General features: G+C 61.9%; 50 protein-coding genes and 1 tRNA gene (2 of these 51 cut by a window edge). 26 read left to right on the top strand and 25 right to left on the bottom strand.

The window, feature by feature from the left end:
* The 7 genes from ebgR to C3418_RS00740 form a co-directional block, all read left to right on the top strand.
* Positions 1 to 948 carry the 3' portion of a transcriptional regulator EbgR gene (gene ebgR / locus C3418_RS00770; RefSeq protein WP_041214116.1) on the top strand. The gene continues 18 nt to the left of window position 1, outside the view, so 948 of the gene's 966 nt are visible here — the last part of the coding sequence; the start codon falls outside the window, past its left edge; the stop codon is at positions 946 to 948.
* Between the two features lie 321 nt (positions 949 to 1,269).
* Complete coding sequence (gene ebgA / locus C3418_RS00765) at positions 1,270 to 4,344, top strand: beta-galactosidase subunit alpha (RefSeq protein ID WP_103857798.1); 3,075 nt, start codon at positions 1,270 to 1,272, stop codon at positions 4,342 to 4,344.
* Positions 4,341 to 4,796 carry a beta-galactosidase subunit beta gene (locus C3418_RS00760; RefSeq protein ID WP_103857797.1) on the top strand — a complete coding sequence of 152 codons (456 nt, stop codon included), beginning with the start codon at positions 4,341 to 4,343 and terminating at the stop codon, positions 4,794 to 4,796. Before ebgA ends, C3418_RS00760 begins: the two co-directional genes overlap by 4 nt.
* A 102-nt stretch (positions 4,797 to 4,898) precedes the next feature.
* Positions 4,899 to 6,344, top strand: a complete 1,446-nt coding sequence (locus tag C3418_RS00755; RefSeq protein ID WP_103857796.1) for an amino acid permease — start codon at positions 4,899 to 4,901, stop codon at positions 6,342 to 6,344.
* A 62-nt stretch (positions 6,345 to 6,406) separates the two neighbouring features.
* The gene (locus C3418_RS00750) at positions 6,407 to 6,745 is read left to right on the top strand and encodes a tRNA-binding protein (protein WP_005342042.1); all 339 of its coding nucleotides are present in this window, start codon (positions 6,407 to 6,409) and stop codon (positions 6,743 to 6,745) included.
* Between the two features lie 167 nt (positions 6,746 to 6,912).
* Positions 6,913 to 8,358, top strand: coding sequence for an amino acid permease (locus C3418_RS00745; protein WP_103857795.1), 1,446 nt, complete (start codon positions 6,913 to 6,915; stop codon positions 8,356 to 8,358).
* 273 nt (positions 8,359 to 8,631) lie between these two features.
* Positions 8,632 to 9,603: a bile acid:sodium symporter family protein gene (locus C3418_RS00740; protein WP_048209180.1), complete on the top strand. Its 972-nt coding sequence runs from the start codon at positions 8,632 to 8,634 to the stop codon at positions 9,601 to 9,603.
* A 57-nt stretch (positions 9,604 to 9,660) separates the two neighbouring features.
* Here the strand turns inward: C3418_RS00740 and ovoA are convergent, their stop codons facing one another.
* Complete coding sequence (ovoA, locus tag C3418_RS00735; protein WP_103857794.1) at positions 9,661 to 11,808, bottom strand: 5-histidylcysteine sulfoxide synthase; 2,148 nt, start codon at positions 11,806 to 11,808, stop codon at positions 9,661 to 9,663.
* Between the two features lie 297 nt (positions 11,809 to 12,105).
* Between ovoA and C3418_RS00730 the strand changes: the two genes are divergently transcribed.
* Positions 12,106 to 12,828 carry a GIN domain-containing protein gene (locus C3418_RS00730; RefSeq protein ID WP_103857793.1) on the top strand — a complete coding sequence of 241 codons (723 nt, stop codon included), beginning with the start codon at positions 12,106 to 12,108 and terminating at the stop codon, positions 12,826 to 12,828.
* Between the two features lie 72 nt (positions 12,829 to 12,900).
* On the opposite strand, the gene C3418_RS00725 is transcribed toward C3418_RS00730, so the two are convergent.
* From C3418_RS00725 to C3418_RS00715, 3 genes are all read right to left on the bottom strand, one after another.
* Positions 12,901 to 13,407, bottom strand: a complete 507-nt coding sequence (locus C3418_RS00725) for a DinB family protein (protein ID WP_103857792.1) — start codon at positions 13,405 to 13,407, stop codon at positions 12,901 to 12,903.
* 63 nt (positions 13,408 to 13,470) lie between these two features.
* On the bottom strand, positions 13,471 to 14,319 hold the full coding sequence (gene fghA / locus C3418_RS00720) for an S-formylglutathione hydrolase (protein ID WP_103857791.1): 849 nt from the start codon (positions 14,317 to 14,319) through the stop codon (positions 13,471 to 13,473).
* Between the two features lie 51 nt (positions 14,320 to 14,370).
* Entirely contained in the window at positions 14,371 to 15,498 is a 1,128-nt protein-coding gene (locus C3418_RS00715) for an S-(hydroxymethyl)glutathione dehydrogenase/class III alcohol dehydrogenase (RefSeq protein WP_010672469.1), read from the bottom strand.
* 118 nt (positions 15,499 to 15,616) lie between these two features.
* Between C3418_RS00715 and C3418_RS00710 the strand changes: the two genes are divergently transcribed.
* Both C3418_RS00710 and C3418_RS00705 read left to right on the top strand, forming a co-directional pair.
* Complete coding sequence (locus tag C3418_RS00710; RefSeq protein ID WP_103857790.1) at positions 15,617 to 16,522, top strand: LysR substrate-binding domain-containing protein; 906 nt, start codon at positions 15,617 to 15,619, stop codon at positions 16,520 to 16,522.
* Between the two features lie 167 nt (positions 16,523 to 16,689).
* Positions 16,690 to 17,130 carry a TM2 domain-containing protein gene (locus C3418_RS00705; RefSeq protein WP_033131364.1) on the top strand — a complete coding sequence of 147 codons (441 nt, stop codon included), beginning with the start codon at positions 16,690 to 16,692 and terminating at the stop codon, positions 17,128 to 17,130.
* Positions 17,131 to 17,299: 169 nt separating this feature from the next.
* Here the strand turns inward: C3418_RS00705 and C3418_RS00700 are convergent, their stop codons facing one another.
* The 4 genes from C3418_RS00700 to C3418_RS00685 all read right to left on the bottom strand — a co-directional run bounded on the left by C3418_RS00700 (position 17,300) and on the right by C3418_RS00685 (position 22,240).
* The gene (locus C3418_RS00700; protein ID WP_010672471.1) at positions 17,300 to 18,265 is read right to left on the bottom strand and encodes an ABC transporter permease; all 966 of its coding nucleotides are present in this window, start codon (positions 18,263 to 18,265) and stop codon (positions 17,300 to 17,302) included.
* Between the two features lie 114 nt (positions 18,266 to 18,379).
* Complete coding sequence (locus C3418_RS00695; protein WP_103857789.1) at positions 18,380 to 19,498, bottom strand: ABC transporter permease; 1,119 nt, start codon at positions 19,496 to 19,498, stop codon at positions 18,380 to 18,382.
* 79 nt (positions 19,499 to 19,577) lie between these two features.
* Positions 19,578 to 21,155 (bottom strand): ABC transporter ATP-binding protein, encoded by a 1,578-nt coding sequence (locus C3418_RS00690; protein WP_103857800.1) that lies wholly within the window; start codon positions 21,153 to 21,155, stop codon positions 19,578 to 19,580.
* Positions 21,156 to 21,241: 86 nt separating this feature from the next.
* Positions 21,242 to 22,240, bottom strand: coding sequence for a BMP family protein (locus C3418_RS00685; RefSeq protein WP_041212138.1), 999 nt, complete (start codon positions 22,238 to 22,240; stop codon positions 21,242 to 21,244).
* Between the two features lie 588 nt (positions 22,241 to 22,828).
* Between C3418_RS00685 and C3418_RS00680 the strand changes: the two genes are divergently transcribed.
* The 3 genes from C3418_RS00680 to uvrD all read left to right on the top strand — a co-directional run bounded on the left by C3418_RS00680 (position 22,829) and on the right by uvrD (position 27,442).
* Positions 22,829 to 24,736 (top strand): hypothetical protein, encoded by a 1,908-nt coding sequence (locus C3418_RS00680; RefSeq protein WP_146054083.1) that lies wholly within the window; start codon positions 22,829 to 22,831, stop codon positions 24,734 to 24,736.
* A 4-nt stretch (positions 24,737 to 24,740) separates the two neighbouring features.
* A complete protein-coding gene (locus tag C3418_RS00675) occupies positions 24,741 to 25,202 on the top strand; it encodes a hypothetical protein (RefSeq protein WP_146054082.1) in 462 nt (153 codons plus the stop codon).
* A 68-nt stretch (positions 25,203 to 25,270) separates the two neighbouring features.
* Positions 25,271 to 27,442 carry a DNA helicase II gene (gene uvrD, locus C3418_RS00670; RefSeq protein ID WP_103857786.1) on the top strand — a complete coding sequence of 724 codons (2,172 nt, stop codon included), beginning with the start codon at positions 25,271 to 25,273 and terminating at the stop codon, positions 27,440 to 27,442.
* A gap of 51 nt (positions 27,443 to 27,493) precedes the next feature.
* On the opposite strand, the gene C3418_RS00665 is transcribed toward uvrD, so the two are convergent.
* The 10 genes from C3418_RS00665 to C3418_RS00620 form a co-directional block, all read right to left on the bottom strand.
* Positions 27,494 to 28,534, bottom strand: coding sequence for an IS481-like element ISAs19 family transposase (locus C3418_RS00665; protein ID WP_103857785.1), 1,041 nt, complete (start codon positions 28,532 to 28,534; stop codon positions 27,494 to 27,496).
* A 130-nt stretch (positions 28,535 to 28,664) separates the two neighbouring features.
* Entirely contained in the window at positions 28,665 to 30,494 is a 1,830-nt protein-coding gene (gene malZ / locus C3418_RS00660) for a maltodextrin glucosidase (RefSeq protein ID WP_103857799.1), read from the bottom strand.
* A gap of 245 nt (positions 30,495 to 30,739) precedes the next feature.
* Entirely contained in the window at positions 30,740 to 31,588 is an 849-nt protein-coding gene (locus C3418_RS00655; RefSeq protein ID WP_039039670.1) for an HDOD domain-containing protein, read from the bottom strand.
* 69 nt (positions 31,589 to 31,657) lie between these two features.
* Complete coding sequence (locus C3418_RS00650) at positions 31,658 to 32,077, bottom strand: META domain-containing protein (protein ID WP_010676067.1); 420 nt, start codon at positions 32,075 to 32,077, stop codon at positions 31,658 to 31,660.
* A gap of 178 nt (positions 32,078 to 32,255) precedes the next feature.
* Complete coding sequence (gene yegD / locus C3418_RS00645; protein WP_048209589.1) at positions 32,256 to 33,617, bottom strand: molecular chaperone; 1,362 nt, start codon at positions 33,615 to 33,617, stop codon at positions 32,256 to 32,258.
* Between the two features lie 104 nt (positions 33,618 to 33,721).
* Complete coding sequence (locus tag C3418_RS00640) at positions 33,722 to 34,711, bottom strand: 2-hydroxyacid dehydrogenase (protein ID WP_042864752.1); 990 nt, start codon at positions 34,709 to 34,711, stop codon at positions 33,722 to 33,724.
* Positions 34,712 to 34,788: 77 nt separating this feature from the next.
* Positions 34,789 to 35,268 (bottom strand): CreA family protein, encoded by a 480-nt coding sequence (locus C3418_RS00635; protein WP_103857784.1) that lies wholly within the window; start codon positions 35,266 to 35,268, stop codon positions 34,789 to 34,791.
* 21 nt (positions 35,269 to 35,289) lie between these two features.
* Entirely contained in the window at positions 35,290 to 35,736 is a 447-nt protein-coding gene (locus C3418_RS00630) for a DUF962 domain-containing protein (protein ID WP_041214237.1), read from the bottom strand.
* A 191-nt stretch (positions 35,737 to 35,927) separates the two neighbouring features.
* Complete coding sequence (locus C3418_RS00625) at positions 35,928 to 36,788, bottom strand: hypothetical protein (RefSeq protein WP_010676062.1); 861 nt, start codon at positions 36,786 to 36,788, stop codon at positions 35,928 to 35,930.
* A 155-nt stretch (positions 36,789 to 36,943) separates the two neighbouring features.
* Positions 36,944 to 37,330 (bottom strand): TraR/DksA C4-type zinc finger protein, encoded by a 387-nt coding sequence (locus C3418_RS00620; protein ID WP_010676061.1) that lies wholly within the window; start codon positions 37,328 to 37,330, stop codon positions 36,944 to 36,946.
* A 462-nt stretch (positions 37,331 to 37,792) separates the two neighbouring features.
* Between C3418_RS00620 and C3418_RS00615 the strand changes: the two genes are divergently transcribed.
* The 9 genes from C3418_RS00615 to C3418_RS00575 all read left to right on the top strand — a co-directional run bounded on the left by C3418_RS00615 (position 37,793) and on the right by C3418_RS00575 (position 47,096).
* Positions 37,793 to 39,124, top strand: coding sequence for a glutamine synthetase family protein (locus tag C3418_RS00615; protein WP_010676060.1), 1,332 nt, complete (start codon positions 37,793 to 37,795; stop codon positions 39,122 to 39,124).
* A 291-nt stretch (positions 39,125 to 39,415) separates the two neighbouring features.
* A complete protein-coding gene (locus C3418_RS00610; protein WP_010676059.1) occupies positions 39,416 to 40,777 on the top strand; it encodes an aspartate aminotransferase family protein in 1,362 nt (453 codons plus the stop codon).
* A 54-nt stretch (positions 40,778 to 40,831) separates the two neighbouring features.
* Positions 40,832 to 41,929, top strand: a complete 1,098-nt coding sequence (locus tag C3418_RS00605) for a polyamine ABC transporter substrate-binding protein (RefSeq protein ID WP_029314872.1) — start codon at positions 40,832 to 40,834, stop codon at positions 41,927 to 41,929.
* A gap of 123 nt (positions 41,930 to 42,052) precedes the next feature.
* Entirely contained in the window at positions 42,053 to 43,132 is a 1,080-nt protein-coding gene (locus C3418_RS00600; protein WP_219812679.1) for a polyamine ABC transporter substrate-binding protein, read from the top strand.
* Between the two features lie 76 nt (positions 43,133 to 43,208).
* Entirely contained in the window at positions 43,209 to 44,363 is a 1,155-nt protein-coding gene (gene potA / locus C3418_RS00595) for a polyamine ABC transporter ATP-binding protein (RefSeq protein WP_010676056.1), read from the top strand.
* Complete coding sequence (locus C3418_RS00590) at positions 44,360 to 45,265, top strand: ABC transporter permease subunit (protein ID WP_010676055.1); 906 nt, start codon at positions 44,360 to 44,362, stop codon at positions 45,263 to 45,265. Before potA ends, C3418_RS00590 begins: the two co-directional genes overlap by 4 nt.
* Positions 45,262 to 46,104, top strand: coding sequence for an ABC transporter permease subunit (locus tag C3418_RS00585; protein ID WP_010676054.1), 843 nt, complete (start codon positions 45,262 to 45,264; stop codon positions 46,102 to 46,104). The genes C3418_RS00590 and C3418_RS00585 overlap by 4 nt, the downstream gene beginning before the upstream one ends.
* Before the next feature lie 48 nt (positions 46,105 to 46,152).
* Positions 46,153 to 46,878, top strand: coding sequence for an MOSC domain-containing protein (locus C3418_RS00580; RefSeq protein ID WP_103857782.1), 726 nt, complete (start codon positions 46,153 to 46,155; stop codon positions 46,876 to 46,878).
* A 141-nt stretch (positions 46,879 to 47,019) separates the two neighbouring features.
* Positions 47,020 to 47,096 (top strand) — tRNA-Pro (locus tag C3418_RS00575).
* Positions 47,097 to 47,331: 235 nt separating this feature from the next.
* Here C3418_RS00575 and C3418_RS00570 read toward each other — a convergent pair.
* The gene (locus C3418_RS00570) at positions 47,332 to 47,859 is read right to left on the bottom strand and encodes a hypothetical protein (RefSeq protein ID WP_010676052.1); all 528 of its coding nucleotides are present in this window, start codon (positions 47,857 to 47,859) and stop codon (positions 47,332 to 47,334) included.
* 123 nt (positions 47,860 to 47,982) lie between these two features.
* A complete protein-coding gene (locus tag C3418_RS00565) occupies positions 47,983 to 48,447 on the bottom strand; it encodes a thioesterase family protein (protein WP_042878596.1) in 465 nt (154 codons plus the stop codon).
* 131 nt (positions 48,448 to 48,578) lie between these two features.
* On the opposite strand from C3418_RS00565, the gene recQ reads away from it, so the two are divergent.
* Positions 48,579 to 50,414 (top strand): ATP-dependent DNA helicase RecQ, encoded by a 1,836-nt coding sequence (recQ, locus tag C3418_RS00560; RefSeq protein WP_010676050.1) that lies wholly within the window; start codon positions 48,579 to 48,581, stop codon positions 50,412 to 50,414.
* A 48-nt stretch (positions 50,415 to 50,462) separates the two neighbouring features.
* On the opposite strand, the gene C3418_RS00555 is transcribed toward recQ, so the two are convergent.
* Positions 50,463 to 50,765 carry a cytochrome c gene (locus tag C3418_RS00555; RefSeq protein WP_103857781.1) on the bottom strand — a complete coding sequence of 101 codons (303 nt, stop codon included), beginning with the start codon at positions 50,763 to 50,765 and terminating at the stop codon, positions 50,463 to 50,465.
* A gap of 104 nt (positions 50,766 to 50,869) precedes the next feature.
* Here C3418_RS00555 and C3418_RS00550 point away from each other — a divergent pair, with 104 nt between their 5' ends.
* The 3 genes from C3418_RS00550 (at position 50,870) to C3418_RS00540 (ending at position 53,414) form a co-directional block, all read left to right on the top strand.
* Complete coding sequence (locus C3418_RS00550) at positions 50,870 to 52,297, top strand: YdiU family protein (RefSeq protein ID WP_103857780.1); 1,428 nt, start codon at positions 50,870 to 50,872, stop codon at positions 52,295 to 52,297.
* Between the two features lie 10 nt (positions 52,298 to 52,307).
* The gene (locus C3418_RS00545; protein ID WP_103857779.1) at positions 52,308 to 52,595 is read left to right on the top strand and encodes a DUF3630 family protein; all 288 of its coding nucleotides are present in this window, start codon (positions 52,308 to 52,310) and stop codon (positions 52,593 to 52,595) included.
* A gap of 144 nt (positions 52,596 to 52,739) precedes the next feature.
* Positions 52,740 to 53,414, top strand: coding sequence for a 7-cyano-7-deazaguanine/7-aminomethyl-7-deazaguanine transporter (locus tag C3418_RS00540; RefSeq protein ID WP_103857778.1), 675 nt, complete (start codon positions 52,740 to 52,742; stop codon positions 53,412 to 53,414).
* Positions 53,415 to 53,694: 280 nt separating this feature from the next.
* On the opposite strand, the gene rraA is transcribed toward C3418_RS00540, so the two are convergent.
* The 4 genes from rraA to nirC all read right to left on the bottom strand — a co-directional run.
* On the bottom strand, positions 53,695 to 54,180 hold the full coding sequence (gene rraA / locus C3418_RS00535) for a ribonuclease E activity regulator RraA (protein WP_010676045.1): 486 nt from the start codon (positions 54,178 to 54,180) through the stop codon (positions 53,695 to 53,697).
* Between the two features lie 154 nt (positions 54,181 to 54,334).
* Positions 54,335 to 55,759: a magnesium transporter gene (gene mgtE, locus C3418_RS00530; protein ID WP_181023047.1), complete on the bottom strand. Its 1,425-nt coding sequence runs from the start codon at positions 55,757 to 55,759 to the stop codon at positions 54,335 to 54,337.
* 132 nt (positions 55,760 to 55,891) lie between these two features.
* A complete protein-coding gene (gene cysG, locus C3418_RS00525; RefSeq protein WP_103857776.1) occupies positions 55,892 to 57,298 on the bottom strand; it encodes a siroheme synthase CysG in 1,407 nt (468 codons plus the stop codon).
* A gap of 12 nt (positions 57,299 to 57,310) precedes the next feature.
* On the bottom strand, positions 57,311 to 57,671 hold the 3' portion of the coding sequence (gene nirC, locus C3418_RS00520; protein ID WP_103857775.1) for a nitrite transporter NirC. Its footprint extends 452 nt past the window's final position; the window shows 361 of its 813 coding nt (coding positions 453–813); its start codon lies beyond the right edge, outside the window; it ends in the stop codon at positions 57,311 to 57,313.

Raw genomic sequence — 57,671 nt, 5'->3', positions numbered from 1 at the left:
ATTGCACAGGAGGCGGGGGTATCGCTTGCTACCGTATCCCGTGTGCTGAACGAGGATCCCAGCCTGAGCGTCAAGGACGAGACCAGGCAGAAGATCTTCGAGATTGCTGAGCGGCTGGAGTACAAGACCAGCAGCGCCCGCAAAGGGGTGCACAAGAGCAAGCTGCAGCTCCTGGCTGTCTACGCCTATCCCCAGAGCACCGAGGTCAACGATCCCTACTATCTGGCCATCCGCTACGGTATCGAGACCCAGTGCACCCGCCTCAACATCGAGCTGGCCCACTGCTACAACGGTGCCGAGGGGCGTGAGCTCTCTGCCGTCGATGGCATCCTGGTCATCGGCCATCTGCCGGAAGAACGGCTGGCCGTGCTGCGCGGCCTGTCTGCCCAGCTGGTGTTCGTGGATTGCCGCTCTCAGGGCGATTTTGACTCGATTGACGTGGATCTGGCACTCATCAGCCAGCAGGTAGTGGACTTCTTCATCGCCGAGGGCCATCAGCGCATCGGCTATATCGGTGGCCAGGATGATGGCCCGGATCTGCGGGAACTCGCCTTTCGCGATTATGGCCAGCGGCTTGGGGTGGTGCAGGAGAGCGACCTCTATCGCGGAGACTTCTCCAGCGCTTCCGGCTACAAGCTGGCGAAGGAGATGCTGGCTGGCGACTGGCCCAGGGCACTGTTTGTCGCCTCCGACTCCATCGCCATCGGCGTGCTGCGTGCCATCCACGAGAAGGGATTGGCGATTCCCCAGCAGATCGAGCTTATCAGCGTCAACGATATTCCGACCGCCAAGTTCACCTTCCCGCCGCTCTCAACGGTGCGGATCCACTCCGAGTTGATGGGCTCCCAGGGGGTCAACCTGCTGGTTGAACGGCTGCGTGACGAGCGGGATATCCCGCTGCGGGTGCTGGTACCGAGCAAATTGACTCTGCGCGGTACTACACGATAATTTTAGTAAAACATCTATGTTTTTAGTCGCGCCATCTTGCGGTGGTGCGACACATCTCCCAAGCAAATCTCTTTCCCATCTCTTCCAGCAAACTCATATCATATTGTTTTATAATTAATTTCATTACAGTTCAGCCCACTGCTATCAACATCCATGCCACTCATTCATATCTTGCTCTCCTTTATCTCCCGCTTCTGATCTCGCTCACAAAACCATCTGTTCATTGTGATCAGGTTAAAACTTTACCTATTCAGAACTGATATTTAGTAAATGTTTATCTAGAGTTTACCCAGTTAACGTTGCCTTGTTCCGGGAGGACATGTGAATAACTGGGAAAACGTCCAATTCGTTGGTGAAAACAGGCTGGCTCCGCGCGCCTACTTCTTCTCTTATGCCGACCACGCGCTGGCGGCCACCATGCAGCGGGAGCTGAGCCGCCGTTTTCTGAGCCTGAGCGGTCAGTGGCAGTTCCACTACTTCGACCACCCCTTGCAGGTGCCGGAGGCCTTCTATCACAGCCCCATGAGCGAGTGGGGCCAGATCACCGTGCCCAACATGTGGCAGATGGAAGGGCATGGCCAGCTGCAGTACACCGACGAAGGTTTTCCCTTCCCCATCGATGTGCCCTTCGTGCCGACCAACAACCCCACCGGCGCCTATCAGCGCAGCTTCACGCTGAGCCCTGCCTGGGACGGCGAGCAGGTGATCATCAAGTTTGACGGGGTGGAGACCTACTTCGAGGTCTATGTGAACGGCCACTACGTCGGCTTCAGCAAGGGGAGTCGTCTCACCGCCGAGTTCGATATAAGCGCCTACGCCAAGGTTGGCGAGAACCTGCTGTCGGTGCGGGTGATGCAGTGGGCTGACTCCACCTATATCGAAGATCAGGACATGTGGTGGATGGCGGGGATCTTCCGCGACGTCTATCTGGTGGGCAAACCGGCCGCCCATGTGCAGGACTTCTTCATCCGCACCGCGCTGGCCGATGACAATCAGAGCGCTACCCTGAGCTGCGATATCCAGCTCGAGAACCTGGGGGCGGCCGCCCGTGATCACCGTCTGGTTTGGTCCCTGCTGGATCAGGGCAGCGAGATCGCCAGCGGCTCCCTCGACCATCTCGCCATCGACGGCAAGTGTGATTGCCGCTTCACGCTGGATCTGGCCAATCCCCATCTGTGGAGCGCCGAAGATCCTTACCTCTACCAGCTGCAACTCTCCCTCTACAACGGTCGGGGTGAGCTGCTGGAAGTGATCCCGCAGCGGGTCGGGGTGCGTGAGATCAAGGTCAAGGATGGCCTCTTTTACGTCAATGGCCACTACCTCAAGTTGCACGGGGTGAACCGCCACGACAACGACCACCTCAAGAGCCGTGCGGTCGGCATGGATCGTGTTGAACGCGATATCGTGCTGATGAAGCAGCACAACCTCAACTCGGTACGTACCGCCCACTACCCGAACGATCCTCGCTTCTACGAGCTGTGCGACCAGTACGGTCTGTTCGTGATGGCGGAGACCGACGTGGAGACTCACGGTTTTGCCAACGTCGGCGATCTCAGCCGCATCACCGACGATCCCTTCTGGGAGCCGGTGTTCGTGGATCGCATAGAGCGCCACGTACACGCCCAGAAAAACCACCCCTCCATCATCATCTGGTCGCTCGGCAACGAGTCCGGCTACGGCTGCAACATCAGATCCATGTACCAGCGCTGCAAGGGGATCGACCCGACCCGGCTGGTGCACTACGAAGAGGATCGCGATGCCGAGGTGGTGGATGTGGTGAGCACCATGTATTCCCGTGTCTCCCAGATGAACTGCTTCGGCGAGTTCCCGATGGCGAAGCCGCGCATCCTCTGCGAATACGCCCACGCCATGGGCAACGGCCCGGGTGGCCTCAGCGAATATCAGCAGGTGTTCGACCGTCATCCCCACATTCAAGGCCACTACATCTGGGAGTGGTGCGATCACGGCATTCTGGATCAGGACGAGCAGGGGCGCCCCGTTTACAAGTACGGCGGTGACTATGGTGATTACCCCAACAACTACAACTTCTGCATGGATGGCCTCATCTATCCGGATCAGACCCCAGGGCCTGGCCTGCGCGAATACAAGCAGGTGATCTGTCCGGTCAAGGTGCGGGCGCTGGATCTGGCGAGCGGCAAGCTGGCGGTGGAAAACCGCTACTGGTTCTCCACTCTCGACGATATCCGCCTGCTGGTCGAAGTGAAGGCCGAGGGCGAGCTGCTGGCCAGCCAGCAAATCCGGCTGGAAGGGGTTGCTCCCGGTGCCACCACTGAGCTGCAACTCGAGCTGCCATCCCTTGATGGGCGGGAAACCTTCGTCCAGCTGCGGGTCATCAAGGCCACTGCCACCCGTTACAGCGCGGCGGAGCACGAACTGGGTCAGTACCAGTTCCAGCTGAAAGAGTCGACTCGTCAGTTGCAGCCCTTTGCCAATCCCAATGCCACCCCATTGCAGATTGCCGACGAGCGGCTCGCGCTGACCTTGAGCGGCAGCGGCTTCGCCCTGCGCTTCTCACGCCTCGACGGCAAGCTGGTGAGCTGGCAGCAGGATGGTAATGAGCTTATCGAGCGAGCCCCGCGCCTCACCTTCTTCAAGCCGATGATCGACAACCACAAGCAGGAGTACGAGAGCCTGTGGCACCCGAACCACCTGCAGATCATGCAGGAGCACTTCCGCACCTTAAGCTGGCGTCAGCTGGGCGAGGCGGTCGAGGTGACGGTCGAGAGCCTGATCGCGCCGCCGGTGTTCGACTTCGGTATGCGCTGCCGCTACGTCTACACCCTGAGCCCGAACGGTCAGCTGCACGTGGCACTGTCCGGTCAGCCCTACGGCGGTTATGACGACATCATTCCCAAGATCGGCTTCGAGCTGGGCATTCGTCAGGATCTCGACCGGGTGCACTACTACGGTATGGGGCCGGACGAGAACTATCAGGACAGCCGCCAGAGCAACTGGATCGACAGCTTCCAGAGCACAGTCGGCGAGATGTGGGAGCACTACCCCTTCCCACAGGATAACGGCAACCGCCAGCAGGTGCGCTGGGCGACCCTAACCAACCGTCACGGCGCCGGTCTCTACGTGCGACCCGATGCCCCCATCAACCTGAGCGTCTGGCCCTACAGCTGGGAGCATATCCACGCGGCGCAGCACATCAATGAGCTGGAGCCGAGTGGTTATCTCACCCTCAATCTGGATCACAAGGTACTGGGGCTCGGCTCCAACTCCTGGGGATCCGAGGTACTGGACTCCTGGCGGGTGCGCTTCGAGCCGTTCAGCTTCGGTTTGACCCTGCTGCCCATCTCCCGTGGCAACCTCAATCCGGCTGCGCTGGCCGGGCTCGATCTCACCATCAACGGCGGGAGGAACCTCGCATGATCACCCTGGACAACCTGACCCTGTTCAAAAACATCTACCGAGAGGGCAAGAAGTGGGGCCGCTGCGTGGAGGCCATCAACAACCTGCCGAACCTCAAGCCCGGAATCTGCCACTCCATCGGTGACTCCCTCACCTACCGCTTGCAGGAGGGGGCCAGCCCGGCCACCTCGTTGTTCGAGGGGCAGCGCCGCTACTTCGACGTTCACTACTACCTGGAAGGAGCAGAGACGGTGGAGTGGGCCCTCAAGTCGGAGCTGGCGGTCGAGCAGGCCTATGACGACACCACAGACCGCGAGTGGCTGGCAGGCGAGGTGCGTGAGCGCCAGCAGGTCGGCAACGGGCAGGTGGTGATCTTCGAGAACGACGAGGCTTACCGGTTCGCAGGCGACAGCCCGGTGCACAAGGTGATCATCAAGGTCACCGTCGAAGGCGGCTACTTCAAAAACAAATAACAAGCCGCCGGTTCTGCACTGACAAAAGCCGGAAGGGCGGGGCTCGCCCTACACATCATGCCCCGCCCATTCGCGAGATAACTACAGGTCTGGAGATGCACCATGTCTGATTCCAAACGCAATACGATAGGCAAGTTTGGTCTGCTGTCGCTCACCTTCGCGGCGGTATTCAGCTTCAACAACGTCATCAACAACAACATCGAGATCGGTCTGGCCTCGGCCCCGATGTTCTTTCTGGCCACCATTTTTTACTTCATTCCGTTTTGCCTGATCATTGCGGAGTTTGTGTCACTGAACAAAAACTCCGAAGCGGGGGTGTATGCCTGGGTGAAGAGCTCCCTCGGCGGTCGCTGGGCCTTCATCTCCGCCTACACCTACTGGTTCGTGAACCTCTTCTTCTTCACCTCCTTGCTGCCGCGGGTCATCGCCTACGCCTCCTATGCCTTCCTCGGCTACGAGTACATTCTCACCCCGGTGGCGACCACGGCCTTGAGCATGGTGCTGTTTGCCTTTGCCACCTACGTCTCCACCAACGGCGCCAAGATGCTGGGCCCCATCACCTCGGTGACCTCGTCCCTGATGCTGCTGCTGACCCTCTCCTACATTCTGCTGGCAGGTGCGGCACTGGTGGGCGGCGTGCAGCCAGCCGACCCCATCACGGTCGAGGCCATGGTCCCCGATTTCAGCTGGGCCTTCCTCGGCATCACCACCTGGATCTTTATGGCAGCCGGTGGCGCCGAGTCGGTGGCGGTCTACGTCAATGACGTGAAAGGGGGCTCCAAATCCTTCGTGAAGGTGATCATCGTCGCCGGGATCTTTATCGGGGTGCTCTACTCCATCGCATCGCTTTTGATCAACGTGTTCGTCCACAGCGACACCCTGAAATATACCGGCGGCTCGGTGCAGGTGTTCGAGGGGCTGGCGGCTTACTTCGGCCTGCCGGAGATCCTGATGAACCGCTTCGTGGGTCTGGTCTCCTTCACCGCCATGTTCGGCTCCCTGCTGATGTGGACGGCGACCCCGGTGAAGATCTTCTTCTCCGAGATCCCGGCCGGCATCTTCGGCAAGAAGACGGTCGAGCTGAACGAGAACGGTGTGCCCGCCCGCGCAGCCTGGATCCAGTACCTCATCGTGCTGCCGCTGATGGTGATCCCGACTCTGGGCTCCAACACAGCGCAGGATCTGATGAACACCGTCATCAACATGACCGCTGCCGCCTCCATGCTGCCGCCGCTGTTCATCATGCTGGCCTACCTCAATCTGCGGCTGAAGCTCGACCACCTGCCGCGGGATTTCAAGATGGGTTCGCGCACCACTGGCATCGCCGTGGTGTCGGTGCTGATCGTCCTCTTCTCGGTGGGCTTCCTCGCCTCCACCTTCCCGACCGGCGCCGACATCATGACCATCATCTTCTACAACGTCGGCGGGATCGTGATTTTCCTCGGCTTCGCCTGGTGGAAATACAACCGATACGAGGCCTCCCTCAGCGCAGAGGCGCGCGCGAAAGAGGCCGAGCCGACGGCGCAGGTCGTCATCCAGCCGTCATGACCCCATCAAACCGGGTGGCCGTTGGCCACCCGCAAACCGTTGAACCAGAAAAGGAAAAGAGCATGAGCGAGACGATCGAGTTTGCCGAATTCAAACGGGTCGAGATGAAGGTGGGCAAGGTGTTGGAGGTGGTGCGTCACCCCGGGGCCGACAAACTCTACATCGTCCAGATCGACGTGGGGGGCGAGCGGCCGCTGCAGACTGTCACCAGTCTGGTGCCTTACTACAGCGAAGAGGAGCTGATGGGCAGCGAGGTGGTGGTACTGACCAACCTCAAGCCCACCAAAATGCGCGGTGAGCGATCCGAGTGCATGTTGCTGTGCGCCGAGACCCCGGACGAGAGCCAGAGCGTGCTGTTGCAGCCGCGGGTGCCGATGGCGCCGGGCACCCCGATCGTCTGACTGAGATTGCGAGCCGGTGCGGTGAGATTGCACCGGTTCACCAGCGAGGCCGTCCACGCGGCCCGATCATAACAAGAGAGTAAAGTGCGGGGCCGACAGACCCTTGCCGAACACATCACAGAGTCACAGCGTTACCCGCAGGGAGCGCAAGTCCACTGGAGGACACCATGTCTGAATCCGTACGCGGCACCATAGGCAAGTTTGCCTTGTTGTCGATGACCTTTGCCGCCGTGTTCAACGTGCGCAACATCGTCAACAACAACATCGAGCTGGGGCTCAGCTCCGCCCCCATCTTCCTGCTGGCGACCATCGTCTACTTCATCCCGTTCGTCTTCATCATTGCCGAGTTCGTCTCGGCCAACAAAAACTCCGAGTCGGGGATGTACGACTGGCTGAAAAAGCCGCTCGGCACCCGGATGGCCTATCTGGGCTCGTTTCTCTACTGGTTCGTGAACCTGTTCTGGTTCGTCTCCCTGCTGCCCAACGTCATCGCCTACGCCTCCTACGCCATGCTGGGCTATGAGTACAGCTTCTCGCCCATGGTCACCTCAGTCATCTCCATCGTGCTGTTTGCGGCGGCGACCCACATCTCCACCAAGGGGGCGAGCTGGCTTGGCAAGATTGCCGAAATAGTGGCCTACGGGGTGTTTGCCCTGTTCGCCATCTATGTGCTGGGCGCCCTGATGGCCCTGAGTGGGGATCATGTGCCAGCCCAGCCCATCACGCTGGAGGCGATGACTCCCACCGTCAACTGGGCGACGCTCGGCATCATGTGCTGGATCTTCCAGGCGGCGGGCGGTGCCGAAACGGCGGCGGCCTACCTCAATGACGTGAAGGGGGGCCAGAAGTCCTTCATCAAGGTGATCATCAGTGCCGGTATCGTCATCGGTGCCATGTATGCGGTCGGTTCCCTGCTGGTGAACGTGTTCGTGCCGCGCGAGAGCCTCACCTATGCCGGCGGGATGGTGGAGATCTTCACCGGCATGGCGCAGTATTTCGGGCTCTCCGAGGCGCTGGTGGGCCGCTTCGTCGGCGTGGTGCTGTTCATCGCCATGTTCGGCTCCATGATGATGTGGACCTCGGCGCCGGTGAAGATCCACTTCTCCGAGATCCCGCAGGGGGTTTACGGCGAGAAGACCACCCAACTCAACGAGCACGGCGTGCCGGTGCGCGCCGCCTGGTGGCAGTTTGTCTTCGTGTTCGCGATGCTGGTGGTCAACGGGTTCGGCTCGGAATCGGTGCAGCAGATGATGAACACCGCCATCAACCTCACCGCCGGTACCGCCATGCTGCCGCCGATCTTCATCATGGTGGCCTACTTCGTGTTCCGCTGGAAACATGACGACACCCCGCGCGAGTTTCGCATGGGGTCGCGCACCTTCGGGATGGGCGTGGTGTCTGTGTTGATCGCCATCTTCGTGGTGAGCATGAGCGCCTCCGCCTTCCCGAGCGGGGTGGATCTGGTGCGCGCCTTCTTCATCAACGTCTTCATGACCGCGGTCTTCTCGGCGCTGGCCTACTGGTGGATCTCCCGCTTCGAGAAACGGCAGGCCCGCAAGTCAGGTGGCAACGAGAAGAAAGCGGGCAGCGACACCCTCGCCAGCCAGCGCTGATCGGCATGTGGCAAACAGGAGGCGGGCGACCAGGGTCGCCCGTTTTTTGTTGGCCGGATCCGGGGCCGGAGGGGCAAACTCGTTTAGTTTTGCTGTGAGAATGCGCGTTATCGTTTAACAAAATGAAACAAATGAAGCTGCCGCTCAACTTTGCACCACAGGGTGTTCGGGGTAAGCTTGTCCCTTCGTATCCGGGGTCGCAGTCTGATGACGCCTTCCCCGTGCCCTGTCGTCCCCATCCCGTGCGGGACGCGCTTTCTCTGGAGACTCTCCGTGCGTCTGGATCCTTTTACCTCTGTGCTGATTGCCGTGGTGGCCCTGGCCTCCTTCTTCCCCTGCGAGGGGCAGGTGGCCGTCTGGTTTGGTCTGCTGACCAAGCTGGCGGTGGCGCTGCTCTTCTTCATGCATGGTGCCAAGCTGTCGCGCCAGAACCTGCTGGCGGGCCTCGGCCACTGGCGGCTGCACCTGGTGGTGATGGCGAGCACCTTCCTGCTCTTCCCGCTGCTGGGGCTGCTGCTCACGCCCCTGGTGCCCCAGTGGCTGAGCCCGGCTATCTATCTCGGCTTCCTCTACCTGTGCGCCCTGCCCGCCACCGTGCAATCGGCCATTGCCTTCACCTCCATGGCGGGGGGCAATGTGTCGGCGGCGGTGTGCAGCGCCTCGGCCTCCAGCATCCTCGGCATCTTCCTCTCGCCGGTGTTGGTAGGGCTGATGATCAATGTGCAGGGGGAGGGGGTCGATACCTGGCACTCCATTCAGGCCATCATGGTGCAGCTGATGCTGCCCTTCGTGGTGGGCCACCTGTCACGCCCCCTCATCGGTCGCTGGGTCGACAGCCACCGGCCACTCATCGGCAAGCTGGACCAGAGCTCCATCCTGCTGGTGGTCTATGTGGCCTTCAGCGAGGCGGTGGTGCAGGGGATCTGGCACCAGGTCGGCTGGTATGATTTGGCCAGTATCGTGCTGCTGAGCTGCGTGCTGCTGGCACTGGTGCTGGGGTGGAACGTCTGGATCAGCCGTCGCCTCGGTTTCAACAGGGCGGACGAGATCACCATCGTCTTCTGTGGCTCCAAGAAGAGCCTGGCCAACGGGGTGCCCATGGCCAACGTCATGTTCCCCGCCGCCAGCGTCGGTGTCATGGTGCTGCCGCTGATGATCTTCCACCAGATCCAGCTGATGGTGTGCGCCGTGCTGGCCCGCCGCTACCGCGAGCAGGAGGTGGTGCCCCAGGTACAGGAGGGGTAAGCGGTCCGGATAAAGAAGAGGGAGGCCATGGGCCTCCCTCTTTCGTTTGCCGAGTCGTCAGCGTTTGCGCCAGACGGTGAGCTGAGCCACCGTGTGCTGGTACTTGCGGGCGGTCTCGCGGATGACGAAGGGGACGTCCCTCGGGGGCATGTGCTCCTCGAACTCCTCCGCCAGCAGCCGTTGCAGCGCCTGATAGGTGCCGAGGGCCTCGCCGTTTTCCCGGATGCCGCCGAGCCAGTTGGCCTTGGGGGTGTAGTCGGTCAGCCAGGTGTAGGGGCTGGTGAGCACCAGCAGGCCGCCGCTGCGAAGGCGCGGGGCGATGTCCCGCAGGAAGCGGGCGGGCTCCCGCAGCCGGTCGATGAGGTTGGAGGCGAGCACCAGGTCGTAGTCGCCGTACCTGGGCTTGAGGTTGCAGGCATCCCCCTGGCTGAAGTGGACCCGCTCGCTCTGCCCGCGACCGAGCTCGTGGCGGGAGAGGCGCGCCTCGCAATATTCCACCAGATCCCCTTCCACCGGCACCGCGTAGCGGAAGCTGTCCTGTCTTGCCAGGGTCAGGGCCACGTCGATGAAGCGGGCCGAGTAGTCCACCCCGTCCACGTGGGCGAAGCTGCGAGCCAGTTCGAAGCTGGCGCGGCCGGTGGCGCAGCCGATGTCGAGCGCCCGCTCATGGCGGGTGCAGAGCTCGCTGGCAAGACCGGCCAGAGCCTCGGCGTAGTTGGCGACCCCGAAGTGGCTCGGGCCGTACTGGAAGTCGAGGTACTGAGCGACGAGGGTGTCGGTTTCATAAGGATTCACGATGACGGGCTCCTGATGGCGTGAGACCAGGTAGCGGAAGCCCGCATGCTGGAAGAAGTGGCGACGGAAGGCGTAGCGGGAGGATTTGAGTGCCTCGTTGCCGGTGCTGATCCAGCTCCCGCCCTTGATGAGGGTGTGCTTGCCGTCGAAGGTGGGGGTGGAGAAGTCGTCGTAGAGGGGGTGCACCTTGAACCCCTCGAAGCCGTCGATGGCGGTGCTGGTCCACTGCCAGACGTTGCCCACCAGATCGAAGAAGCTGCCCTGGGGGCAGGCATCCACCGGGCAGGAGGAGGCGAAGCGGGCCAGGTTGATGTTGCCGGGGGCCTCCATCCAGTCCGGCTGATCGCCGGCCAGTTGCTCCCGCAGCAGCATCCACTCCCCCTCGCTTGGCAACTGGACGGGCAGGCCGGTCTGATCCGCCTTCCAGCGGCAGAAGGCGGCGGCCTCCAGCTGGTTCACCTCCACCGGCCAGTCCCAGGGCATGGGGACCTGCTCGGTCATCAGCCGCAGTTGCAACTGCTCGGGTTCATTGGGATCGCCGACCCAGAAGGTGGGCATGCGGGCGTTGGCATACTGGCGCCAGCCCCGGCCCTCGTCGTCCCACCAGGCGGGCGCTTCATATCCGCCCGCCTGCACGAAGGCCAGGTACTCGGCGTTGCTCACCAGCATGCGGCTGGCCTGGAAGGGGGCCAGCTCGATGTGGCGCTCGCCGTATTCGTTGTCCCAGCCGTAGGTGGCATCCTGCTTGCCTAGTCGCACCTGGCCGCCGGCCACCGGCAGCAGGGTGTTGACGGGGACGGCGGCGAGATCGTGGCGCGCCTCGGGGCAGACCGGCCACTGGGGCTGGCTGCGCACCCAGGCCAGGGGCAGCTGGCGGATCAGCACGCTGGAGGTCTCGAGGTGGATGCGCTCGTGCTCTATCCCCATCAATATGACCCAGGCCGGGCTCTGCCAATGGATGGGCAGCTCGATCGGCATCCGCTCGATGAAATCACACACCAGGGCGCGCACCCGGCCGCGGTAGTCACGCAGCTCGCTGACGGAGGGCCAGTCGTAGTGGGTTTCGTCCAGATCGTCCCAGCTCATCTCGTCCACCCCGATGGCGACCAGGGCCTCGATGCGGGGGTCGAGCCGACTCTCGATGAGACGGGCCGCCAGCAGCTTGTTGACGAAGAAGGCGGCGGTATGGCCGTAGTAGAAGATGAGCGGGTGGCGCAGGGGGATCGCCTTGTTGAACCAGGCCCGCTCGTCGGCCAGGCAGTCGAACAGCGAGTCGTAGAGATCGAAGGTCTGGCAGAAGTAGGCGAGCAGCTCGCGGCGCTTGTGGTCGGGATCGTCGCCGGTCAGCAGCGGGGTGCGGGTGGGGGCAGGCAGGCCCGGATGGACGAATGAGTGGCTGGCTTGGGTCACGCTCTGACTCCTTGTTGATTCTGGCGGGTGAAGCAGCGATGGAGTGCTCTATACGCACCAGGTATCACTATTGGCTCAACGAACCGGGGCGGCAACCAAAAAAATGGGTCAACACCCCCCTTCGGGTGTGGTCAGATTGACCAGATTGTGGTCTGAATGACTCTTTGTTATGGACCCTTCGGCCTCGAAATATTGAAATTGATAGATAAATCATGATGTTAGCCATATGGCACAGGGTTTGCTGATTGCCACTCACCTGCCGCGCCGTGCGGCAAAGAGGAAACGAGGAGTAGCGGGATGAAATGGATGCTGGGAGTGGTGCTGGCCCTGGGACTGACCGGATGCAGCTGGCAGGATGACGTCAAGGTGCGCGGGGAGGGGGCCGTGGTGGAGCAGCAGCATCCCCTGGGGCGGGAGGTGACCCGGGTGCTGGCGGGCGTGCCCGCCAACCTGTACCTGGTGGCGGGAGAGAGCCACACCCTCAGGGTCAAGGGGGAGGCCAACCTGCTGCCCTATCTGGTACTCACCGAGAAGGGGGAGAAGCTGGAGATCGAGGTCAAGGATGGCTACCGGCTCGACCCCACCCAGCCGTTGGAGATCACCATCACCCTGCCGACGCTGCACGAGTTGGCACTGGCGGGGGTTGGCAACGGCGCCTTGCGCGACTTCAAGGGGGATGATCTGGTGCTCTCCCTGGCGGGCACGGGGGACATCGTCGCCAGCGGGCTGACGCTGGATCGGCTGGAGGGCAACATCGCCGGGCTGGGCAACCTGGATCTGGGGCAGGGCTCCGCCCGGGTGATGGCGCTGAACATCGCCGGCGCCGGTGGCGTCAAGGGGGCCGGGATCGCCAGCGAGGAGGTCGAGGTGAGCATCGCCGGCAGTGGCGAGGTCGAGGTGCGTGCCCGGTCGCGGCTCAAGATAGAGATCGCCGGAGCCGGTGCGGTCAACTACTGGGGCAGCCCAGCGCTGACCAGCGAGATCGCGGGTTCGGGTCAGGTGAGCCGGTTGGGGAGCTGATCCCATCACCGCAACAATGAAAAAGGCCCCTCGGGGCCTTTTTTGCAGGATACGACACTGTTGAGCGACGCCTCACTCGAGGGGGAGTGCGAGGCCCAGATCGGCGTTCAGGCGCATCAGCAGCCACTGCATGCCGGCGAGGTGCTGGTGGTCATGGCTGACGAGCAGGCGCACCAGACCGTCCAGGGTCACCTCCCCATAGCCGCCATAGCGGGCGCGGCGCTGCCAGGCGTCGGACGGCACCTTCTTCAGCCATTCGACGGTCTGCAGGCGGGCGGTGCGAAACCGGTCGAGCTGCGTGGCGGTATCCTGCCGGGGGTAATCATGGTCCAGCGCCAGCTGATAACCATCGAGGGAGGCGAGTTCCGGCAGGCTTTCCGCCAGGGTGCGACGAAACCGCACCTGATAGCCCAGCACCTCGATGTCCAGCAGGTGGCAGAGGTGCCCCCTGGCACTGAAACGCTCGGAGGGGATCCCGGCCCAGTTGGCGGGTTCCCAGTCCAGACGGTCGGTGGGGACCTGTGCCAGCAGCCGCTCGAACTGATCAGGCATGGCCAGCAATGTGGTGAAGAGAGGCATCCTTGTCTCCTGTTTCCGGGTGAATGGCCGCCCGCTGACGGGGCGGCCACGAGTGGGTCAGCCTCAGGTCGGTTCGCCCAGGTGGTTGGCGTGAAAGCGCAGGTGCGCCTCGATGAAGCTCGCCACGAAGTAGTAGCTGTGGTCGTAGCCGGGGTGACGGTTGAGCTCGAGGGGCCAGCCCTTGGTACCGGCCACCTCGGCCAGGGTATCGATGCCGAGCTGCTCCGCCAGGAAGGGGTCGTCCAGCCCCACGTCCACCAGGGTCGGCAGGGGCGGGCTGTCGTGATGGCGCAGCAGCTGGCAGGCATCCCACTCCTGCCACAGCAAGGGGTTGTTGCCGAGGTAGGCGCCGAGCGCCTTTTGGCCCCAGGGGCAGCGGCTCGGGTGGCTGATGGGGCTGAAGGCCGACACCGAGCGGTAGCGACCGGGCTCGCGCAGGGCGGCGATCAGCGCACCGTGGCCCCCCATGGAGTGGCCGCTGATGGCGCGCTTCGTCGAGACCGGGAAGTGGGTCTCGATGAGATCGGGCAGCTCCCGGGTGACGTAATCGTACATCTGGTAGTGGTCGCGCCAGGGGTGCTGGGTGGCGTTGACGTAGAAGCCAGCCCCCATGCCGAGGTCGTAGCCGGGATCGTCCGCCACCCCCTCGCCGCGGGGGCTGGTGTCCGGTGCCACCAGGGCGATGCCGAGCTCGGCGGCGATGCGCTGGGCTCCCGCCTTCTGCATGAAGTTCTCGTCGGTGCAGGTGAGGCCGGAGAGCCAGTAGAGCACGGGCACCTTCTGGCCGGTGAGGGCTCGGGGTGGCAGATAGATGGCGAAGCGCATCTCGCAATCGAGCACATTGGAGCGGTGGCGATACTGCTTGTGCCAGCCGTCGAAGCTCTTGTTGCTGCTGATGATGTCCAGATTCATCGAAGGACTCCTTCCCCCGCCCATGTATCGATGGGCGGGGCGCTCATGGGATCAGTAGTGGATAACGGTGCGGATGCTCTTGCCTTCGTGCATCAGATCGAACGCCTCGTTGATCTGCTCGAGGGGCATGGTGTGGGTGATGAAGTCGTCCAGCTTGAACTCACCCTGCATGTAGCGCTGTACGTAGCTCGGCAGCTCGCTGCGACCGCGCACGCCCCCGAAGGCGCTGCCGCGCCACACCCGGCCGGTGACCAGCTGGAACGGACGGGTGCTGATCTCCTGGCCCGCACCGGCCACGCCGATGATGACGGATTCGCCCCAGCCCTTGTGGCAGCACTCCAGTGCCGCGCGCATCACCTTGACGTTGCCGATGCACTCGAAGGAGAAGTCGACGCCGCCGTCGGTCATCTCGACGATCACCTCCTGGATGGGCTTGTCGAACGTGTTCGGGTTGATGCAGTCGGTGGCGCCCAGCTTGCGGGCCAGCTCGAATTTGCTCTCGTTGATGTCGATGGCGATGATGCGGCCGGCCTTGGCCAGGCGCGCGCCTATGATGGCGGAGAGGCCGATGCCCCCCAGCCCGAAGATGGCGACGCTCTCACCCTCTTTCACCTTGGCGGTGTTCATCACGGCGCCGATGCCGGTGGTGACGCCGCAGCCCAGCAGGCAGACCTCTTCCAGCGGGGCGGCCGGATCCACCTTGGCGATGGAAATTTCGGGCAGTACCGTGTATTCGCTGAAGGTGGAGGTGCCCATGTAGTGGTAGATGGGCTGGCCGTCCTTGGAGAAGCGGGTGGTGCCGTCCGGCATCAGCCCCTTGCCCTGGGTGGCGCGGATCTTCTGGCACAGGTTGGTCTTGCCGGATTTGCAGAACTTGCACTCGCCGCACTCGGGGGTGTAGAGCGGGATCACGTGATCGCCGACCTTGACGCTGGTGACACCCTCGCCGACGGACTCGACGATACCGCCCCCTTCATGGCCCAGGATGCAGGGGAAGACCCCTTCCGGATCTTCACCGGAGAGGGTGAAGGCATCGGTGTGGCAGACGCCGGTCGCGACGATGCGCACCCGCACCTCGCCGGCCTGGGGCGGCATGACCTCGACCTCTTCGATGGAGAGGGGCTGACCCGGTCCCCAGGCGATGGCGGCTTTACACTTGATGCTCTGAACCTGTGCCATGAATGACGTCCTCGTAGTGGTTGGATGAACGGAAATGAGTTCGGAGATCCAGTGTAGTTTCCCGCCGATTTGGTGATAATAACGCTAAGTATCAAATCACTTTTACACACAGGTAATAATGTTCGGCTGGGAAGGGGTCTGTGAATTTGTCAGCGTGGCGGAGCAGGGGGGCTTTACCCCGGCCGCGCGCAAGCTCGGGGTGTCGGTGGCCCAGGTGAGCCGCCAGGTGGCGCAGCTCGAAGACAGGCTGCAGGCCAAGCTGCTGCTGCGCACCACCCGCCAGGTGCGACTCACCGAACTCGGGGAGATCTATTTTCGCCACTGCCGCCAGTTGCTGGACAACCTCTACGAGGCGGAGCTGGCGGTGGGACGCCATCAGGCGGTGCCCCAGGGCTCCTTGCGCATCACGGCCCCGGTCTCCTACGGCGAGAGCCGCATCGCCCCCCTGGTGAACGACTTCATGGTGCGCTTCCCCCAGCTGGAGGTGACCCTCAACCTCACCAACCAGTTGCTGGATCTGGTGCACGAGGGGTTCGATCTGGCGATCCGCCTCGGCCACCTCAAGGATTCGACCCTGGTGGCCCGCAAGCTGGCGCAGCGGGTACCCTATGTGTGCGCCTCCCCCGCCTACACCGCCCGCCACGGCATGCCCAACAGTCTCTCGGAGCTGGCCCGTCACACCTGCCTGGTGGGCAACGGGGACGAGTGGCACTTCACCCTGAACGGTAAACCCCACAGCGTGCGGGTACGCGGTCTGCTGCAGTGCAACAGCGGCCACGCCCTGCTGGACGCGGCCATCAAGGGGATCGGCATCATCCAGTTGCCGGACTACTACGTGAGCGACCACCTCGCCCGGGGGGAGCTCATCGAGCTGCTGCCGGAGTTGCGGGCCTCCGAGGAGGGAATATGGGCCCTCTATCCCCACAATCGCCACCTCTCCCCCAAGGTGCGGCTGCTGGTGGACTATCTGGCCGAGCGCCTCAGTGATCCCCACCAACCCGCCCTGGTACGGCCCATCGGTTGATGGGGGCGATACTGGTATTAAGAAAGAGGCTTGAATGGGTTGGTAGAATACAAGTATTCATAAATGAATTTTTGTTTCAAATGAGCCTTTGTTGTTGTAGCCTGTCAAACGCAATAGACCTGCTCATACCGGGTCTTTATCCTCTTATTGCTAAAGGACAGATAATAATGAAAGGCACGGTTATTGATTTTAATGAATCAGCTCGTACTGGTTTGATTTCTGGGGATGATAGTAATAGATATCAGTTTGACATTATTGAATGGAAAGGGAATCAGCTCCCGAAGAGTGGCTTGAAAGTTGATTTTTCTATTGAAGGTGAGCATGCAAAAGCCATCTATGCCATAGCCTCTAATGCTGGTTCTTCCAAGAAGGTCGCAGCTGCGCTGTTTGCATTTTTCCTGGGCGCTTTCGGTGCTCACAAGTTCTACCTGGGTTACACCAAACAAGGTGTGATCATGCTGCTGATATTTCTGCTTGGTTTCATTCTGCTTGGTTTGCCGTCGGTTGTTATCGGGATCATTGCCTTCATCGAATTTGTTGTTTATATCTCCAAGTCGGATGAAGAATTTGAGCAGACCTATATTATCAATAAGAAAGTATGGTTCTAGTCGATAAATTATTCGGCTAATTACAGGTTTATTGATATGTTGCGCTGATGAAGGAATAACCCGTTCTTTGACAAGGCCGGGTTATTTTTCTATTCAGCCAAGAACATCCTGGATATCTCAAAGAAAAGGCCCGCATGTGCGGGCCTTTTGCATGGCATAAAGGGCGGGGCTATTCCCGCTCCTTGACATAGGGGGTGCCGAGGGCCTTGGGGGCTACCGCCTTGCCGATGAAACCGGCCAGCAGGAAGACCGTCAGGATGTAGGGCAGCGCCTCGATGGCCTGCACCGGGATCGGGAAATCGCCGATGCTGACCCCTTGCAGCCGGATGGCGACCGCGTCGAGGAAGCCGAACAGCAGACAGGCCGCCATGGCGTTCCAGGGGCGCCACTTGCCGAACACCAGGGCCGCCAGCGCCATGAAGCCCTTGCCCGCGCTCATGTTGGGGATGAACTGGGCGGTCTGGGCCACCGCCAGATAGGTGCCCCCGATCCCCGCCAGCAGGCCGCCGATGATGAGCGCGGTGTAGCGCATGCGCACCACGGAGATACCGGCGGTATCCACCGCAGCCGGTGCCTCGCCCACCGCCCGCAGCCGCAGGCCGAAGCGAGTACGGAACAGCACCCACCAGGCCAGGGGCACGGCGGCGAAGGCCACGTACTCCAGCAGGGAGTGACCGCTCAAGAGCTCGCTGTAGAGCTGGCCGATGACGGGCACGTCATAGAGCTCCTTGGCATAGGGCAGGTCGATGGGGGCAAAGCGCGCCGCGCCGGAGAGCGCCGGGGTCTGGCCCCCCTGATCGAACCAGTAGCGCCCCAGGGTCACGGTGAGACCGGCCGCCAGGATGTTGATGGCCATGCCGCTCACCACCTGATCACCCCGGTGGGTGATGGTGGCGAAGCCGTGCAGCAGGGCGAACAGGATGGAGATCCCCACCCCGACCCCCAGCCCAATCCAGGCGGAACCGGTGACGGCGGCGGCCGCCGCACTGGCGAAGGCGGAGGCTAGCAGCTTGCCCTCCAGGGCGATGTTGACCACCCCGGAGCGTTCACAAAACATCCCGGCCATGGCCGCCAGGATGAGCGGAGGCGCGGTACGAATGGTCGCGTCCAGCATCAGGATCAGCATTTCAAACATGGCTTGGACTCCCTTCGGCTCGCAAAACATCCCCGTCATCCATGGCCGCCAGGATCCGTGGCGGTGCGGTGCGGATGGTGGCATCCAGCATCAGGATCAGCATTTCGAACATGATCAGGCTCCTTTCACTTGGGCGACCGGGCGGTTGGCAAAGGCCAGATAGGCCTGCTCGATGCGCGGGCGCAGCATGTGCTCCAGGGCGCCGCAGAACAGGATCACCAGACCCTGCAGCACCACGACGATGTTGCGGTCCACCCCGAACTCGAAGCTGAGCTCGGCGCCGCCCTGGTAGAGGAAGCCGAACAGCAGGCTGGCGATGATGACGCCGACCGGGTGGTTGCGGCCCATCAGGGCCACCGCGATGCCGGTGAAGCCGAAGCCTTCCACGAAGTTGAGCTTGATCTGGTGCAGCTCACCCTGCAGCACGTTGAGGGCGAAGAAGCCCGCCAGCATGCCGGAGATCACCATGGCCAGGATCACCACCTTGGGATAGGAGATGCCCGCATAGGCGGAGGCACTCTGGCTCGCACCCACGGAGCGGATCTCGTAGCCCCAGCGGGTATGCCAGATGAAGACCCACACCAGGGCCGCACAGATCAGCGCCCAGAAGAAGCTGATGTTGAGGGGGCTGTTGGGCATGGCGATGCCGAAACCGGCCGCCAGCTCGCTCATCTTCGGCAGCCAGCTCGCCACGGCGAACACCTTGCTCTCGGTGGCCATGGATCCTGGCGGCTTGAAGACGTCGACCAAGAGGTAGGCCATCAGAGAGGCGGCGATGAAGTTGAACATGATGGTGGTGATGACGATGTGGCTGCCCCGCTTGGCTTGCAGCCAGGCCGGGATGAAGGCCCAGGCCGCGCCGAACAGGCCGCCGGCGATGATGGCGAGCGGCAGGAGCAGGGCGAACGGCAGCACGTCCCCGAGCAGCAGACAGACCAGACCGACCCCGAGGCCGCCGATATAGGCCTGCCCCTCACCGCCGATGTTGAACAGGCTGGCGTGGAAGGCCACCGCCACCGCCAGACCGGTGAAGATGAAACCGGTGGCGTAGTAGAGGGTGAAGCCTATCCCCTCGCCGGTGCCGAAGGCGCCGTACCACATGATTTCGGCTGCCTCGATGGGGCTGATGTCGAGGTAATAGAACAGGATGGCCGACACCAGGAAGGCCAGCAGGATATTGACTGCGGGCAGCACGCCCACGGATATCCAGGCAGGAACACGTGCTTGGCTCATGAATGGGCCTCCTTGATATCGTCGGGGACTGGTGTGTTGACCATCATCAGGCCGAATCCGTTACAAGTGGTTGTGACCTTCATGATGTGGCTCCTTGTGATTGGCTTGTCGCCACGTCGTCAGGAACTATGTTCGCCATCATCAGGCCGATGGTGCGTTCATCCGCCCTGGCGCCGTCCAGCTCGCCGACGATGCGGCCATCGGCGATGACCAGAATGCGGTCGGAGAGGCTCATGATCTCGTCCAGCTCCACCGACACCAGCAGCACCGCCTTGCCCTTGTCGCGCATGGCGATGATCTGCTGGTGGATGTACTCGATGGCGCCGATGTCGACGCCCCGGGTCGGCTGGCCGACCAGCAGCACATCCGGGTCCTGCTCCACTTCCCGGGCGATCACCAGCTTCTGCTGGTTGCCGCCGGAGAAGTTGGCGGTCTTGTGCTCCGGGCTCGGCGGGCGCACGTCCCACTTGTCCATCTTGGCCTGGCAATCCTGGCGGATCGCCTCCTTGTCCTGCAGCCAGCCCTTGTTGTACTGGGCACGGCGGTGATAGCCGAGGATGAAGGCCTCTTTCGCCTCGAAGCGGTTGATGAGCCCCATCTTGTGTCTGTCTTCCGGGATGTGGCCGAGGCCGAAGTTGCGCACCTGCTCCGGGTCGGCCGGGTGGCTCTGGCTTACCTCGTGGCGCTGCGCCCCGGCGATGGTGAAGCCGCCCTTGCTGGGCTTGAGGATGCCGCCGAGCATGCTGAGCAGCTCGGACTGGCCGTTGCCGGAGACCCCGGCGATGCCGACCACTTCCCCTGCCCGCACCTCGAAGCTGACGGATTTGACCCGTTCCACCCCGGCGTCATCGACGTAAGAGAGGCCCTCGACCTTGAGCTTGGCCTCGCCCGGCTGGGCGGTGCCCTTGTCGACCTTGAGGCGCACCTTGCGGCCCACCATCAGTTCGGCGAGCTGCTCCTTGTCGGTGTCTTTGGTGGCGACATGGGCCACCATCTCCCCCCGGCGCATGATGGAGACCTGATCCGTGATGGCCAGGATCTCCCGCAGCTTGTGGGTGATGAGGATGACGGTCGCCCCCTGATCCCGCAGCTTTTTCAGCACCTCGAACAGGTGATCCGCCTCTTGCGGGGTCAGTACCCCGGTGGGCTCGTCGAGGATCAGGATGCGGGCACCGCGATAGAGCGCCTTGAGGATCTCGACCCGCTGTTGCAGGCCCACCGGCAGATCCTCGACCTTCTCGTGCAGCGGCACCTCGAGACCATAGTCCCGTGCCAGCTCGCCCAGCAGCTTCTCGGCGGCCGCCAGGCTCTTGCCCAGGCGCCAGCCGTTCTCGGCCCCCAGGATGACGTTTTCCAATACGGTAAAGTTGTTCACCAGCATGAAGTGCTGGTGCACCATGCCCACGCCTGCGGCAATCGCATCTTGGGAGCCATGGGGTTTGAACGGATTCCCGTCGATCAGCATCTCGCCTCTGTCGGCGTGGTAGAAACCGTAAATGATGCTCATCAGGGTCGACTTGCCGGCGCCATTTTCGCCGACGATGCCGTGAATGCTGCCTTTACGAACCTGAAGGTCGATCTGCTTGTTGGCGTACACGTCGCCGAACCGCTTATCGATACCCCTTAATTCGATGGCATAGCGATCTGTCTGGTCCATGATGCAGTCCTTGCGGGTCATGAAGTAGAGACTAAAAACCGGCCCGTGCGGGCCGGTCATCACTGGTTGAGAGTCGTAGCAGGGACTCAGTACTTGCAGGAGTTGTCGCTCATGTAGTCGTGCACCTTGATTTTGCCGGCGATGATGTCGGCCTTGATGCTCTCGACCTTGGCTTTCATTTCCGGGGTGATCAGCTTGGCGTTGTTCTCGTCCAGCGCCCAGTCAACCCCGCCTTCGGCCAGACCCAGGGACTGGATGCCCGGCTTCCAGCTGCCCTTGGCGGCGTCATCCCAGCTCTTGTACGCGGCCAGACCCACGGACTTGACCATGGAGGTCAGCATGGTGCCCGGTTGCAGGTGGTTCTGGTTGGAATCCACACCGATGGCCAGCTTGCCTTCGTCCTTGGCAGCCTGATAGACACCGATCCCGGTGCCACCGGCGGCGGCATAGACCACATCGGCGCCCTTGGCGAACTGGGACTTGGCCAGTTCTGCACCCTTGGCCGGGTCGGCGAAGGCTGCCGGGGTGGAGCCGGTCATGTTCTGATAGACGTCGATCTTCGGATTGATGTACTTGGCGCCTTGCTCATAGCCGCACTGGAACTTGCGGATCAGCGGGATGTCCATGCCGCCCACGAAGCCGACCTTGCCGGTCTTGGAGGCGATGGCTGCCAGGGCACCCACCAGGAAGGAACCTTCATGCTCCTTGAAGATGAGGGACTGGACGTTCGGCTTGTCGACCACCATGTCGATGATGGTGAACTGGGTGTTCGGGAACTCGGTGGCGACTTTCTCTACTGCGGAACCCATGTTGAAGCCGACGGCGACGATGGGGCCGTTGCCACGGCTGGCCAGACGACGCAGGCCCTGCTCGCGCTGGGCTTCGTTCTGGGGTTCGAACTCCTTGACCTTGACGCCTTTGTCCTTGTTGTAGACTTCGACGCCGTTGCGGAACACGGCTTCGTTGAAGGACTTGTCGAATTTGCCTGCGGTGTCATAGATGACGGCGGGCTCGGAGGCTGCCTGGGCGGACAGGGCAGCGAGGGTGAGGGCGGCCACGGTGGCCAGCTTGAGCACTTTAGTCACGATCGTATCCTTGATTGTTATGTGAGGGTCCACAACCTGTCTTGGCAGGTCATAAAGCACGCTGGCTAACTGTAAGTGAGCCAGCCCGTTGGTCAAGGGGATCATAGAGGAAAAACGTTTGCGTTAACGGTTTGAAATATAAGCAAATTGCCTTATAAGTGTTTGTTTTATGGTGTTTTTGCAGAATTAAATTCCGTGATTAATAGGGCTCGATCGACATTTGTGTTTGGATTCATGACGTTAGGCGCAACCGTTTTCCTCCCCTGATGAAAAAACTGGCTTCCATCGGCACCAGCCCTGCGGCCTCATCGACGCCATGTTGGCGGGCGGGCTGGCTGAGCGCCAGGAGGTCCGCCCGAGGTGTGACAGCCCAAGATGGATGGCTTTTTCCCCTCCCAGGGTCGTCGTCTGTGGCCGTTTTTCCTGCTCGCTCGGGGCCTGCGTGATGGCAAGCACACTCATATGGAAATGCATTGGTGTTTGTCATATGGATACGCTAGGTTATACCCGGATTAACTTGGCCCCCGGGATGGGGCCGTATTTTTTACATTTGTTCGGGTGATAAAAATGAAAAAAAACGTGCTGAGTATGGCAGTGGCTTGTGTGTTGTCCGGTGTCATGTTGACCGCTTGCGGGGGTGGTGGTGACGATAACGGTGGCGGCAGCAATGGTGGCAACAATGGCGGTGGCACCGACACCGGCAGCAAGCCTCTTCACACTGCCGTCTTCCTGGATTCCGTCGTGGGTGGCCTCGACTATCGGTGCAACGATTACACCGGTGTCACCAATGCCAAGGGTGAATTCCTGTTTGATGATGGCGACACCTGCGAATTCGCATTGGGCAACCAACGCCTGGGGGCGGTGACCCTCAAGGCGGGCAACTCGTTGGTGACCCCTTACACCCTGGCGGGTGACGACAAGGAGAAAGCGATCCGCATTGCGGCATTGCTGCAGACGCTCGACAGCGACAGCAATCCGGAGAACGGCATCACCCTCGACAAGGCGCAGGTCGCGCAACTGGGGATCGTCGAACTGGGTAGCGATGACGCCTTCAACACCTCCCTGGTCGAGGCGCTGAAAACAGCGGGCCTCACCAAGGCCGTCGTCTCTCTGGCTGCGGCGAAAGCCCACCTCTCCGCCACCCTGGCTGGCGTCAATGGCCGCTCCGTGGCGGTCGACAAGGTGCTGAGCGATCTGCAGGGACTGACTGATCTGAAAAACCTGGACGTCGAGAGCAAGTTCAAGGAGTACAAGGAGACCCTGCAGGCCGAGACCGGTGAGAGCGGCAAGGCCGATCGCCAGATCGTGCTGGCCATGCTGACCATGCTGGAGGTGACCAACAACCCCGTGGTGGCTGAACGCCTGGGCTTCACCTCGTCCGCCATTGGCAGTGGTTACAGCACCAGCCTGGCCAAGGTGATGGATGTCATCATCCACACCCCCGGCACCGCCTCCGTGGCGCTCAAAGGTGGCAAGGGATATACCCGTGACGTGGCCAAGCTGATGGGCGCCTATGCCGACAGCCTGGAAAACGTCGCGGCTGCCCTGGCCGATATCCAGGATCCGGATTACAGCGCCACCTATGGCGATGACGATACCGTCACCCTCAACCTCGACGGTGCCAAGGCACTGCGGGCGTCTGCGATGGCGATGGCATCGGCCCTCAACATCGCCGCCTCCTACCAGTACGGTCCGGACAGCGCCTATGTCACCCAGCAGGAAGAAGTGACCTTGCCGCGTATGCACATCAAGGACACCTGGGGCATGCAGCCGACCACCACCTATGAAGAGAGCAGCAGCACCTTCGAGACCCAGTTCAGTCAGCAGGAAATCGAGCCGGATGCGCTGGTGGCGCACGCCGATTTCTTCCGTTTGACCGACGATGCCAAGGCACGGTTGGCCAAGGCCAAGTCGCAGTTGAAGGATGCGGTGAGCCTCGCTCTGACCATCGATCAGAGCAAGCTGGACGAATCGTTGACCCAGGATGAGATCGAGGCCAATGCCGCGACTCTCAAGGAGCTGGCGAACCACTTTGCAGGCACTGTGCCCACTATCCAGTGGGAAAGCATCGAGACCCGATACGTCAATACCGGCATGGGCTGGCAGCCTCAAGAGGTGGGGGTGAAGTACAACATCAATGTGCTGCCGTTCTTCGATGAGATGCTGGATCGCAGTGACATGACCATCAAGGTGACCGGCGGCTGTGATGGCGCCGTGGGGGCGCGGGATGCCGAGCTGTCCAAGGCCATGGGAGAGCCCATGTGTCTCATCACGAGCGACGAGTTCAAGGCACTTGCCCAGAGCGATCACGGCGCACTGAAGTACATCGGCTGGATGCAGGAAGATCAGGAGAGCCGCACCGCCATCTATGCCAAGGGGGTGGGTTATGACTGGTCAACCCAGATGACGCCGGTGGCCGGGTCGACCTTTGACAAGGTCTTCGTCTCCTGTACCGACCTGGATGACAACAAGGTCAACTGTGCCGATCAGCTGTAAACCAGTGGGAGCGCTCCTGACGGGGGCGCTCCTGTTGTGGATGCCGGTGGCACAGGCTGCCGGCATGCTGACGCGCTACACCGATTATCGGGAGCGAGTCTTCGATCGTCAGGGTCAGTTGCAATATCAATTGACCACCCACGAATACTTGCAGCGGATGCCCAGCGGGCGTCCGTCATTGTCCAGTCTGTTTGCGTTGCGAGAGATGCAACGAGCATCACTGCAGCTCAAGCAGGGCACCTTGATGGTGAATGACGTCATCGTGCGCTTCGAGCATGGGCATTATCAGGACGGCATGCTGGTGATGGGGAAAACGGAAGTGACCCTGCCTGAGGGCCGTATGCTGGCCGCTTCACTTCGATTTGATCCCGTCCAGCAGATGCTGGATGCCCCCCGCGCCCGGTTGCTCAGCTTTTCCGGTGAGGTACTGGGCCAATACCGGGACTATCACCGCCCCCTTCGTTGATCCTGCCGGTTGGTCTCTGGCGGCTCAGGCCGTATAATCCCCGCCTGTATAAATAAACAGGAGTGGTGATGGACGTTTCAACCCTGCTCGACGGGCTCAATGACAAGCAAAGAGACGCGGTGGCGGCCCCCCGTTGCAACCTGCTGGTGCTGGCCGGTGCCGGTTCGGGCAAGACCCGGGTGCTGGTGCACCGTATCGCCTGGCTGATGCAGGTGGAACGCTGTTCACCCTTCTCCATCATCGCGGTCACCTTTACCAACAAGGCGGCGGCCGAGATGCGCGGCCGGGTCGAGAAGGTGATCGGTGACGGCGTGCGCGGCATGTGGATCGGCACCTTCCACGGCATCGCCCACCGATTGCTGCGGGCCCACCATCTGGATGCGGGCCTGCCGCAGGACTTCCAGATCCTCGACTCCGACGATCAGTACCGTCTCATCCGCCGGGTGCTCAAGGCGCTCAACCTCGACGAGAAGCACTGGGCCCCGCGCGCCGTGATGGGCTACATCAACGGCAAGAAGGACGAGGGGCTGCGCCCCGGCGACATCGACCTTTACGGCGACCCCGTCACCCGCACCTATCAGCAGATCTACAAGACCTATCAGGAGACCTGCGATCGCTCCGGTCTGGTGGACTTTGCCGAGCTCCTGCTGCGCGCCCACGAGCTGTGGCTGAACAAGCCCCACATCCTCGAGCACTACCGCGACCGCTTCCAGAACATACTGGTGGACGAGTTTCAGGATACCAACGGCATCCAGTACGCCTGGCTGCGGATGCTGGCCGGCGACACCGGCAAGGTGATGATCGTCGGCGACGATGACCAGTCCATCTACGGCTGGCGCGGCGCCAAGATTGAGAACATCCAACGCTTCCTGACCGACTATCAGGGGGCGCAGACCATCCGCCTGGAGCAGAACTACCGCTCCACCGCCAACATCCTCAAGGCCGCCAACAGCGTCATCGCCAACAATGCGGAGCGCCTTGGCAAGGAGCTGTGGACCGAAGGGGCCGAGGGTGAGCCGATTTCGCTGTACGCCGCCTTCAACGAGGTGGACGAGGCCCGCTTCGTGGTCGGCCGCCTCAAGGATTGGAAAGAGAAGGGGGGCCTGCTCGCCGACTGCGCCATCCTCTATCGCTCCAACGCCCAGTCGCGGGTGCTGGAAGAGGCGCTGATGCAGGACGCCATGCCCTATCGCATCTACGGCGGCCTGCGCTTCTTCGAGCGCCAGGAAATCAAGGACGCCATGGCCTACCTGCGCCTTATCAACAACCGGGGCGACGACGCCAGTTTCGAGCGGGTGGTCAATACGCCGACCCGCGGCATCGGCGATCGCACCCTGGAGATCTTGCGTAACAACGCCCGCGATCAGGGCCAGAACCTGTGGCAATCGGCCAAGGCACTGCTCAATGACAAGGTGCTGACCGGCCGCGCCGGCAACGCGGTGCGCGGCTTTGTGGATCTCATCGACGCGCTGGAGGAGCAGGTCTCCCTGCTGCCCCTGCACCAGCAGGCGGATATCGCCATCCAGCACTCCGGTCTCAAGGCCATGTATCTGGCGGAAAAAGGCGAGAAATCCCAGGCGCGGGTAGAGAACCTGGACGAACTGGTCACCGCCTGCCGCCAGTATCAGCGCCCGGACGAGCTGGAGGACATGAGCGATCTCTCCGCCTTCCTCGCCCACGCGGCGCTGGAGTCCGGCGAGAATCAGGCGGACGAATATGCCGACGCGGTGCAGCTGATGACATTGCACAGCGCCAAGGGGCTGGAATATCCCCTGGTGCTGCTGGTCGGCGTCGAAGAGGGCATGTTCCCCAGCCAGCAATCCACCGAGGAGTCGGGCCGGCTGGAGGAGGAGCGGCGCCTCTGTTACGTCGGCATGACCCGCGCCATGGAGAAGCTCTACATCTGTTATGCCGAGAGCCGCCGCATCTATGGCCGCGAGATGTTCCACAAGCCGAGCCGCTTTATCCGCGAGATGCCCGCCGAGTGTCTGGAGGAGATCCGGCTGCGCACTCAGGTGAGCCGCCCCACGCAATATGGGCGCTTTAGCCAGAACGAGGTGCAGCAGAGCTTTGACGCCAGCGGCATCAAGCTCGGCCAGCGGGTGCTCCATCCGAAATTCGGGGAAGGGATCGTGCTCAACTTCGAAGGGGTCGGCCAGCAGAGCCGGGTGCAGATCCAGTTCGACGACGTCGGCGCCAAGTGGCTGGTGACGGCGTATGCCAGATTGGAAGCGCTTTGATTTATACAGATCTAGTTATCACCTGACACCGGCCTCAAACCGGTGTCTTGTTTACGCTACTTTAGTGCGCACTTCCTTCGGTATCAATTTCAGACCCTTTTTGAACATGCTGTAGGGGGTTTGACCCTCCATCATCTTGCCCTGATGTGGCCGCTGGGTGTTGTAGTGATCCAGATAGCTGTCCAGGTCTGTCTGCATCTGCTCCACTGATTCATACCAGGTCGTCCTCTCCTTGATACGGAAGTGTTCATCCAGCAGGGTGCGATGTAGCCGCTCGATAAAGCCGTTGCTCTGCGGCCTGCGTACCTTGGTGGTCCGGTGCTCAATCCCCTCCAGTTGCAGGAACAGCTCGTAGGGGTGATGGTCAGGGCGCCCGCAGAACTCGCGCCCGTTGTCCGACAGGATGGTATAGACCCGCGCCTCGTGAGCCTCGAAGAACGGCAGGACCGTTTCGTTGAGCACATGGACCGAGGTCACCGGCAGCTTGCTGGTGTAGAGCCGTCCCCAGGCGTGGCGGCTGTAGCAGTCCAGTACGGTTTGCAGATACACCTTGCCCACCCCCTTGAGTGCGCCGACGAAGAAGGTGTCGACCGCCACCAGTTCCCCGGTGTAGTGAACCTCAATTTGGCGTTCGCGAAACTCGGGGCTGAAGCGCTCGAGCAGGCGGATCTGCTCGTCATTGAGCTCAATCGTCTGTTCCCTGTGGGTTTTCTCGAGGCGCAACAAGCGGTCATGCTTGGAGAGCAAGTCGTGACGTTGCCACACGCCACGCACACCGCCCGCACTGACGTTGATGCCTTGCAGAGCCAGTTCTTGCGTGACCCGCAGCGGGCCATGGGTTGGTCTGGTGAGGGAGTAATCGAGGATGGCCTGCTCAATCTCGGGAGCGACCCGGTTGGGATGCGCCCCTTTGCAGCCGGGGAGTTTGTCGAGCAAGCCCTCAGCCCCATAGGTCTGGTAGTTACGGCGGATCTCGTAGAACTGCTGGCGGCTGTAGCCGATGAGCTTGCAGGCTTTGCTGACGTTATTAAGCTCTTTGGCGAGCTCTAGCAGGCTGAGTTTACGACGTGCTACTTTCTCGTTGGTGGTCATACGGTGACTCCGGATAACACGGTAGGGGTACCGTTTTGTTATCCGGTTTGAAGCCGTATGACCACTCCCTTTTGTGGGCAACTGTCAGGTGAATACCATCTCCATACAATCTACTTGATCCTCTCTCAGGTCAGCTCGACAGCAGTACCCTGGCCGAGTTGGCCGGGATGGTGAGCTGCACCTCCCCCTGCACCACCTCGAACTTGTCGCCGTTGAAGGCGTCGGTGAAGCGGCTGGCGGGGCTGGCGGTCTGCCACAGGGGCAGGCTGATGGTGCGCGGCTCCGTGGGGTGGCGGTTGCAGGCGACCACCACCTGATCGCTTTGCAGGGTACGGGCGAACACATAGCTGTGAGGGCCGGCGTAGAGGGTCTGGATGTCTCCCCGACGCAGGGCCGGGCGCTGGCGGCGCAGCTGGATCAGGCGGCGATAGTGGTCGTGCAGCACGTGATCCCAGTCGGTGGTATCCCAGGGGAAGCAGCGGCGGCAGTCCGGGTCGTTGCCGCCGGAGAGCCCCACCTCGTCGCCGTAGTAGATGGAGGGCACGCCGATGTAGGTGATGAGCAGGGTGGCGGCGAGTCGCATCCGCTGCTTGTCTTCCCCCAGCAGGTGCAGGAAGCGGGCGGTGTCGTGGCTGTCCAGCAGGTTGAACTGGGCCAGCTGGTTCTTGAACGGAATATGGGCCCGCGCCAGCTTGAGCCAGTGATCCAGCTCGGTGGCGCTGATCTTGATGGGATGATAGGCGATGTCCTGCCCCGCCAGGAAGGCGCGGATGGGGTGGGCGAAGCCGTAGTAGTTCATGGCGCCGTCCTCCTGATCCCCCTGCAGCCACTGGCTCGCTTCGAAGAAGTGCTCGCCGAGGACGTAGGCGTCCGGATTCTCCTGCTTCACCGCGCCGCGAATGGCGCGCACATGGCCGCGATTGCCCTCGGCAGTGCCCCGCTCCCCCAGCATGTGGATGACGTCGAAGCGCCAGCCATCGATCTGGTAGGGGGCGCGCATCCAGTAGCGCAGAATGGCGTTGTCTGCCCGATAAACGGCGTCCTGCACCTGTTCACTTGAGAAATCCAGCTTGGGCAGGCTGCGGATCCCTTTCCAGCTAACATAATCCCCTTCCTGATCGAAGGTGTAGAAGCTGCGCCAGGGGGAATCCGGGTTGCTCTGGGCGCCCAGCGGCGGGCAGAACCAGGGGTGCTCGGTGGAGGTGTGGTTGACCACCGCATCCAGGATGATCCTCATGCCGCGCTGGTGCAGGTTGCGGGTCAGCTCGGCAAACTGGGCATTGGTACCGAGGTGCGCATCCACCTTGAAGTAGTCCTGAGTGTCGTACTTGTGGTTGCTCGGCGAATCGAAGATGGGGTTGAGGTAGAGCGCCGTCACCCCCAGGGATTGCAGGTAGTGCAGCTTGGCGTCGATGCCCGCCAGATCCCCGCCGTAGAATTCACAGGCGCCGTGCCCCTCTTCGTGGCGGCTGACCGGCTCGCCCCAGGCCTTGCTGATGACCGCCTTGCCCCTGTACTCGTACTCGTGATGCTTGACGCTCAGCGACGGGTCGCCGTTGCAGAAGCGGTCGGGGAAGATCTGGTAGAACACCTGATCCTGCACCCAGGCCGGGGGCTGGTGATGGCTGTTGAAGCGGAAATGCTGCTCCCGCGGCGGCATGGCGGCGCTGACGCCCGCCCCGTGCAGCCACCACTGCTCCTCGTCGGTGAGGCACTTGAAGCAGTAGAGGTGGATCTCCTGCCCCCTGGCCAGCGGCAGTTCGACCTGCCAGACCTGAAGCCTGTCCCGGGTGGCGACCGGCGTCATGGCGACCAGATACTCCTCGTTGTCCGGCTCGTGGCGCAGCCACACCTCGCGGATGGGGGCGTCCAGCTCGCTGAACAGGGTGAGCTGCAGGGTGTCGGCACGCTCTTTGAACCAGGGTGCCGCCTGGGGGTGAAACAGGAAGGGATGGGCCATGGTATCTACTGTGTCAGAGAGGCTCAGGAATGGGGGATGGGCGCAGGCCATCTTATCCCGTCCATGGGCGTGTGTATGTGACGACCGGCCAGAATGAGACGGTGCTTCCGGCTTGGCTGGGCGGTCTGCCGTGACGCTATTGGGTCAGCAAATCGGCAAGGGCGTTGCCCTGTTCGTGCAGCTGTTCGAGCTGATCCGCCAGAATGAGACGGGGATCCGGCTCCTGCTGATCGGCCGTTGTGCATCTACTGGGTCAGCAAATCGGCCAGGGCGTTGCCCTGTTCGTGGAGCTGCTCCAGCTGATCCGCCAGGCTGGCGGGATCCAGCCCCAGCTGGTCAGCCAGGGTTCTGGGGAAACGGGCGATGATGGCCTGTGCCGGTACGCCGGCCTGCCAGGCGAAGGAGACGAAGACGGCGAGCCGGATGAGCACGGCCTCCTTGCTGACCGGATCGTGGGAGAGGGGGTCGAGCTGCTGGGCGATGGCATCCACGAAGGCGGGCGACAGGTTCCAGCGCCGCGCCAGCTCTGCGCCGAGCTGGGCATAGTCGTAACCCAGCATCTCCCGCTGGGCATCGACTCGGCTGCTGCCTTTCTCGATGGCCAGATTGATGAGCCCCGCCTCTTCCGGCAGGGTGCTCTGGATCAGCAGCTCGCCGATGTTGTGAATGAGGGCGCAGGTGAAGGCGGTCTCGGGATCCACCGAGGTGGTCTGCTGTGCCAGGGTGCGGGCAATGGTGGCGACCTGGAAGGTCTGGGTCCAGAAGTGGAGCTTGTCAAAGCCGGGGGGGGCCTTGAAGCTGCTGATGATGCCGGAGGCGACCACCACGGAGCGCAGGCGGTTGAAACCGAGGCGGATCACCGCCTGTTCGATGGAGGTGATTTCATTGCCACGGCGCAGGGCGGCGGAGTTGGCCATCCGCAGTACCTTGACGCTGATCACCTGGTCCATGGCGATCTTGGCCGCGATCTCGTCGATGCGGGCATTCTCGTCGTTGAAACTCTGCATCAGCTCGTGCAGCAGTTTCGGAATTGTGGGCAGTTGCTTGATCTTGCCAAACAGGCGATCCATCGACATGGCTGAGGCAGCCTCCATTGCTAACAATGCCTCATATTGTGCCACAGCCTGGCCAGTTGTTCCTGCTGGCGAGCGGTTTTGTGAGCCCTAGTACACCCAGTCTTGCAGCCTGTATTCCAAACGGTGCCGTTTTCCCTGGAGGATCAGGGTCTGGGTGGAACCGCTCAGTGTGGCCCCCTCCGTCAGGGTGGCGAGCACGGCCTGCTCTATCAGATCGAGTTCGGGGGGGCAGGCCATGGCGGTGCTGCCGAGGCTGGTGACCCAGAGCTTGTTCCCCTTGAGGTGGCCCTGGCCGAAGTAGCGGTTGCAACCAGCGATGCCGTTGACGGTGAAGTGTTCACCGATCTCGATGTCGGGGGGATTGCTGCGGCGGCTGGCGATGGCCTGGCCATCCAGCCGATCGAGCACCCAGTGATGGTGTTGCAGATCTTGCGAGGCAAAGCGGGGAGCACTGCTGCAGGCGCTGAGCAGAAGCAGGGCGAGCAGCAGTAGCAGGTATCTGGGCATTGAAGGGGCTCCGGTGGTGGGTATGACAAGCATACCCGTCCCCGGGCCCGGGCGGCAGGGCGAGGGGGGAGGAGCCCGACCGCTTCTGTCGCCCCGGGGGAAGAGGGGGTGTCGGCAAATGGCAACACCCGCTCCGAGCGAACCTGTCTATCGGTTGACCATGGTTCCCCTGGCCGTCTCAGTCTGCAAACAGCCGCTCGGCATAGCGGGCGAGGCCCGAGGCCACCGAACCGAAGTCATCACCCCCCTCCAGCGGTACCTTGGGCAGTTTCTGCTGGATGAAGGCCTTGATGAGGGGGGAGCGGGCACTGCCGCCGGTGACGAAGACCCGGTCAGGCTGCACGCCTGCCGCCTGGATCGCCTCGTCCATCAGCTCGCCAATCTTCTCCAGCAAGGGGGCGGAAGCACTGGCCAGCTGGGGGCGGGTGAGTGCCGCCTCCAGCCCTTTTTCCAGCTCGTTCAGGGTCTGGTGATTGTGCTCGTGGTCGGAGAGGGCGATCTTGCCCTGCTCGGCGCGCCACACCAGTTGATGGCTCAGCTTGTGGGCCCGCAGGCTGGCGAGGCGCGGGAGCTTGCTGCCTGGCTGGCTGTCGAGCTGGAGATCCTGCAACTGGCGGGCGGTATCCAGGCTGTAGAAACGGCTCTGGGCACTGACGTCATTGATGGCGGCGGCGTCCCAGAACAGGGGATGGGGCAGTGGCTTGCCGGTCTTGAGGGTCTCGTGCATGCCGAGCAGCGGCATCATGCCCTCCACGGTCAGGCGGATGTCGAAGTCGTTGCCCCCGATGCGCTGGCCGCTGTGACCGAGCAGATCGCCGCTGCGATCCAGCTGGTCACGGTGGCTCGGGCCCATGCGCAGTACGGAGCAGTCGGTGGTCCCGCCCCCGATGTCCACCACCAGCACCACCGCATCCTCGGTGAGGCGCGCTTCGAACTCGAAGCCGGCGGCCACCGGCTCATAGAGGAACTCCACCCGCTCGAACCCGGCGAGGCGTGCCGCCTCCCTCAGGATGGCGATGGCCTGGCGGTTGCTCTCTTCCCCCGCCAGTCCCTGGAAGTTGACCGGTCGGCCGATCACCGCCTGGCGGATGGTGCTGCCCGTCTGCTGCTCCGCCTCCCGGCGCACGTGCAGCATCATGGCGCAGACGATGTCCTCGAACAGAGCGATCTGGGGAGCCTTGAGGCCATAGGCCCCGAGAAAGGATTTGGGGGACTTGATGTAGTAGCCCTCGTCCGGCTCTTCCAGATAGCGCGCCAGCGCCGCACCGCCGAAGCTCAGCTCGTCGATGAGTCCCTCTTCGCGCATCTGGCGGCGCACCGCTTGTGCCCGGGTCACCACGGGACCGCGCAGCTTGAGGTATTCGCTCTGCTGGACGGGGGCCAGGCCTTCGGCCAGGAGGCCGGCGATGGCGTCCCGGTGGGGGGCGTGCAGGGTGGAGGGAAGGTAATGGGAACCGGAGAGGGTCAGCAGCCTGGGGCTGCCCTGTTCCATCACGGCGACGGCACAGTTGGAGGTACCGTAATCAAATCCGATGAACATGCTGGCCAGACTCCTGTACAAAAAAGGGCTGGTAGCCTACCCGATGCCGCCGGGTCTCACAACCCGGCGGCGGGATCAATGGCGTGGCGACAACGCCTCAGGGATCACTCCACTTCGTTGTCAGAGCGGCCCTGGCTCTCGATGGCCTGGATGTTGCTGAGGGTGGTGTCGGCGATGGCGTGCAGCGCCTCCCGGGTCAGGAAGGCCTGGTGACCGGTGAACAGCACGTTGTGGCAGGCAGACAGGCGGCGGAAGACGTCGTCGGTGATCACCTCGTTGGACTTGTCCTCGAAGAAGAGGTCTTCCTCCTCCTCGTAGACGTCCAGCCCCAGGGCGCCGATGCGGGCAGTCTTGAGGGCCTCGATGGCGGCGTTGGAGTCGAGCAGGCCGCCCCGGCTGGTGTTGATGATCATCACCCCGTCCTTCATCTTGGCGAAGGCCTCCTTGTTCAGCAGGTGATAGTTCTCCTTGAACAGGGGGCAGTGCAGGCTGATGACATCGGACTGACGGAATAGGGTGTCGAGATCCACGTACTCGGCGCCCAGATCGATGGCCGCCTGGTTCGGATAGGGATCGCTCACCAGCAGGCGCATGCCGAACCCCTTGAGGATGCGCAAGGTGGCGATGCCGATCTTGCCGGTGCCTATGATGCCGGCGGTGCGGCCATGCATGTTGAAGCCGACCAGCCCCTCCAGGGAGAAGTTGGCGTCCCGGGTGCGCTGATACGCCTTATGGATGCGGCGGTTGAGGGTCATCATCAGGCCCACCGCATGTTCGGCAACGGCCTCGGGGGAGTAGGCAGGCACCCGCACCACCTTGAGTCCCAGCTCCTTGGCGGCGGCCAGATCCACGTTGTTGTAACCGGCGCAGCGCAGGGCGATGACCCTGGTGCCGTACTGCGCCAGCTCGGTCAGCACTTCGCGGTCGGCATCATCGTTGACGAACAGGCAGACCACGGGGAAGCCGTGGGCGAGACGGGCCGTCTTGGCCTCCAGCCGCACGTCGAAGAACTCCAGATCGAAACCGTACTGGGCGTTGGCCTGGTGGAAATGTTCCTTGTCGTAGCTCTTGGTACTGAAAACGGCGACTCTCATGGTGCGCTCTCCGTAGATAATGATGTGGTTAAATTACAACAAATAGTGACCGTCATCACGGGATAAGTGGTGCTGTTTCAACCCCAGGGCATGATGGGGACGGCACTCACTGCACTCTTGTACGAACCATCCACCAACTTGGTGCTGTAAGTCAGATAGACAAGGGCATTGCGCTTCTCGTCGTAAAAACGCACCACCTTCTGCTCCTTGAACACCAGCGAGGTGCTGACATCGAACACCTCTTCCCCCGCCTTCAGCCTGGCGGGCAGGGTGATGGGGCCGATCTGGTGGCAGGAGAGGGAGGCGTGGGAGGGATCTTCCGCCAGCCCGAGTCCGCCCTTGACGCCGCCGGTCTTGGGGCGCGCCAGATAGCAGGCGACACCGGCGATTTTCGGGTCGTCGAACGCCTCCACCAGGATCTTGTGGTTGGGGCCGAGCAGCTTGAAAGCGGTGCTCACCTCGCCGACGGGATCTGCCTTGTCGGCCAGCACCGGGCCGGTCATCAGTGCCCCCAGCAGCAGGGGCAGGGTGCGAGCAAGGGTCTGAGGATGTCTCATGGTCTCTCCTGTTGGCCTCCCTCAGAAAGGGATGCCCAAACGACGATAGAGGCTGGCCAGCACCCAGGCGGGGCCTACCAGCAGAAATTGCAGGTCGGTGAGAAAGGAGGGGCGTTTCCCCTCGATATGGTGACCGACGAACTGGGCTATCCAGAACAGCACGAACCCGATGAGAGCAGGCCACAGCAGCGGCCCCTGCCAGACGTGGCAGAAGGCCAGTCCCAGGGCGGTCAGGGCGGTCATCCCCGTAAAGATCGTCAACGACAGCCGCAGGTAGAAGACCAGCACCGGGATGGCCACCAGCCCCGCCCAGTTGAAGGACGCTGGCAGGGGACCGGCGGGCAGGCACCAGAGCAGGGCCAGGATGCAGAGGTAGATGCCTGGCACCGCCACCTTGTGGATGGCCACATTGACGGGGTGTTGATGGCTCTGGCCGTAGTCGCGAAACCAGTCATCCAGTCGTTTCATGGCACCTCCCTGGTGCGCGTATTGAGGCCGGGCGACCTCGCGTTCCTGTGCGTCTGCGGCGGGCTGCGCCCACCGGATGGGATGACCCGCGGCTGATCACGCTCCCGGCGGCGGATATTCCCAATGCCGGGATACCGTGTCCGTTCATGCTCGCAGCGGTGGATATTCTCAACGCCGGATATCGTGTCCATTTACTCCTGCGACGGTGGATATTCCCAATATTGGGCCGGAATGCTTTTGAGCAAGGGGGTCATGTCGGGATTGGGCAGGGCGATGGTGACTCTCTGCTCCAGATTCGCGCTGGCCAGGGCCTCGCGGATCTTGGGGTTCTCCCGAAAGAACGCCATGAAGCTGCCGTCGGCATAGGCACGCTCGAGGCCGGTCTGTATCGCCTTGGCCAGCTTCGGCGATTCCGGGCTGACGAAGAAGAACTCGGCGAAGGGGTAACGGATCAGCAGGTGCTGATCGATCACCAGGTTGGGATATTGTGCCGCCAGCTCGCTGCGTTCGGCGAAGATTTCCACCAGACCACGGGGGAAGAAGTCCAGCTTGTCACCGTCATTCATCAGGCGAAACAGGTTGCTGTAGCGCCCGGCATAGGTGGGAATGCCTGCCAGTTCCAGGATCTTGTTGTCGGCCCAGCCCACTCCCTGGGCGGCTTTCAGTTTCTTGAGGTCTGCCAGGGTGTTGATCTGGTTGAACCGCTCCTGGGCATCGGCGTGGATGAAGGAGAGGCGCAGCCCTTCCAGGCCACGAAACAGCGGGATTGGCACTGCGGTGAGGGAGGATTCCAGCGCGCTGGAGGTACCCATCCAGAACACATTGATGACCTTGCCCTTGGCAAGCGCCTGCTGGAGGCTGTACTGGTTGAGATTGAGGTCGACCCGCTCCAGCTTGTAGGGCTGCCCGGCGTGGTTGAGCGCCAGTTCCAGCAGCTTGAGCTGGTATTCGTTGTCGAGATCGTTGATCGGTCGGCTGGGGACCTTGACGGTGAGCGTCTGTGCTTGTGCCAGCAATGGCAGGCACAAGCACAGCCTGATGAGCCATTTCACGCTTTGATCTCCTTAGGATCCGGGACTTGCCCGGAGTCTAACAGAAGTTGTCACGCTCTTGCTGTGAAAGGGGCCGGGGATCACCCGGCCGCGTCATCTTCGGGCATGGCCTGCCCTGTGCCCGGCTCGTACCGAGGCCGGGCTTGTTCGCCGCATCAGGCGACGCGACGGAACACGTGAGTGTCGTTGAATTCCTTGGTGCTCTGGCATTCCACACAGAAGCGGGACTCGGGACGGGCCTGCAGCCGCTTGAGAGAGATCTCGTCGCCACAGGATTCGCAATAGCCAAAATCCCCTTCATTGATCCGCTTCAACGCCCCTTTCAGCTTGCGCAGGTGCAACTTGTCGTGCTCGATGCGGTTCAGCTCCAGGCGACGGGCCTCCTCGACACTGGCACGGTCAATTTCATCCGCCATCTCGTTGGTATCGGTGGCGATAGCCTGGCTGGCCTGGGAGTTGAGACGTTCTTCGAGCTCAAGGATTTGTCGCTCGATCTGGCCTTTGTAGAAGGTCAGTTGGTCTTCTGTCATGAAATCACACATACGGTTTGCTACCAGTCAGTTTCCCAATGTTACCCATTGATGGGGGCTGTCTGTCGTCAGACCAAGCCCTTGTATCCCGTTTTGCACCAAATCCATGCAGGAGAGTGCAAATCAGGGCGGGCCTTGTACCAAAAAAATGCAGACATGCAAAGGAAATTGGATAAGGAGTGTGCGCCCTTGCAAAGAAATGGGCCTTCTCCGACAGGGTCTGACTGAGTATCGAACGAGATCCCGCCGCCGTTGGCATCGAGCTTGCAGTGGGCTGATCGTGACACAAAGTGTTTAGTATTTGGTGCCGAGATGGTCATTATACAGGCCGTTGTTTATAGTTTTTTAAACACCGCTGCTTGACAAAGGCCTTTATCACGGGCTTTCATGGTGTGGTCGATTACATTTTCTTAACAAGGGTGTTCCTTATATTAGACACCCTTGACAATGGCAACCGTAAAGTCGGGGTTTAACATGGACAGTATCAAGGGCTGGATGGAGAGCAATCGCATCACGGAAGTGGAGTGCCTGTTTCCGGATTTCACCGGCAATGCCCGAGGCAAGATCATTCCAGCCAACAAGTTTCTGCGCGAGGGGGGCATGCGGCTGCCCGAGGTCATTTTCACTCAGACGGTGACCGGCGAGTACCCGGATGACGACAGCATGATAGACCCGCTGGAGCGGGACATGCAGCTCTACCCCGATCCCAACACCATTCGTTTCGTACCCTGGGCGCTGGAGCCCACCGCCCAGGTGATCCACGACTGCTTTGACGTCAACGGCAAGCTCATCGACATCGCTCCCCGCTCCGTGCTGCGCCGGGTTCTGTCATTCTACGAGAAGCAGGGCTGGAAGCCGGTGGTGGCGCCGGAGCTGGAGTTCTACCTGGTGACCCGCAACGAAGATCCCGACTATCCGCTGGTACCGCCGGTGGGCCGCAACGGCCGCCCGGAAACGGCCCGCCAGTCGTTCAGCATCGATGCGGTGAACGAATTCGACCCCATCTTCGAGGACATGTACGACTACTGCGAGGCCCAGGAGCTGGAGGTGGACACCCTGATCCACGAATCCGGTGCCGCCCAGATGGAGATCAACTTCCTGCACGGGGATGCCATCGATCTCGCCGACCAGGTGTTTCTGTTCAAGCGCACCATGCGCGAGGCCGCTCATCGCCACGGCATCTATGCCACCTTCATGGCCAAGCCCATGAGCAACGAACCGGGTTCCGCCATGCACATCCACCAGAGCCTGGAAGACATGGATGGCAACAACCTGTTTGGTACCAGCGAAGGGGGCAACTCCGATCTGTTCATGCATTTCATCGCCGGCCTGCAGAAATACACCCCGGCAGTGACAGCTCTGCTGGCGCCGAACGTCAACTCCTACCGCCGCCTCACCTTTGGCGAGAGTGCGCCGCGCAACGTGCAGTGGGGGGTGGAAAACCGCACCTGCGGCCTGCGGGTCCCCTTCTCCGAACCGAGTGCACGCCGGGTCGAGAACCGCTTCGCCGGGGCCGATGCCAACCCGTATCTGGCCCTGGCCGCCACCCTGGCCTGCGGCTACCTCGGCATGCTGGAGAAGCTCGAACCCATGCAGGAGATGAAGGCGAGTGCCTATGACCTGCCCTACAGCCTGCCCCGCTCGCTGGAGGAATCGCTGAGCCACCTGGAGCAGTGTGAACCCATCAAGGACATGCTGGGGGAGCGCTTCATCCGCGCCTTCGTGGCCGTCAAACGCAAGGAGTACGAGACCTACTTCGGCGTGATCAGCCGCTGGGAACGGGAATTCCTGCTGCTGAACGTCTGATCTGTCCCCGGGGGAGGCGAGGCCTCTCCCCGTCATATCGCAAGCAAGGTGCCGAAGGCCCGTCTCGCGTCGGCGCCCGCGACCCGGAAGGCACCGAGTATAGGTGAGGCCCGCTCCCGCAATGGAGAGGGGCGTCACCTGCAATCAACTGGCGACGATGTTCGCCCCATGGAAAGGCATCGAGCAGGCAAGAGAGTGCCAGCCCCGTGAATGGCAGTGACCGGGCAGGCCACCCGTGCCCTCATGAATGGCGACAAGATTCGCCGAATCGAAGGAACCGAGGAGCAAGCAATGCAGCACACCACCCGTGAGTGGCAGCAACTGGAAGCCAGCCATCATCTGCATCCGTTTACCGATTTTCAGGCCCTGAACAAGAAGGGCAGTCGCATCATCACCAAGGCCGAAGGCGTCTATCTGGAAGACTCCGAAGGCAAGCGCATTCTGGACGGGATGGCGGGTCTGTGGTGCGTCAACATGGGCTACGGCCGTCAGGAGCTGGTGGATGCCGCCACTCGCCAGATGCAGCAACTGCCCTACTACAACCTCTTCTTCCAGACCAGCCACCCCCCTGCTGCCGAGCTGGCCACCCTGCTGGCCGAGATCACCCCTTCTCACCTCAACCACGTCTTCTTCACCGGTTCGGGTTCCGAGTGCAACGACACCGTGCTGCGCATGGTGCGTCACTACTGGGCCAGCAAGGGACAACCTGACAAGCAGGTGATCATCAGCCGCCACAATGCCTATCACGGCTCCACCGTGGCGGGGGCCAGTCTGGGCGGCATGAAGGGGATGCACGCCCAGGGCGGCTTGCCCATTCCGGGCATAGTACACATCGACCAGCCCTATCACTTCGGTGAGGGAGAGGGCATGAGCGCCCACGAGTTCGGTCTGGCCCGTGCCCGCCAGCTGGAAGAGAAGATCCTGGCACTGGGCGTGGACAAGGTAGCCGCCTTCATCGGCGAGCCTATCCAGGGTGCGGGGGGGGTCATCATTCCGCCCGAGAGCTACTGGCCCGAGATCCAGCGCATCTGCGACCAGTACGGCATCCTGCTCATCGCCGACGAGGTGATCTGCGGCTTTGGCCGCACCGGCCACTGGTTTGCCAGTGAAGGTTTTGGTATCAAACCCGATCTCATGTGCCTGGCCAAGGGCATTACCTCCGGCTATCTGCCGATGGGCGCCGTGATGGTGGGGGACAGGGTAGCCAGGGTGCTGGTGGAAGAGGGGGGGGAGTTCAACCATGGCTTCACCTATTCCGGCCATCCGGTCGCCTGCGCCGTGGCCATTGCCAACATCCAGCTTATGCAAAGGGAGAGCATAGTTAAGCGAGTTCATGATAGTATCGGCCCCTATTTGCAGCGCCGCTGGGCTGAGCTGGCGGACCATCCGCTGGTGGGGGAAACCCGTGGAAAAGGCCTGGTCGCCGCGCTGGAAATAGTGCAGGACAAGCAGACGAAACGTCGCTTCCCGGCCGAGCTCCATGCCGGGATGACCTGTCGGGAGTTCTGTTTTAACAATGGCTTGGTGATGAGGGCTGTCGGCGATACCATGATCATATCGCCCCCCTTGGTGATCACCGAGGAACAGGTGGATGAATTGGTCAAACTGGCCAGGCTCAGTCTGGACCTGACGGCTGCAAAGCTGCGGGAATAGGCGGGAACCGGGCAGGTTGGCTTACGCATACAATTTGCTTAGGAGACAAGGACTATGTCTTTTAAAAAGGGAATGATGGCTGCTTCCGTGGCGCTGGTCATGATGAGTACCGGGGCGATGGCCGACGAGAAGGTGCTGCACGTCTACAACTGGAGCGACTACATCGCGCCGGATACGCTGGAAAACTTCCAGAAGGAGACGGGCATCAAGGTGGTCTACGACGTGTTCGACAGCAACGAAGTGCTGGAAGCCAAGTTGCTGGCAGGCAAGTCGGGCTATGACATCGTCGTACCGTCCAACCCCTTCCTGGCCAAGCAGATCAAGGCAGGTGTCTTCCAGAAGCTGGACAAGTCCAAACTCTCCAACTGGCAGAACCTGGACGTCGACCTGCTCAAGGCGCTCGAACCGAGCGATCCGGGCAACCAATACTCCATCCCTTACCTGTGGGGCACTATCGGCTATGCCTACAACGCCGAGAAGGTGAAGGCCGTGCTGGGGGCCGATGCCCCGGTGGACTCCTGGGATCTGGTGTTCAAGCCGGAGAACATGGCCAAGCTGAAGGAGTGCGGTGTCTCCTTCCTCGACTCGCCGACCGAAATGCTGCCGGCCGCCCTGCAATACCTGGGCTTCAAGCCGGACAGCCAGAAGCCGGATGAGCTGAAGAAGGCAGAGGCGTTGTTCCTCTCCATCCGTCCCTATACCGCCTATTTCCACTCCTCCAAGTACATTTCGGATCTGGCCAACGGCAACCTGTGCGTGGCGGTCGGTTACTCCGGTGACCTGCAGCAGTCCAAGGCGCGTGCCGCCGAGGCCAAGAACGGTGTCAGCCTGACTTACACCATTCCGAAAGAGGGGGCAGGCAGCTTCTTCGACATGATCGCCATCCCGGCGGATGCCAAGAACGTCGAGGCGGCCCACACCTTCATCAATTACCTGATGAAGCCGGACGTGATCGCGAACATCACCAACGTGGTGCAGTTCCCGAACGGCAACAAGGCGGCCACGCCGCTGGTGGACGAGGCGATCCGTACCGACCCGGGTATCTACCCGACGCCGGATACCCTCAAGAAGATCTACACCTTCCCGGATCTGCCGGCCAAGGTGCAGCGTCTGATGACCCGCAGCTGGACCAAGATCAAGTCAGGCAAGTAAGAGTGACGAGTACCCCTCCCGGTCCGCAGTTCGGCCGGGAGGGTGGTGACCACCCGACAGGTTGGACGGCGCGTATGGATGCGCGACTGGCAAAATCACACAAATGAGGACTGATAAGTGCACATGACCAAGATGGCAACGCTGGCCCTGACCCTGGGGTTTGCAAATCTGACCCAGGCAGCCCCTGTGGTTCATTTTTACAACTGGTCCGATTATATCGGCGAGACCACCCTCAGTGACTTTCAGCAGAAGACCGGGATCAAGACCGTCTACGACGTGTTTGACTCCAACGAGACGCTGGAAGGCAAGCTGCTGACCGGACGCACCGGCTACGATCTGGTCGTGCCCTCCAACAATTTCCTGGCCAAGCAGATCAAGGCGGGGGCCTTCCAGAAGCTGGACCTCACCCTGCTGCCAAACCTGAGCAACCTGGACCCCATGCTGCTCAAGCAGCTCGAGAAGGTGGATCCGGGCCATCAGTACGCCGTGCCCTACCTCTGGGGCACCAACGGCATCGGTTACAACGTCGAGAAAATCAAGGAAGTGCTGGGTGTCGACAAGATTGACTCCTGGGCGACCATTTTCGAGCCGGAAAACATGAAGAAGCTCTCCCAGTGCGGCGTAGCCTTCCTCGATTCGGCGGACGAGATGATCCCGGCGGCCCTCAACTACCTGGGGCTTAACCCCAACAGCCATGAGCCGGCGGACATCAAGCGGGCCGAAGAGCAGCTGCTCAAGGTGCGCCCCTATGTGGCCTACTTCCACTCCTCCAAGTACATAGGTGACCTCGCCAACGGCAACATCTGCGTGGCGGCGGGTTTCTCCGGCGACATCCTGCAGGCGGCGTCCCGGGCCGAGGAGGCGGGCAAGGGGATCAAGATTGCCTACAGCATCCCCAAGGAGGGTGGCAATCTTTGGTTCGACATGATGGCGATCCCGGCCGATGCCACCAACGTGAAAGAGGCTCACGCCCTGATCAACTACATTCTCGAACCGCAGGTCATCGCCAAGGTGAGCGACTATGTGGGTTACGCGAACCCGAACATCAAGGCGGGAGAGTTCATGGACAAGGCCGTTCGCGAGGATGAGTCTGTCTATCCCCCCCAGGCGGTGCTTGAGCGTCTGTATGTGCAGGAAGCACATCCCCGCTCGGTGCAGCGCCTGATCACCCGGAGTTGGACCAAGATCAAATCCGGAACCTAACCTTGGCGCCCATCCCGGGGCGCCAGATTGTATTGATGGATCGGCCCAGGCCGGAATCACCTTTGGGAGTTTGGTAATGGCGATAGCCTCCAGTGCCTACAAGAAAGCCCTCGAGGGCAGCCAGCAGCGTAAAGAAGTGCTGGTCAAAATAGACAGGGTAAGCAAGCAGTTCGACGAAACGCTGGCGGTCGACAACGTGTCTCTCAACATCCACAAGGGCGAGATCTTCGCCCTGCTGGGTGGGTCCGGCTCCGGCAAGTCCACCTTGCTGCGGATGCTGGCCGGGTTCGAGCGACCCACGGAAGGACGGCTGTTCCTCGACGGCGTCGACATTACCGACATGCCGCCCTATGAACGCCCCATCAACATGATGTTCCAGTCCTATGCCCTGTTCCCCCACATGACGGTGGCCCAGAACATCGCCTTCGGCCTCAAGCAGGATGGCCTGCCCAAGGCGGAGATCGATGCCCGGGTGGAAGAGATGCTCAAGCTGGTGCAGATGACCCAGTACGCCCGCCGCAAGCCGCACCAGCTCTCCGGTGGTCAGCGTCAGCGGGTGGCCCTGGCTCGTTCCCTGGCCAAGCGTCCCAAGCTGCTGCTGCTGGATGAGCCCATGGGGGCGCTGGACAAGAAGCTGCGCTCCACCATGCAGCTCGAGCTGGTCGAGATCATCGAGCGGGTGGGCGTGACCTGCGTCATGGTGACCCACGATCAGGAAGAAGCCATGACCATGGCCGAGCGGATCGCCATCATGCACCTCGGTTGCATCGAGCAGATCGGCAGCCCGATGGACATCTACGAGACCCCGGCCAGTCGGCTGGTGTGCGAGTTCATCGGCAACGTCAACCTGTTTGACGGCCTGCTGGTGGAGGATGAACAGGACCACGCCATCATCGCCTGTGCGGATCTGGAGCAGCCCATCTATGTGGGTCACGGCATCAGCTCACGGGCGGAGAACAAGAAGGTCACCTATGCCCTGCGTCCGGAAAAACTGCTGATGAGCCTGCAAAAGCCGGAAGAGATCGAGCATCCGGACTTCAACTGGACCAAGGGCGAGGTTTATGACATCGCCTATCTGGGCGGCCATTCCGTGTATCACATCCAGTTGCCCTCGGGCAAAATCGTTCAGGCTTTCATCGCCAATGCCGAACGCCACGGCAAACGGCCGACCTGGGATGACCAGGTGTTCCTCTACTGGGAAGATGACAGCGGCGTGGTGCTGCAATCATGAAGGCATTGAGACGACTCAAACAGGTGGGAGGGCGGCAGCTGGTCATCGGCATCCCCTTCTTCTGGCTGTTCCTCTTCTTCCTGCTGCCCTTCATCATCGTCGTGAAGATCAGCTTCGCCGAAGCGGACGTGGCCATCCCGCCCTACACGGACGTGGTGAGCTGGGCAGACAATCAGCTCACCATACTGCTCAACCTGGGCAACTACCTGCTGCTGCAGGAGGATGAGCTCTACATCGCGGCTTATCTGGGGTCCCTCAAGATAGCCCTGGTCAGCACCCTGCTCTGCCTGTTGATCGGTTATCCCATGGCTTACGCCATTTCGCGGGCCAACAAGGAGACTCAGACCGTTCTGCTGCTGCTCATCATGATGCCGACCTGGACGGCGATCCTGATCCGGGTCTACGCCTGGATGGGGATCCTCAGCAACAACGGCCTGCTCAACAGCGTCCTGCTGGGCATCGGGGTGATCGACGAACCGCTGCAGATCCTCAATACCAACCTGGCGGTCTATATCGGCATCGTTTACTCCTACCTGCCGTTCATGGTGCTGCCGCTCTACGCCAACCTGGTCAAGCACGACCAGAGCCTGCTGGAGGCGGCCTCCGATCTGGGTGCCCGCAACCTGACCCGGTTCTGGCAGATCACGGTGCCACTCTCCAAGAACGGCATCATCGCCGGTTGCATGCTGGTGTTCATCCCGGTGGTGGGCGAGTTCGTCATCCCCGAGATGCTGGGTGGCCCGGAGACCCTGATGATCGGCAAGGTGTTGTGGCAGGAGTTCTTCAACAACCGTGACTGGCCGGTAGCCTCCGCCTTGGCGGTGGTGATGCTGGCGGTGCTGATCATTCCCATCATCCTGTTCAACCGCAACCAGGCCAAAGAGCTGGAGGGCAAGGCATGAGACGTTTCGGTTTTGCCAAGCTGATGCTGTGGCTGGGTCTGCTGTTCATCTACCTGCCCATGATCATCATGGTCATCTACTCCTTCAACGCCTCCAAGCTGGTGACGGTGTGGGGGGGGTGGTCGCTCAAGTGGTACTTCGGCCTGCTCGACAACAAACAGTTGATCGGGTCCGTGTTCCGCTCCCTGGAGATCGCCTTCTACACCGCCATCGCGGCGGTGGCGCTGGGGACGGTGGCGGCCTTCGTGCTGACCCGGATCCCTCACTTCCGTGGCCGGACCCTGTTCGGCGGCATGGTGACGGCGCCGCTGGTGATGCCCGAGGTGATCACCGGTCTCTCCCTGCTGCTGCTGTTCGTGGCCATGGCCCAGCTGGTGGGTTGGCCCGCGGAGCGGGGCATGCTGACCATCTGGATAGCACATACCACCTTCTGTACCGCCTATGTGGCGATCGTGGTGTCGGCGCGGCTGCGGGAGCTGGATCTCTCCATCGAGGAGGCGGCCATGGACCTGGGTGCCAAGCCCTGGAAGGTGTTCTTCCTGATCACCATCCCGATGATCGCCCCGTCGCTGGCGGCGGGTGGCATGATGTCGTTTGCCCTGTCGCTGGATGATCTGGTGCTGGCGAGCTTCGTCTCCGGCCCGGGTTCGACCACCTTGCCGATGGAAGTGTTCTCGGCGGTGCGCCTCGGCGTGAAGCCCGAGATCAACGCCATCGCGAGTCTGATCCTGCTGTCGGTATCCCTGTTCACCTTCGGTAGCTGGTATCTGATGGCACGGGCGGAGAAACGCCGCCGCGCCGAGATCGCCATGACCACCCAGATGCAGGCAGTTGCCTGACCTGCCCCGTGATAAGATCCGCATTCCCCCATCCGTTAGGAGAATGGAATGCGGATCTCCCTCTTCATAGGCCAGAGCGCCGAACTGAACCCAGAGCAGGCCCCCGGCCTCATCAGTGCCATCCACAAGCAGCCTGCCGACGCCCCTCTGTGGTGCGATTTCCTCGGCCTTCGCGGAGATGAGCAGAGTGACAGACGCCATCATGGCGGCCCGGATCGAGCCCTGCACCATTACCCTGCGGAGCACTACGCCTGGTGGAAAACCTGGCAAACCGCGCTGGGACTGCCTGTACCACGCACACCCTGGCAGCCTGCCGCCTTTGGCGAGAATCTCTCTGGTTCGGGGCTGACGGAGGCGCAGGCCTGCATCGGCGATGTCTATCGACTTGGAGAGGCGCTGATCCAGATAAGCCAGCCCAGATCCCCCTGTTTCAAGCTCAACCAGCGCTTTGGCTATGGCCAGCTCTCCCAGGTGATGCAGCTGAGTGGCCGCTGTGGCTGGCTGCTGCGGGTGCTGGAAGAGGGAAGGGTGGAGCCGCAGGGGGAGCTGACACTGGTGGACAGACCCTACCCTGAGCTGACGGTGAAGCGCACCGCCGACATCCTGTTCAACCAGGCCCGCAATGAGGACGATCTGCAACTGCTGCTGGAGAGCCCGGCGCTCTCTCCCAACTGGCGCCAGCATGCGGCCCATTGGCTTGAACATGGTGTGGTGGCGGATTGGAGCCGGCGTTTGCTGGGGCCGACCGAGTTCAGGTTGCCTCGACAGGACTGAAGGCAGGCGGAAAGATACCTTGTGGGCGATTTTTGCTGCGACTCGCTGAATTATTGAGCGTAAAGCCATTTTTTTAGAGTGAATGCAAAAAAAGGCTTGTGTCGGGTCGGGGCTTTCGGTAAATTCTCGCCCCGCAGACATCGGTGTGTAGCGCAGCTTGGTAGCGCACTTCGTTCGGGACGAAGGGGTCGGAGGTTCGAATCCTCTCACACCGACCACATTTGAAAAGGCCGCTCAATGAGCGGCCTTTTCGCATTTGGTCTGTTGAAGCAAAGCTGACATTTCCATTGTCGATTGCTGCTCCTGCTCCGATCTCCCTCATTTGCCCAACTAAAAGGGCCACCGCTCGGTGGCCCCACTGGTGGAGTCTGATCCTGACTCCGGCACTCTAGATTGTGACAATCTCGTTATGGGTCTTGTCGATGGTGCCCTCCTTGCGCCCCAGGCGCTCATTCAGATATGCCAGTGTTGATGCCGCAATGCCTTGAAACCGTGTTGGGTTTGCAGGGCCGCATGCTTGGGGTACTCACTAATGAAATGTGCTATTCCCTCCATCAGTTGTGAACGCAGCGAAGACACGGGCTCATGCCAGGCTTGCAGGCAGAGATGACCAGGGATCAGCTGCTCTCGATACGCTTCCAGCAGTGATTCCGGCCAGGGCTCGATATGGGAATCGTGACGCAGTAAATAGTGGGCGGCGGGTTCACGGGCATAGATGAACTGAACTTGGGCCAGGTCGCGTTGGCTTAGCGTTTGGCTGCCGATATGGCAAGTCAGATATTTCCCCGTCTTCAGATTCAGGAAGTGACCGCGTTGCCGACAGGCAATGATGCGATACCAAGGCAGGGGTGAACAGAGAGAATACCCCTCCAGCTCCTGTTCCAACCAGTGACGGCACTCTGGGGTCTGCACTTCTTCGCGCATGGCCTCAAGTCGTGTCAGCAAGGCTCTGGATGGTTGGGTAGCCAGTATCGCGCTCATCGTCTGCAATCCTCCCTCTGCACAGAATCCCGACTTTCAGTATGGACCCTGAGCGGAGGAGGGGGTAAGAATTCTAATGATTAAAATCAGCTTAGAAGCGCACTTTTTATGCAATAAAAACCATTAGCCGACGAGGTAGGTGCCCGTGCCGAAGGCGATGTGGGTGCCCTCTTCGTTGTGCAGCTCCATGCGGGCGACCGCTACCTTGCTGCCTGCCCGGATGATGTGGGCGGTGGCGATGAACTCGTTGCCGCGACCGGGACGAAGATAGTCCACCCGCAGATCGATGGTGCCAAGCCGCGAGAAGCGCTCCTTGAGATAGCTGGGGGAGAAGTCCTCCAGCTCGTCGATGCAGGAGGCTGCGACTATCATGCCGCCCGCCACGTCGAGCAGGCTGGCGGTGACGCCGCCGTGCAGTATGTTGTGGAAAGGGTTGCCGATGAGCTTCTCCTCCATCTTGATGCGCAGCTCCACTTTATCGAAGTCGTAGTGGGTGACTTGCATGCCGATCAGCTTGTTGAAGGGCATCTTTTCGGCGAACAGGTTGGCTATGCCACTGAGCGCCATCTTCTTGAGCATCTGTTTCATTCCTTCAGTCCGCCCTGTCATCAAAGCCGAGTAAAAACTCCAGCCAGTCTGCAACACTTCCTTAACACTCGCAATGGCAGGTTTATTGTGGGCGGCGGCTGCTTTAGAATGGCGACCCCAAAGGAGAGCCCATGACCGTCATTGCCGAAACCCTGCCTGACCCTCAGCCAGAGAATCCCCTTGCCTTGTTGCAGGCGGTGTTTGGCTATCAGCAGTTTCGGCCGGGCCAGCTCGAGATCATCGAGCAGATAGTGGCAGGGCGCGATGCCCTGGTGCTCAAACCCACCGGCGGCGGCAAGTCGCTTTGCTACCAGATCCCGGCGCTGCTGCGACCTGGGCTCGGGGTGGTGGTCTCCCCCCTCATCTCGCTGATGAAGGATCAGGTCGACACCCTGCGTGCCAACGGCGTGGCGGCGGTCTACATCAACTCGGCCCTGAGCCGGGAGGAGATGATCCAGAACTTTGCCGCCATGCGCCGAGGCGAGATCAAGCTGGTTTATGTGTCCCCCGAGCGTTTGCTGCAGCACGAGTTCATGGACCGGTTGGCGGAGCTGCCCCTCGGCCTGTTCGCCATCGACGAGGCGCACTGCGTCTCCCAGTGGGGGCACGATTTTCGGCCGGAATATGCGGCGCTGGGACGGCTCAAGCAGTGGTTCCCCCAGGTGCCCGTGGTGGCGCTCACCGCCACCGCCGACGAGGCGACCCGCAGCGACATGCTGCACCGGCTGGAACTGAACGATCCCTTCATCCACACCGCCAGCTTCGATCGGCCCAATATCCGCTACAGCCTGGTGGAAAAGTTCAAGGCGGCCGAGCAGCTGCTGCGCTACGTGCAGAGCCAGAAGGGCAACTGCGGCATCGTCTACTGCTCCAGCCGCAATCGGGTGGAGGAGGTGGCCGAGCGGCTATCCCGTCACGGCTGCAAGGCGGCACCCTATCATGCCGGTCTGCCGCTGGAGCTGCGTCAGCAGACCCAGGAGGCCTTCCTCAAGGATGACATCGAGATCGTGGTGGCGACGGTGGCGTTCGGCATGGGCATCGACAAGCCCAACGTGCGCTTCGTGGTGCACTACGACATCCCGAAGAACATCGAATCCTACTATCAGGAAACCGGCCGCGCCGGGCGTGACGGCACTCCGGCCGAGGCGCTGCTGCTCTACGATCCCGCCGACATCGGGCGGGTGCGCCGGCTGCTCGACAACATCGAAAACCCCCAGCAGCTGCAGGTGGAGCAGTACAAGCTCAACGTGATGGCGGCCTTCGCCGAGGCGCAGACCTGCCGCCGTCAGGTGCTGCTCAACTACTTCGGCGAGTACAACGACAAGCCGTGCGGCAACTGCGACATCTGCCTCGATCCGCCCAAGAGCTATGACGGCACCGAAGACGCCCAGAAGGCGCTCTCCTGTGTCTGGCGGGTGGGTCAGAATTTCGGGGTGGGTTATGTGGTGGAGGTGCTGCGCGGATCGCTGAACCAGCGCATCAAGGATCACGGTCACGACAAGCTCTCGACCTACGGCATCGGCAAGGATCAGAGCCACGAATACTGGATGAGCGTCATCCGCCAGCTGATCCACAAGGGGTTGCTGACCCAGAACATCACCCGCAATCTGGTGTTGCAGCTGACCGAAGCGGCCCGCCCCGTGCTGCGCGGCGAGATGAAGCTGGAACTGGCGGTACCCCGCCTGCAGCCCATCTCCAGCCGCAAGGAGAAGCGCAACGGCCTGCTCGACAACGCCAACTACGACAAGCGGCTGTTCAAGGAGCTGCGCGCCCTGCGCAAGCAGATCGCCGAGGATGAAGAGGTGCCGCCCTATGTGGTGTTCAACGACGCCACCCTGGTGGAGATGGCACAGCTCATGCCGATGACCGAGGAGGAAATGCTGGCGGTCAACGGTGTCGGTCACCGCAAGCTGGAGCGCTTCGGTGAGGCCTTTATGGACCTGATCATCGACTATTGCCGTCGGTAGGCTGGCACAACAAACAGTGGAAAGGCGCCCGTTGGTCGGCGCCATGCATTATTTGAGGCTGGCGTAATAGGCCGCCAGATTCTCCATGTCCGCCTCGGTCAGCATCGCCATGAAGGGAACCATCAGCGGCTCGGTACGGGACCCCCCCTTGAACGCCTTCATCTGCTTGAGCAGATAGGCCTGGTTCTGGCCCGCGAGGTGGGGGTAGATCGGGACGCTCGCCTTGCCATCCGCGCCATGACAGGCGGCACAGAGCACGGATTTGGCCTTGCCTGCGTCTATGTCGGCCGCCTTGGCCTGATGGCCCCAGGCAAGCGCCAGCAGGGGCAGGGTATAGACCCACTTTGGCATCGTCTTCTCCTTGAAATGAATAATCGTGATCGCCTGTTAGCCTCGACGAGCCGACGGCGGTATAAAGAGTGACACGAGCATACGCAGGGACAACCCTCATCACCATGAAGTTGATCAACACTTTTGCCACCGAACTCCCCTGGGCTTGCGAGCCCGTTGCCCCGCAGCCGCTGCATGGCCCCAGATTGCTGCATCTGAACCGTGCGCTGCTTGGGGAGCTGGGGCTCGGGAAGGTGAGCGAGGCGCAGTGGCTCGCCTGTTGCGGCCAGGGGCAGCCCCTGCCGGGCATGCAGCCGGTGGCCCAGGTCTATGCGGGCCACCAGTTCGGTGGCTACAGCCCGCGCCTCGGGGATGGCCGCGCCCTGCTGCTGGGGGAGCAGCTGGCGCCGGATGGCAGCCGCTGGGACCTGCACCTGAAAGGGGCGGGCAAGACGCCATTCTCCCGCTTCGGCGACGGCCGGGCCGTGCTGCGATCCAGTATTCGCGAGTACCTGGCTTCCGAGGCGCTGCATGCCCTTGGCATTCCCACCACCCGGGCTCTGGTGCTGCTGGGCAGTGACGAGCCTGTCTACCGGGAGCAGGTGGAGAGCGGGGCGACCGTGCTGCGCACCGCGCCGAGCCATCTGCGCTTCGGTCATTTCGAGTATTTCGCATGGAGCGGGCAGGGGGAGAAGATCCCCGCCCTCATCGACTATGCGCGGCGTTACCACTTCCCCGAGCTGGCCGATGGCGCCGAGCTGTTTGCCGAAGTAGTGCGCCGCACCGCGCGGCTCATCGCCAAGTGGCAGGCGGCGGGGTTCTGTCACGGGGTGATGAACACCGACAACATGTCCCTGCTCGGGCTGACCCTGGATTACGGCCCCTACGGTTTTATCGACGCCTATGTGCCGGACTTCGTCTGCAACCACTCGGATCCGGACGGTCGCTATGCGCTGGATCAGCAGCCTGCGGTCGGATACTGGAACCTGCAGAAGCTGGCCCAAGCGCTAGCCGGCCATGTGGATGGCGACGCGCTCGCGTCGGCCCTGGCCCAGTACGAGCACCAGCTGATGTTGCACTACTCCGAGCTGATGCGCGCCAAGCTGGGGCTGGCGGTGTGGGAAGAGGAGGATCCGGCGCTGTTCCGCGAGTTGTTCCGGCTGCTGGCGGCGCACAAGGTGGATTACCACCTCTTCCTGCGACGTCTCGGTGAGGTGACGCGAGAGGGAGCGTGGCCCGCCAGCCTGCTGGCCCTGTTGCCCGATCCTGCCGTCTGGCAGGGGTGGCTTGAGGCCTATCGGGCACGCCTCGCCCGGGAAGGGAGCGTGGATGGTGTGCGCAAGGGGCAGATGGACGCGGTCAATCCCAAGTATGTGCTGCGCAACGCCCTGGCCCAGCAGGTGATAGAGGCGGCTGAACGGGGCGACATGGCGCCGTTCGAGCGGCTGTTTGCGGCCCTGCAGCACCCCTATGATGACCAACCCGAATACGAGGATCTCGCCACCCCGCATCCGGGCTGGTATTGCGGGGGCGAGCTCTCGTGCAGCAGTTGAGGAGCCGCAGATGAACTGGCGTATCACGCAGACAGACAGGGAAGCCGGGGTGGTGATGCTGACCTGCCCGGGCCTTGACTGGGACAGCTTCCCGACTCTGGCAGAGGCCCTGTTGCAGGAGTGGGAGCTGGCGGCACTCGAGCGGGAGTGGGGGGCGGATCGCCACAGCTGGCTGCTGGAGTTTGAAGGCAGCCGCTTTCGGCTCGAGTACGAACATTACAGCGGCTGCTGGCTGGCGGCGGAGCAGCCGGACGACGCGGAGGCGCTGCTCTGGCTGGCTCGGCAGTCCTGGGAGTGAGCTTGGCGTGCGATGCGAGTCAATCCCTTGAGATAACCGCATAAAGATTGAACTATCAATTTGGGGGCGTATAATCTCGCCCCTTGATTATCGCCATGGTGGTGATATGGGTTCCCTAACCCCATTAACCAAAAAGGTCACAATATGAACCTGACTCCGGCTCAGTACCAGACGGCACTGATGCGTCTCTCGTTGTTCCACATCCTGATCATTGCCAGCAGCAACTACCTGGTGCAGCTGCCGATCACCATCTTTGGCTTCCACACCACCTGGGGTGCATTCAGCTTCCCGTTCATTTTCCTGGCCACCGATCTGACGGTGCGGATCTTCGGCGCAGGCCTGGCGCGCAAGATCATCCAGACCGTGATGCTGCCGGCATTGACCGTGTCCTACGTGCTCTCGGTGCTCTTCTTCGAAGGGAGCTTCCAGGGGGTGGGCAATCTGGCAGAGTTCAATCTCTTTGTTGCCCGGATCGCGTTAGCCAGCTTTATGGCCTATCTGGTGGGCCAGTTCATGGACGTGGTGGTGTTCAACCGCCTGCGCCTGCTGAAAGCCTGGTGGGTGGCTCCGGCGGCCTCCACCCTGTTCGGCAATCTGGTGGATACCATCGCCTTCTTCAGCATCGCCTTCTGGCGCAGCACAGATCCCTTTATGGCCGAGCACTGGGTCGAGATCGCGACCGTAGATTACGTATTCAAGCTGCTGATAAGTCTGGGGTTGTTTGTGCCGCTTTACGGTGTGCTGCTGCGCTATCTCAGCCGCAAGCTGGTGGGGGAGGCGGGCCTCGCCGGTCTGCAAACGGCCACACGGCAAGCCTGACGACAATGACCACCCGAGCGGTGGTCATTTTTTTGCACTTTTTACAAATAAGGCTTGCACAGTTAAATGAGAATGATTATTGTTACCTTGTTTTCCGGGAAAGACTTCATTCGTTCCAACGTGATGGACTTCTTGTGAAGGCACGACATTGCTCACATTGCTTCCAGTTAAGGGGCCAGTTGTTTACTGGCCCTCTTTTTTTGTCTTTTTTCAGCAGCTTGTAGCCAAATGACGGCCATAAAAAATGGGAGCCAGGGCTCCCATTTTCACTCAGCGCTGTTTACTCGATGTCGAGGGCATCGGGGGAGAGGATCACCCCTGTGGTATCGGCATAGAGGTGGTCATCCGGCAGGAAAGTGACGCCGCCGAAGTTGACCGGCAGATCGGTTTCCCCGATATCCTTGCTGTCGGCGCCCACCGGAATGGCCGCCAGGGCCTGAATGCCGATGTCGAGATCTTCCAGGATATCGACCTCACGGACGCAACCGTAGCAGACGATCCCTTCCCACTCATTTTCCGCCGCCGTGGTGGCGATCTCGCTGTCGATCAGGGCACGCCGCATGGAGCCACCGCCGTCGATCAACAGCACGCGACCAACGCCGTTCTCCTTGACCAGTTCACGGATCAGGCCGTTTGATTCGAAGCACTTGACCGTGGTGATGACGCCGCCGAAAGAGGCGCGGCCGCCGAAGGAGCAGAGCATGGGTTCGAGTACATCCACCATGTCCTGATAGATGTCGCACAGTTCTGAAGTGTTGTATTCCATTGTGTCAGATCCACCGCTGGAAACAGGTGGATCCAGTATAAGGAGTGGGGTTGGCATTTCAACGACTATTCCTTGCCTAGTGGCGGGAAATGCCGGTTTTGCGCGAAAGCGGCCCCGCGCCATGGCAGGCGCCGCAGACGGTCAGCCTCGGGCCCTAGAGCAGGAACAGGGTCGCCAGCCCCAGGAAGATGAAGAAGCCGCCGGTGTCGGTGATGGCGGTGATCATCACGCTGGCCCCCACCGCCGGGTCGCGCCCCAGCCGGCTCATGGTCATGGGGATGATGACCCCCATCAGGGCCGCCACCAGCAGGTTGAGGATCATGGCGAGCGTCATCACGCCCCCCAGCGCCGCATCCTGATAGAGCAGGAAGGTGGCGATGCCCATGATGCCCCCCCACACCAGGCCGTTGATCAGGGCCACCCCCAGCTCGCGCCACAGCAGGAAGGAGACGTTGCCTGTCTGGATGTGCTGCAGCGCCAACGCCCGCACTATCATGGTGATGGTCTGGTTGCCGGTGTTGCCGCCGATCCCGGCGACGATAGGCATCAGGGCCGCCAGCGCCACCAGCTGGGAGATGGTGTGCTCGAACAGGCCGATCACCCGCGATGCCACGAAGGCGGTGCAGAGATTGATGGCGAGCCAGGCCCAGCGGGTCTTGACCGCCTTGGAGACGGGGGCGAACACGTCTTCTTCCTCGCTTATCCCCCCCATGCGGCGCAGGTCGGTGTCGCTCTCCTCATAGACCAGGTCCACCACCTCGGCGACGGTGAGCCGTCCCATCAGCTTGCCCCTGGCATCCACCACGGCGGCGGAGACCAGGTCGTCCCGCTCGAAGGTGCGGGCGGCGGCCTCGTCGTTGTCTTCCGGATCGAAGGTGACCGGATCCTTCTCCATCGCGTCGCTCACCAGGGTTTCGGGCTTGTGCAGCAGCACGGCGGTGAGGGGTAGCTCCCCCTGCAGCCGGTTGCGCCGATCGGTGACGAACAGCTTGTCGGTGTTCTCGGGGATCTGGCCGCGTAGGCGCAGATAGCGCTGGACGGTGGCCAGGGTCACGTCGGGCCGCACCGTGATGAGCTCGAAGTCCATCATGGCGCCGACCGTGTGCTTGCCGTAGCGGATCACCTCCCGCACCTTGTCCCTGTCCATCGGCGCCATGGAGGTGAGCAGCCGTCCCATCAGGTTGCGGGGCAGGTACTGACCCAGGTAGATCTGGTCGTCGATGTCGAGGGTGCTCAGGGCGTGCAGGAGTTCTTTGTCGCTCATGCCGCTGATGAGGCTGTCCCACACCGTCTCCGACGCCTCCACCAGGATCTGGCCGTGCTTGTCTGCATCCACCTGCTGCCACAGCACATGGCGCTCGTCCGGCGGCAGGGATTCCAGCGCATCGGCGATATCGGCGGCGGGCAGGCTGTTGACCAGCCGGGTCAGCTCGCTGGTCTGGTCCCGAAGCTCTGCGTCCTGCTCCCCTTGCGGGTCGAGCAGGCTCTCGGTGAGGGCGTCATCGGCCAGCAGCAGCGTGAGGATGCGGGCTCTGTCGTGTTCACGCTGTTTGGCGCTGTTCTTGGGGGGGAGGGACATGAAGCAGAATTCCTGAATTCGGTGGTCCGGCTGACACACCCCATAGGATACCAGACTCAAAACAAGAGGTTATGACAGTAAATGCAGAAAAAGAAACGCCACCCGAGGGTGGCGTTGGAATGGATGCAGCGATCAGGCCGAGGCCAGGGCCACGTCTGTGGCGCCTCCTTGCCCGAACCAGGCAAGCTGGTCGGCCAGGGTCACCACCGAGCCCACCATGATCAGCGCCGGACTCTCGACCCCTACCGCCAGCTCGGGCAGCTCATCAAGGGTGCCGCGAATGACCCGCTGGCAGGGCTGGGTGCCGCGCTCGATCAGCGCCACCGGGGTGTCGCCTGCCTTGCCGTGGGCCAGCAGCTGTTCACGGATGGTGGTGCAGGATGAGAGCCCCATGTAGAAGACCAGCGTTTGCCGATCTTTGGCCAGCAGCGGCCAGTCGAGATCCCGGGCACCCCCCTTGCCGTGGGCGGTGACGAAGCGCACGCTCTGGGCGTGGTCGCGGTGGGTCAGCGGAATGCCGGCGTAGGCGGCGCAGCCGCTGGCCGCCGTGATCCCCGGCACCACCTGAAAGCCGATGCCAGTGCCGACCAGTGTCTCCAGCTCCTCGCCGCCACGGCCGAAGATAAAGGGGTCGCCCCCCTTCAGCCGCACCACCCGCTGTCCCTTCTTCGCCTCCTCCAGCAACAGCTGGTTGATCCCCTCCTGCGGCACGCAGTGGTTGCCCGCCTGCTTGCCGACGAAGATGCGTTTGGCGTCGCGGCGCACCAGCTCCATCACCTCGTCGGAGACCAGCCGGTCATAGACCACCACGTCCGCCTGCTGCATCTGGCGCAGGGCGTGCAGGGTGAGCAGACCCGGATCGCCAGGGCCGGCACCGACCAGCACCACCTCGCCAGCGCTCTGGCTTTCGTCGGCAAACAGATTGTCGGCCAGCTGGTGGGCAGAGGCGCTATCCCCCCGAGCCAGCGCCTGACCGAGCCGATCCGCCCCGAGCAGCCGTTCCCAGAAGCGGCGCCGCTCGCCCATGCTGGCGAAGCGCGTCTTGACCCGCTCCCGCAGGCTGCCGGCGAAGGCCGCGACGGCACCCAGATGCTGGGGCAGCAGGGCTTCGAGTTTCTCCCGCAGCAGTCGGGCCAGCACCGGGGCCTTGCCGCCGGAGGAGATGGCCACCATCAGCGGCGAGCGGTCGATGATCGACGGCATGATGAAGCTGGAGCGTTTCGGGTCATCCACCACGTTGGCAAAGATCCGCGCCTGATTGGCGCTCTGGTAGACCAGCGCATTCACCTCGCGCCGATCTGTAGCGGCTACCACCAGCCACTTGCCCGCCAGTTGCTGCGGCGCAAATTCACCGGCCAGCCACTCGATGGTCCCGTTGGCAGCCAGTTCCGCCAGCTCGGGGTCGAGATCGGGCGCGACCACGGTGAGCTGGGCTCCGGCATCCAGCAGCAGGCGCGCCTTGCGCTCTGCTACCTCGCCGCCGCCGACCAGCAGCACGGGTTTGTTGTCGAGTCGGCAAAAGATGGGCAAGTAGTCCATGGGGCCTCCTGATCAGGCGGTTTGGGTCTGGCTGGCAGTGGTGGTGGTCTCGCTCAGCGCGACCGGGCGCTCGGCCTTGGGGGTGGCATACCAGTAGCCGAGGCCCATGAAGAGGGCGCCGGAGACGGTGTTGCCCAGGGTTACCCACAGCAGGTTGTGGCCGATGCCGCCCAGGGTGTAGGCCTCGGAGTGGGCACCGAACCAGGAGAGGGCAAACAGGGTCATGTTGGCGACCGAGTGCTCGTAGCCGGAGGCGATGAAGGCGAGCAGGCACCACCAGATGGCGATGAACTTGGCGGCACCCTCGGTGCGCAGCGCCATCCAGATGGCGAGGCAGACCAGCCAGTTGCAGAGGATCCCCTTCATAAACAGG

This window comes from Aeromonas sp. ASNIH8 (assembly GCF_002919855.1).
Lineage (GTDB): Bacteria > Pseudomonadota > Gammaproteobacteria > Enterobacterales > Aeromonadaceae > Aeromonas > Aeromonas caviae.
Note: the sequence above shows the minus strand (reverse complement) of the source record. Positions and strands in the feature narration are given on the sequence as shown.

Bases quoted from the DNA above. Each gene is read 5' to 3' on its own strand.
- C3418_RS00760 (WP_103857797.1), top strand. From the start codon at position 4,341: ATGATCACCCTGGACAACCTGACCCTGTTCAAAAACATCTACCGAGAG.
- C3418_RS00755 (WP_103857796.1), top strand. From the start codon at position 4,899: ATGTCTGATTCCAAACGCAATACGATAGGCAAGTTTGGTCTGCTGTCG.
- C3418_RS00750 (WP_005342042.1), top strand. From the start codon at position 6,407: ATGAGCGAGACGATCGAGTTTGCCGAATTCAAACGGGTCGAGATGAAG.
- C3418_RS00745 (WP_103857795.1), top strand. From the start codon at position 6,913: ATGTCTGAATCCGTACGCGGCACCATAGGCAAGTTTGCCTTGTTGTCG.
- C3418_RS00730 (WP_103857793.1), top strand. From the start codon at position 12,106: ATGAAATGGATGCTGGGAGTGGTGCTGGCCCTGGGACTGACCGGATGC.
- C3418_RS00725 (WP_103857792.1), bottom strand. From the start codon at position 13,407: ATGCCTCTCTTCACCACATTGCTGGCCATGCCTGATCAGTTCGAGCGG.
- fghA (WP_103857791.1), bottom strand. From the start codon at position 14,319: ATGAATCTGGACATCATCAGCAGCAACAAGAGCTTCGACGGCTGGCAC.
- C3418_RS00715 (WP_010672469.1), bottom strand. From the start codon at position 15,498: ATGGCACAGGTTCAGAGCATCAAGTGTAAAGCCGCCATCGCCTGGGGA.
- C3418_RS00710 (WP_103857790.1), top strand. From the start codon at position 15,617: ATGTTCGGCTGGGAAGGGGTCTGTGAATTTGTCAGCGTGGCGGAGCAG.
- C3418_RS00705 (WP_033131364.1), top strand. From the start codon at position 16,690: ATGAAAGGCACGGTTATTGATTTTAATGAATCAGCTCGTACTGGTTTG.
- C3418_RS00700 (WP_010672471.1), bottom strand. From the start codon at position 18,265: ATGTTTGAAATGCTGATCCTGATGCTGGACGCGACCATTCGTACCGCG.
- C3418_RS00695 (WP_103857789.1), bottom strand. From the start codon at position 19,498: ATGAGCCAAGCACGTGTTCCTGCCTGGATATCCGTGGGCGTGCTGCCC.
- C3418_RS00690 (WP_103857800.1), bottom strand. From the start codon at position 21,155: ATGGACCAGACAGATCGCTATGCCATCGAATTAAGGGGTATCGATAAG.
- C3418_RS00680 (WP_146054083.1), top strand. From the start codon at position 22,829: ATGGCAGTGGCTTGTGTGTTGTCCGGTGTCATGTTGACCGCTTGCGGG.
- uvrD (WP_103857786.1), top strand. From the start codon at position 25,271: ATGGACGTTTCAACCCTGCTCGACGGGCTCAATGACAAGCAAAGAGAC.
- C3418_RS00665 (WP_103857785.1), bottom strand. From the start codon at position 28,534: ATGACCACCAACGAGAAAGTAGCACGTCGTAAACTCAGCCTGCTAGAG.
- malZ (WP_103857799.1), bottom strand. From the start codon at position 30,494: ATGGCCCATCCCTTCCTGTTTCACCCCCAGGCGGCACCCTGGTTCAAA.
- C3418_RS00655 (WP_039039670.1), bottom strand. From the start codon at position 31,588: ATGGAGGCTGCCTCAGCCATGTCGATGGATCGCCTGTTTGGCAAGATC.
- C3418_RS00650 (WP_010676067.1), bottom strand. From the start codon at position 32,077: ATGCCCAGATACCTGCTACTGCTGCTCGCCCTGCTTCTGCTCAGCGCC.
- yegD (WP_048209589.1), bottom strand. From the start codon at position 33,617: ATGTTCATCGGATTTGATTACGGTACCTCCAACTGTGCCGTCGCCGTG.
- C3418_RS00640 (WP_042864752.1), bottom strand. From the start codon at position 34,711: ATGAGAGTCGCCGTTTTCAGTACCAAGAGCTACGACAAGGAACATTTC.
- C3418_RS00635 (WP_103857784.1), bottom strand. From the start codon at position 35,268: ATGAGACATCCTCAGACCCTTGCTCGCACCCTGCCCCTGCTGCTGGGG.
- C3418_RS00630 (WP_041214237.1), bottom strand. From the start codon at position 35,736: ATGAAACGACTGGATGACTGGTTTCGCGACTACGGCCAGAGCCATCAA.
- C3418_RS00620 (WP_010676061.1), bottom strand. From the start codon at position 37,330: ATGTGTGATTTCATGACAGAAGACCAACTGACCTTCTACAAAGGCCAG.
- C3418_RS00615 (WP_010676060.1), top strand. From the start codon at position 37,793: ATGGACAGTATCAAGGGCTGGATGGAGAGCAATCGCATCACGGAAGTG.
- C3418_RS00610 (WP_010676059.1), top strand. From the start codon at position 39,416: ATGCAGCACACCACCCGTGAGTGGCAGCAACTGGAAGCCAGCCATCAT.
- C3418_RS00605 (WP_029314872.1), top strand. From the start codon at position 40,832: ATGTCTTTTAAAAAGGGAATGATGGCTGCTTCCGTGGCGCTGGTCATG.
- C3418_RS00600 (WP_219812679.1), top strand. From the start codon at position 42,053: ATGACCAAGATGGCAACGCTGGCCCTGACCCTGGGGTTTGCAAATCTG.
- potA (WP_010676056.1), top strand. From the start codon at position 43,209: ATGGCGATAGCCTCCAGTGCCTACAAGAAAGCCCTCGAGGGCAGCCAG.
- C3418_RS00590 (WP_010676055.1), top strand. From the start codon at position 44,360: ATGAAGGCATTGAGACGACTCAAACAGGTGGGAGGGCGGCAGCTGGTC.
- C3418_RS00585 (WP_010676054.1), top strand. From the start codon at position 45,262: ATGAGACGTTTCGGTTTTGCCAAGCTGATGCTGTGGCTGGGTCTGCTG.
- C3418_RS00580 (WP_103857782.1), top strand. From the start codon at position 46,153: ATGCGGATCTCCCTCTTCATAGGCCAGAGCGCCGAACTGAACCCAGAG.
- C3418_RS00570 (WP_010676052.1), bottom strand. From the start codon at position 47,859: ATGAGCGCGATACTGGCTACCCAACCATCCAGAGCCTTGCTGACACGA.
- C3418_RS00565 (WP_042878596.1), bottom strand. From the start codon at position 48,447: ATGAAACAGATGCTCAAGAAGATGGCGCTCAGTGGCATAGCCAACCTG.
- recQ (WP_010676050.1), top strand. From the start codon at position 48,579: ATGACCGTCATTGCCGAAACCCTGCCTGACCCTCAGCCAGAGAATCCC.
- C3418_RS00555 (WP_103857781.1), bottom strand. From the start codon at position 50,765: ATGCCAAAGTGGGTCTATACCCTGCCCCTGCTGGCGCTTGCCTGGGGC.
- C3418_RS00550 (WP_103857780.1), top strand. From the start codon at position 50,870: ATGAAGTTGATCAACACTTTTGCCACCGAACTCCCCTGGGCTTGCGAG.
- C3418_RS00545 (WP_103857779.1), top strand. From the start codon at position 52,308: ATGAACTGGCGTATCACGCAGACAGACAGGGAAGCCGGGGTGGTGATG.
- C3418_RS00540 (WP_103857778.1), top strand. From the start codon at position 52,740: ATGAACCTGACTCCGGCTCAGTACCAGACGGCACTGATGCGTCTCTCG.
- rraA (WP_010676045.1), bottom strand. From the start codon at position 54,180: ATGGAATACAACACTTCAGAACTGTGCGACATCTATCAGGACATGGTG.
- mgtE (WP_181023047.1), bottom strand. From the start codon at position 55,759: ATGTCCCTCCCCCCCAAGAACAGCGCCAAACAGCGTGAACACGACAGA.
- cysG (WP_103857776.1), bottom strand. From the start codon at position 57,298: ATGGACTACTTGCCCATCTTTTGCCGACTCGACAACAAACCCGTGCTG.